The following is a 56844-nucleotide window of genomic DNA, read 5'->3' as shown; positions in this document are numbered from 1 at the left end:
CGGCGGTGTCGAAGCCGAAGGTGCGGTCGGTGGACGAGATGTCGTTGTCGATCGTCTTGGGGACGCCGATCACCGGGACGCCCGCGTCGGACAGCATCCGTGCGGCCGTCAGGGTGCCCTCGCCGCCGATCGGGATGAGCGCGTCGAGGCTGCTCTTCTCCATCAGCTCCTTGGCGTTGTCGCACGCGGCCCGGAAGCGGGCGCGCTCCAGGCGGGAGGAGCCGAGGATGGTGCCGCCGCGGGCGAGGATGCCGCTGACCGCGTTCAGGTCCAGGGGGCGGAAGCGTCCGTCGAGCAGCCCCGCGTAACCGTCCTCGAAACCGATGACCTCGTCCCCGTAGTGCGTGACGGCTCGGTGCACGACCGACCGGATCACTGCGTTCAGACCAGGACAGTCGCCGCCTGCGGTGAGAACTCCGATACGCATCGTGCTGTGTCTCCTGCTCGCTTCTGGTTCGTCTGAGCCATCGCAATTCTTCCACGCTCCACGCCACGACGCGTTCGCGCAGCCCTACGAGAGGCGCTTGGTCACGGCTCCTTCGGGCACTGAGACCCTGCTGTACAGGCCCTTTGTCCGGCGGGCGGCCTAGCCAGACCCGGAGGTATTGTCAAGAGGGCACAGCTTTCGATACGGCCATGTTTTCAGCCCCGGTACGGACCTCCGGTCCAGCTCAGGGGCCCTACGGAGGAAACGGAGACCACGCGTGACGCGCAGCGTGTACGTGACCGGGATCGACCGGGGCGACGGCCGGCAGGTCGTCGAGCTGGGAGTCATGGAACTTCTGACGCGCCAGGTCGACCGGGTGGGTGTCTTCCGTCCGCTCGTCCACGACGGGCCCGACCGGCTCTTCGATCTGCTGCGGGCGCGCTACCGCCTGTCGCAGGACCCCGCGAGCGTCTACGGCCTCGACTACACCGAGGCGTCCACGATCCAGGCCGAGCAGGGCACGGACGAACTGGTCTCGCTGCTCGTCGACCGGTTCCACGCCGTCGCCCGTGACTACGACGTCGTGCTGGTGCTCGGCACCGACTTCGCCGACACGCAGCTCCCCGACGAGCTGGCCCTCAACGCCCGCCTGGCCAACGAGTTCGGTGCCTCCGTGCTGCCCGTGGTCGGCGGTAAGAAGCAGACGGCCGAGTCGGTGCGCGCCGAGGTCCGCAACGCCTACCGCGCCTACGACGGCCTGGGCTGCGACGTTCTCGCGATGGTCGTCAACCGGGTGGTGCCGCAGGACCGCGACGAGATACACGAGCGGCTCAGCAACCGCCTGCCCGTGCCCTGCTACGTGCTGCCCGACGAGGCCGCGCTCTCCGCGCCGACCGTCGCCCAGATCACCCACGCCCTCGGCGGCACGGTCCTGCTCGGCGACGACTCCGGTCTGGCCCGCGACGCCCTGGACTTCGTCTTCGGCGGCGCCATGCTGCCGAACTTCCTCAACGCCCTGACGCCGGGCTGCATGGTCGTCACCCCCGGGGACCGCGCCGACCTGGTGGTGGGCGCCCTCGCCGCGCACAGCGCCGGCACCCCGCCGATCGCGGGCGTGCTGCTCACCCTCGACGAGCGGCCGGGGGCGGAGATCCTCAAGCTCGCCGACCGGCTCGCGCCCGGCACCCCCGTCGTCGCCGTCAGCGGCGGCTCCTTCCCCACCGCGGGCGAACTCTTCGCCCTGGAGGGCAAGTTGAACGCCGCGACGCCGCGCAAGGCGGAGACCGCCCTCGGTCTCTTCGAGCGGTACGTCGACACCCCGGGCCTGCTGCGCACCATCCAGGCCCCGTCCTCCGACCGCCTCACCCCGATGATGTTCGAGCACAAGCTCCTGGAGCAGGCCCGCTCGGACAAGCGCCGTGTCGTGCTGCCCGAGGGCACCGAGGAGCGCGTGCTGCGCGCCGCCGACGTGCTGCTGCGCCGGGGCGTCTGCGACCTGACGCTGCTCGGCCCGGTCGAGCAGATCCGCAAGAAGGCCGCCGACCTCGGCATCGACCTCGCCGCGAGCGAACTGATCGACCCGGCGACGTCCGAGCTGCGGGACCGTTTCGCCCAGGAGTACGCGCAGCTGCGCGCCCACAAGGGCGTCACCGTCGAGCTCGCGCACGACGTCGTGGCCGACGTGAACTACTTCGGCACGCTGATGGTCCAGGAGGGCCTGGCCGACGGCATGGTGTCGGGGTCGGTCCACTCGACGGCCGCCACCATCCGCCCGGCCTTCGAGATCATCAAGACCAAGCCGGACGCCGCGATCGTGTCGTCGGTCTTCTTCATGTGCCTGGCCGACAAGGTCCTCGTCTACGGCGACTGCGCCGTGAACCCGGACCCGAACGCCCAGCAGCTCGCCGACATCGCCGTCCAGTCCGCCGCCACCGCCTCGCAGTTCGGCGTCGACCCGCGGATCGCGATGCTGTCGTACTCCACGGGCACCTCCGGCTCCGGCGCCGACGTCGACAAGGTCCGCGAGGCCACCGAGCTCGTCAAGAGCGTGCGCCCCGACCTGAAGATCGAGGGCCCGATCCAGTACGACGCCGCCGTCGAGCCCTCCGTCGCCGCCACCAAGCTGCCGGGCTCCGAGGTCGCGGGGCAGGCCAGCGTGCTGATCTTCCCCGACCTGAACACCGGCAACAACACCTACAAGGCCGTGCAGCGATCGGCCGGCGCCATCGCCGTCGGCCCGGTCCTGCAGGGCCTGCGCAAGCCGGTCAACGACCTGTCCCGCGGCGCGCTCGTCCAGGACATCGTCAACACGGTCGTCATCACGGCGATCCAGGCCCAGACCCCCACCGAAAAGGCTTCCGCCCAGTGACAGCGACCCGCATCCTCGTCCTCAACTCCGGCTCCTCGTCGGTGAAGTACCAGCTCCTCGACATGGCCGGCCAGGCGCGTCTCGCGGTCGGTCTCGTCGAGCGCATCGGCGAGGAGACCTCGCGTCTGAAGCACACGCCGCTGGCCACCGGCGGGGACTCCCGCGAGCAGAACCGGCCGATCGCCGACCACGCCGAGGCCCTGAACGCGGTCGCGGACGAGCTGGCGCAGGACGGGCTCGGCCTGGACTCCCCCGAGCTGGCCGCGATCGGCCACCGGGTGGTGCACGGCGGCAAGCTGTTCACCGAGCCGACCGTGATCGACGACGCCGTGCTCGCCGAGATCGAGCGGCTGATCCCGGTCGCGCCGCTGCACAACCCGGCGAACCTGACCGGCATCCGCACGGCCCAGAAGCTCCGCCCCGACCTGCCGCAGGTCGCCGTCTTCGACACCGCGTTCCACACGACGATGCCGGAGTCGGCCGCGCGCTACGCGATCGACGTGAAGACCGCGGACGAGCACCGCATCCGCCGCTACGGCTTCCACGGCACCTCGCACGCGTACGTGTCCCGCAAGACCGCCGAGCTGCTCGGCAAGGACCCGTCCGAGGTCAACATCATCGTGCTGCACCTGGGCAACGGCGCCTCGGCGTCGGCCGTGCGCGCGGGCGCGTGCGTGGACACCTCGATGGGCCTGACGCCGCTTGAGGGCCTGGTGATGGGTACCCGTTCAGGAGACGTCGACCCGGCCGTCATCTTCCATCTGATGCGGGTGGGCATGATGTCGGCGGACGAGATCGACGTCCTGCTCAACAAGAAGTCGGGCCTGATCGGTCTGTGCGGCGACAACGACATGCGCGAGATCCGCCGCCGTATCGACGAGGGCGACCGGGAGGCGAAGCTCGCCTTCGACATCTACATCCACCGTCTGAAGAAGTACATCGGCTCGTACTACGCGGTGCTCGGCCGGGTCGACGCGATCGCGTTCACGGCCGGGGTCGGCGAGAACGCGGCGCCGGTGCGCGAGGCCGCGGTGGCCGGTCTGGAGGAGCTGGGTCTCGCGGTCGACGGCGAGCTCAATTCCGTACGTTCCGACGAGGCCCGGATCATCTCGCCGGAGTACGCGCGGGTCGCCGTCGCCGTGGTGCCGACCGACGAGGAGCTGGAGATCGCCCAGCAGACCTACGCCCTGGTCCGGGGAGCGTGACAGCCGTCACAGCTGAGCACCCGCCCGCCCATTTGTAGATTCCACCAGACGGAATATTCCGTAGCGAAACAAACCGATAGGATCGCCCCCATGCGCCGTTCCAAAATCGTCTGCACGCTGGGCCCCGCCGTCGACTCCGAAGAGCAGCTCGTCTCGCTGATCGAGGCCGGCATGAGTGTGGCCCGCTTCAACTTCAGCCACGGCACGCACGCCGAACACCAGGGTCGCTACGACCGTGTTCGCGCCGCCGCCGAGAAGACGGGCCGCGCGGTGGGCGTGCTCGCCGACCTCCAGGGCCCCAAGATCCGCCTGGAGACCTTCGCCGAGGGCCCCGTCGAGCTGGTGCGCGGTGACGAGTTCACCATCACCACCGAGGACGTCCCGGGTGACAAGTCGATCTGTGGCACGACGTACAAGGGCCTGCCCGGTGACGTCTCGCGCGGCGACCAGGTCCTGATCAACGACGGCAACGTCGAGCTCAAGGTGATGGACGTCGAGGGCCCGCGGGTCAAGACGATCGTCATCGAGGGCGGTGTCATCTCCGACCACAAGGGCATCAACCTGCCCGGCGCGGCCGTGAACGTCCCGGCCCTGTCCGAGAAGGACATCGAGGACCTGCGCTTCGCCCTGAAGATGGGCTGCGACCTGGTCGCCCTGTCCTTCGTGCGCGACGCGAACGACGTCAAGGACGTCCACAAGATCATGGACGAGGAGGGCCGCCGGGTCCCCGTCATCGCCAAGGTCGAGAAGCCGCAGGCCGTCGCCAACATGGAGGGCGTCGTCGCGGCCTTCGACGGCGTCATGGTCGCCCGTGGCGACCTGGCCGTCGAGTACCCGCTCGAAAAGGTCCCGATGGTGCAGAAGCGCCTCGTGGAGATGTGCCGCCGCAACGCCAAGCCGGTGATCGTCGCGACCCAGATGATGGAGTCGATGATCACCAACTCGCGCCCGACCCGCGCCGAGGCGTCCGACGTCGCGAACGCGATCCTGGACGGCGCCGACGCGGTCATGCTGTCCGCCGAGTCGAGCGTGGGCGCGTACCCGATCGAGACCGTCAAGACGATGTCGAAGATCGTCCAGGCGGCCGAGGAGGAGCTGCTCAGCAAGGGCCTCCAGCCCCTCGTCCCGGGCAAGAAGCCGCGTACGCAGGGTGGTTCGGTGGCCCGCGCCGCGTGCGAGATCGCGGACTTCCTGGACGGCAAGGCGCTGATCGCCTTCACCAAGTCCGGTGACACCGCGCGCCGCCTGTCCCGCTACCGCGTCTGCCAGCCGATCCTGGCGTTCACCACGGACGAGGACACCCGCAACCAGCTCGCGCTGAGCTGGGGCGTCGAGACCTACGTCGTCCCGCACGTGGACTCCACGGACGCGATGGTCGACCTGGTCGACGCCGAGCTGGTGAAGCTCTCCCGCTTCAACGACGGCGACACCGTGGTCATCACCGCCGGTTCGCCCCCCGGTGTCCCCGGCACCACCAACATGGTCCGGGTGCACCAGCTGGGCGGCGCCCAGTAACCGGGCCCGCACCGACATGCGCCGAGGGCGCCTCCTGTACGAGACAGGGGGCGCCCTCGGCGTTTGTGCGGCTCCCGAACCGGGTCAGGCGGTGTCCTCGACCGTGGTGTGCAGGCCGGGGACGTGCAGAGTGCCGCCGAACTGCGCGGCCTGCGTGACCTTCACGTTCGTGAAGTACAGGATCGGCAGGTTGATCGGCGGCGGGTTCTTGGCGTTGAACGTCATGGGGATGAGCCCGAGCAGATTGCCCGAGAGCTCCTCCGTGTACATGATCGTCTTCCCGTCGCGAATGGTGGACGTGGAGCCCTTGTCCGCGCGGATGTGGAAGTACTTCCCGTTCGGCCCCTGGGCGATCTGGTGCAGATCGCCGATGTCGGTGCCGTCCGAGATGACGTACTTCATGACCCGCTTGGTGGTGCCGTCGGCCATCCGGACGTCGACGAGGCCCTTGTAGTCCGCCCCCTTGAGCAGGAGCGAGCTGGCCTCCAGCTTCCAGGTGGAGTCCGGGAGCTGGGCCGGGGTGTCCTCGTTGGCGCCCGCCGCGTCCGTCGCCGCCTCGCAGTCGTCCGGCAGCGTGGTGGAGCTCGGCGACGGGGTCGCCGTCGCGGCGTCCGCCGCGTCCTCCAGGGCCTTGGCGGCCTTGTCGGTGGCCTTGTCGGTGGCGCTCTCGGTGTCCTTGACCGCGTCGCCGGCCTTCTCGGTCGTGTCCTTGACCGTGTCGCCCAGCTTGTCGGTCGTGTCCTTCACCGTGTCGCCGACGTCCGAGGAGGACGCCGAGGCGGACGGGGTCGGGGTCGGCGAGGCCGACTCCTGGTCGTCCGGGCTGAAGAGGTCCTTGAGCGCGTCGCCGACCCCCAGCGGGTCGAGCGGGTTCTTGGTCTCCGACGCCGAGGGCGACGGCGTGGCCGTGTCCTTGTCGGCGGTGCTGCCGGAGTCCGAACCGGACGTCGTGGACTCCCCGGACGCCGACGCGGACGGCGACGGGGTCGGCTCGGCCTTGTCGTCCGAGGACGAGCCGGAGTCGCTGCCGCTGTCCTTGTCGCTGTCCTTCGACGCGTCCGTCGACGCCGACGCGCTCGGCGACGGAGTCGCCGACGCCTTGTCCGCGCCGGAAGTGCTGTCCTCCTGCGCCTGGACCGCGTCCGCGCACGCCTTGTACTCGTCCGCGGACAGACCGGTGGGGTTGTCCTTGGCCGAGGCCAGGGTGGGCGTCATCCCCAGGCCCATGAGCACGGCCGTCGGCATCGCCGCGATGGCTATCGCCTTACCCGCGGGCATGTGCAGCCTGGTGAACAGACGCTTCCTAGGTGCTGCATGCCGCGGCCCGGTTCTCGCACGGGACTCCGTGAAGGAGTCCTCGTGGTGCACCTCGTCAGCCGGCACGGTGCCTCCCGTTCGTCCCGTTGTCCGGGCTCGTCCCTGACTCGTCGTCGTTGGCGCCCGAGACCTGGTAGGTGGCGCCGGCGATCGGCGGAACGGCCGGAGCCGGTTCCTCCGCCGCGGCCGGCCCGGCCCCCACGGCGTCCGCGTCGGCCGCCCTGCCCGGTGCCCAGGAGACGCCGAGGGCGCCGCCGATCAGGGCGAGCAGGAAGCCGATGACGAAGCCACCGAAGTTGGAGACCACCAGAGAGACAAGGGCGAGAAGAATCGCCGCGACCCCCGCGAACACCCGGGAGTGCGGCTGGAACCACATCGTCAGGCCGAGCACGACCAGTAGTACGCCGATGATGAGCGACCCCGCGCCCGCCGTCGTCGCCATGCGGATCGTCATGGTGCCGAGCGTCAGGTTCGCGTACGGGAAGTACATGATCGGGATGCCGCCGAGGATGGCGAGCAGACCACCCCAGAACGGGCGCTGACCGCGCCACCCTCGGAACGATTGGCGCATGTGACCAAGCTTGCTGCCCAGTCCTGCGTGCGCTTCGGCGCTCATGTCGTACAGCTCCTCGGGAATGGCGTTGTTCTGTGGTGTCGATGGCTGTCCGGATACGGGCACGGGGACGGCCCGGCGCGTTCTCCCGCGCGTCCCCGCGCCCGGCCGTTCAGCGCATCAAGTGCCGGCCCCCGGGCCCGCGTTCGGGCCCGTGCGGCCTAGTAGCACTCGTGCGAGCCCTTCGAGACGCTCATCTTGAGGCCCGAGAGCTTGAAGGTGCCGGCGGTGGTGGCCCACGCACGCTGCTGGACGTTCTCGAAGTGCACCGAGTCGGCCTGCTGGGCGAACGAGTTCGGGTCGGCCTTGTCGCCCTGGTGGATGCCGGGGCCCTTGGCGGCGTCACCCGCGGACACACCGATGTCGATGTTCTTGAAGGTCGCGTCGGCCTTCAGGTCATCGGCGTCGATGTAGAGGGTCTTGGCCTCGACCGGGTTGGCCTTGTCCGTACCGGCCGACAGCTTCATCGACACGTCGCCGAAGACCGGGACCGGGACAACCACCGACTGGCAGAGGTTGTTGATGGTCGCGGACTTCATGCCGACGACGGCGACCGGGTGGACGCCGGTCTTGCCGGAGTCGATGGCGCCGTACTGGACGAAGCCCTTGCCATCGAGAGAGTCCGCCGTCACCTTGAACGACTGACCCGACACACTGAACGATGCCGCGAGCGCACCCTGGGACAGGGCGACACCTATCGCGGCAGTCGCCGCGACGCTCGGCACCATGACTACGGCGAACCGCTTCCATCTGGTTCCGCCACGAGTCACGGACTTCATGACTGTTCCTCCTTCTCGGACGTACATCTCCGGCCCTGACTGCCCCTTGCGGCGGCTCAGCCGGGCAGGGATGGGAGAAGTGCTACGTCCTCGGGAAGGAGAGCGCCCGCATCGGAGGCGCGAAGTCAACCGCACCCTGATCACCGGCGATCACCCCCGAGCGACAACCACTGGTCGCACCTGAGCCATCACGCGCAACCCGTCGGGCAGGCCCAGCCTTACCGGCCGAGACCCCCCTGCCCTGAGACCGACGGCGCTCCCCTGGTTCACCGTCGACCTGCCCGGTGGGGACCCATGCACCCCGCTGCCCGAATGGCTGTCGGACGAGTGGGGAGTGGACCGAGCGTGCCCGATCGTGGTGCATTCCACGCGCTCGCACAAGGGGGTTCGTTACTCACGGGTAACGGACGGATAACCGAACCACGACCGCCCGGCATCAGCCGACAACACAGGGTGCTGTCAAGTGAGTTTCCATAGCGGTTGAATGAGGGACGGAACGGGACAGAAGAAGGCCCCTGACTTACTCCAAGTAACAGCGGCCGCGATTACCAAGTTTTGGTAAAGCGCGGCCGCCGTGTGTCCCTGAGGACAGAACTTTCACCCCGGCATCACAAGCCGTGGCGTTTAAGAACTGGTCACCGGAGCCTCAGAAGAGAACGCGGGCCAGAGCCGTACGGGCCGTGGTCACGCGGGGGTCGTCGGCCCCGACGACCTCGAACAGTTCCAGCAGGCGGACGCGGGCCGCGTCCCGGTCGTCACCGGCCGAGCGGGCCACGGCGTCGACGAGCCGGCCGAACGCGTCAGCGACATGTCCGCCGACCAGATCGAGGTCGGCCGCGGCGATCTGGGCCTGCACGTCACCGGGGTTCTGCGCGGCTTCCGTACGCACCTTCTGCGGGTCCATGCCCTGGACGCGCTGGAGCAGTTCGGCCTGGCCGAGACCGAGCTTGGCCTCGGTGTTGCCGGGGTCGTCGGAGAGCACGTTCTTGTACGCCTGGACGGCGCCCGCCAGGTCACCGGCGTCAAGGGCCCGCACGGCGGCTTCGAGGAGCGCGTCGTAGGGACCGGCCGGAGCCTCCACGACCGGTGCGGCGCCTTCCGCATCCGGGTCGACGGTGATCCCGACGAGCCCGAAGCGCTCCTCGGCGACCTGGATCAACTGGTCGAGGGTGCCCCGGATCTGGGCCTCGGGGGCGGCTCCCTGGAAGAGCGGCAGGGCCTGGCCGGCCACCACCGCGAAGACGGCCGGGATCCCCTGGACCCCGAACTGCTGCATCAACATCTGGTTGGCGTCGACATCGATCTTGGCGAGCACGAAGCGGCCGTTGTACTCGGCGGCGAGGCGCTCGAGCAGCGGGCTCAGCTGCTTGCAGGGCTCGCACCACTCGGCCCAGAAGTCGATGACGACGGGCACCTCGGTGGAGCGCTGCAGGACGTCGCGCTCGAAACCCGCCTCATTGACGTCGATGACGAGGCTCGACGGCGACACCGCGCCGCCGCCGCCCTGCCGGGCCGCTTCGGCGCGCGCCTGCTCCGCCTTCGCCTTGGCCTCCTGGGCCGCCTTCACCGCGGCGAGATCGACGACTCCGCTCATGGACATGTTCCGTGGCTGCATGCGTACAGTCTCCCCCTTCCGCGGACGGTTGTGGGCCGGGTCCGTCGCTGTGACCTCCCGCCGGATGGTGAGGCACGCGCGACGGACTCGGCTGTGTGTCGCTTCGGTGCCGGGTCCCCACCCGGCACCAGTGGTTGCCGCTCGTCATGGCCGGTCGGGGTGCAGATCCGAGTCGGTCGTACGAGATCGAGCTTTCGCTACGAGTCGTAGCGTAACTGTCGTGGGTGATGCGCGGGGCGGAACCCCCGGTGATCTGGCTCACGCGGAACGGCACGGCCGCTTTCGTCCTACCGGCCGGTATGGTCGTCGACCATGCAGAGCCGCACGCCTTCCCGTACAGGTCGCCCCCGGTCCGCCGCGGCGGACGAGGCGATCCTGGAGGCGACGCGGGCGGCGCTGGTGGATCTCGGCTGGTCGAAACTGACGCTCGGGGACGTGGCCACGCGTGCGGGTGTCGCGAAGACCACCCTGTACCGCCGCTGGGCCAACAAGAACGAACTGGTCGTCGACGCCGTGGCGGTCCTCTTCGATGAACTCGAACTGCCCGACAAAGGTTCCCTCGCCGCCGACATCGAGGGTGTGGTGCTTCAGTTCGCGGCGATCCTCGACCGGCCCGAGACGAAGACGGCGCTCATGGCGGTGGTCGCCGAGTCGACGCGTGACGCGCCGTTGCGCGAACGCATCCGTACCTCGATCGTCGACCGCCAGAAGCGCCTCGTCCTGCTGGGCCGGGCCCGGGCGGAGCGCCGCGGCGAGCTGCCTCCGGCGCCGGATCCCGTCAGCGCGGCGGCGACGGCGGACCTGATCTTCGACGTCGCGGCCGGGGCGGTGGTGCATCGGACGCTCGTCAGCGCGGAGCCGGTGGACGCGGACTGGGTCCGCCGCTTCACGACCCTCCTGCTCGGCGGCCTCACAGCCCCCTCCGACTGACCCGCCCCCGGCACCTCGGGCAATCCGCCGCCGCGCGCCGCGCCGCCTTGGGCAATCTGCCGCCCGCCACGGCCGCCTTGGGCAATCTGCCGCCCGGGGCTTTCCCGCCCCGGCCGGCTGCCGCGCCGCCGCAGGTCATTTGCCGCCCGCCACGGCCGCCTTGGGCAATCTGCCGCCATGGGCGGCAGGGTGGGCAAGGCGGCACCCCGGCGCGGGGTGAGCGCTCCGACCGGCCTCCAGCTCGGTCCCGGGCGCACCATCGCCGGGTGCAGGCCCGGTGGGGGCTGGTCGCGCAGTTCCCCGCGCCCCTACGGGGCACGACCACCATCGGCGGAGCCGCAGATCGACACAGCCCCGCACCCCCGACGGGGCGCACCTCCGGTGCGGCGGCTCGTCGTCCTCAGAACCCGGCCGGCTCCGTGTACACGCCCCACTCGTCGCGCAGCACGCCACAGATCTCCCCCAGCGTCGCCTCGGCCCGCACAGCATCGAGCATCGGCCCGATCATGTTCGCCCCGCTCCGCGCGGCCTCCAGCATCGCCCCGAGCGCCCCGCGCACCGCCGCATCGTCCCGCTCCGACTTCCGGCCCCCGAGCACCCGCACCTGCTCCCGCTCCACCTCATGGCTGACCCGCAGGATCTCCAGGTCACCGGTGACGGACCCGTGGTGCGCGTTCACGCCGACGACCCGCTTGTCGCCCTTCTCCAGCGCCTGCTGGTACTGGAAGGCGGACTCGGCGATCTCCCCGGTGAACCAGCCGTCCTCGATCCCGCGCAGGATCCCGGACGTGATCGGCCCGATGGGGTGCTGCCCGTCGGGGTGCGCCCGCAGGCCCCGCTCCTTGATCTGCTCGAAGATCTTCTCGGCGTCGGCCTCGATCCGGTCGGTGAGCTGCTCCACGTACCAGGAACCGCCCAGCGGGTCCGCGACGTTGGCGACGCCCGTCTCCTCCATCAGCACCTGCTGCGTACGCAGCGCGATCTCGGCGGCCTGCTCGCTGGGCAGGGCGAGGGTCTCGTCGAGGGCGTTGGTGTGCAGGGAGTTCGTCCCGCCGAGCACGGCCGCGAGCGCCTCCACCGCGGTCCGTACGACGTTGTTGTACGGCTGCTGCGCGGTGAGCGAGACACCGGCCGTCTGGGTGTGGAACCGCAGCCACTGCGCCTTCTCGCTCCTCGCCCCGTACACGTCCCGCATCCACCGCGCCCAGATGCGCCGCGCCGCACGGAACTTGGCGATCTCCTCGAAGAAGTCGACGTGCGCGTCGAAGAAGAAGGAGAGACCGGGCGCGAAGACGTCGACGTCGAGCCCGCGGCTCAGCCCCAGCTCCACGTAACCGAACCCGTCGGCCAGCGTGTACGCCAGCTCCTGCGCGGCCGTCGAGCCCGCCTCACGGATGTGGTACCCGGACACCGACAGCGGCTTGTACGCCGGGATCGAGGCGGCGCAGTGCTCCATCAGGTCGCCGATCAGCCGCAGATGGGGCTCGGGCTGGAAGAGCCACTCCTTCTGCGCGATGTACTCCTTGAAGATGTCGGTCTGCAGCGTGCCGTTGAGGACCGACGGGTCGACGCCCTGCCGCTCGGCCGCGACCAGGTACATGCAGAAGACGGGCACGGCCGGACCGCTGATCGTCATCGACGTCGTGACGTCGCCCAGCGGGATGTCCTTGAACAGGACCTCCATGTCGGCCGCCGAGTCGATCGCGACCCCGCAGTGCCCGACCTCGCCGAGCGAGCGCGGGTCGTCGGAGTCGCGCCCCATGAGCGTCGGCATGTCGAAGGCGACGGAGAGCCCGCCCCCTCCGTTCGCCAGGATCATCTTGTAGCGCTCGTTCGTCTGCTCGGCGTTCCCGAACCCCGCGAACTGGCGGATGGTCCACGTCCTGCCCCGGTACCCGGTCGGGTAGAGGCCGCGTGTGAACGGGTACTCCCCCGGCCACCCGATCCGCTCGAAGCCCTCGTACGTGTCCCCGGGCCGCGGCCCGTAGACCGGCTCCACGGGGTCACCGGAGAGCGTCGTGAAGTCGGCGTCCCGCTTGCGGGCGGCGTCGTAACGGGCCTGCCAGCGACGGCGGCCCTCCTCGATGGCGGTGGCCGTAACGGCGTTCGTGGCGTCAGCGTCCTTGCTTCCCATACCTTCGAATTTACTTGGACGTCCTAGTAAATGTCGATGGCTGACGGCCGTCGTGACCCGAAGGCCCCAGCGCCGGAGGCGGGAGTGCCCCATCTCACGCCAGGGGATCCCATGTCGGGGACCTCCTGGCGACCCGATACGCTCGATGTCATGAAGAGGAGCGTCCTGACCCGATACCGGGTGATGGCTTACGTCACCGCCGTACTGCTGATCCTCCTGACGATTGGTGTGATCGGAAAGCGTCTGCTGAGCCTGGACGGGTTCGACAGCTTCGTCACGGTTGTCGGGATCGCTCACGGCTGGCTCTACGTGATCTACCTGGTCTTCGCCTTCGATGTCGGCACCAAGGCCAAGATGCCGTTCGGCAGGCTGGCCTGGGTTCTGCTCGCCGGCACCATCCCCACCGCGGCCTTCTTCGTCGAGCGCAAGGTGACGCGGGAGGTCGAGCCCCTCCTGGCGAAGGCCCCTCAGCCCAGTCCGTCCACGGCCTGACCGGCCCACGTCACCGCCGCGGCGGCCCCAGCTCGGTCACTTCACGATCGAGTGACACTACGTCGCACGCAACTGCCCGTTGACGTAGAGCCGAGCGCAGGCCTTCCCGTACTTCGGGAGGGTCTGCAGGGCATTGCTGCGCAGGGGATCCCCCTTGGTGTGGGTGAGAAAGCAGCCCGCAGGCACCTTCACGCCGACGCCGTGGAAGTCGTAGCTGAAGCTGTTGATCGTCGTGGTACCGGTGGCGCTCGCCTCAGCCGTCCCGGCCGCGCCGAGAGTGACCGCGGCGGTGAACAAGCCGGTACCGATGGCAGCCACAACGCCACGAGCGGCTTTCTGCACTGGAATCAAGGTAGGCCTCTCCATCGATGGAGCGGCGTGTGAGCACTCCTGTCACACACTCGCCCAAGGCCGTGCCGATGATCAGCAGGGCCTCTCCATGGGAACGGCGGCGATTGCCCCAGGCATCGCATCAGAGGGTGGGATCACCGGTAAGCAGGACTGCCCGGAGCGGACGTGACGTCCGAAACCTCAGTCCTCGTCCAGGAAATCGTGCGCCGCCACCCGCAGCGGTCGCAGCATCGCGAAGATCTCCCCGCACTCCTCGGCGTCGTAGACCCCGAGGCCGAACTCCATCGCCATCAGGTCCCGCGTCGCCGCCTCGACGACCTCGCGGCCCTTGTCGGTGATGGAGGCGAGGGTGCCGCGGCCGTCGTTGGGGTTGGGGCGCTTGTCGACGAGGCCGGACTTCACCAGGCGGTCGACGGTGTTCGTCACCGACGTCGGGTGGACCATGAGCCGCTCGCCGATCTTCGACATGGTCAGCTCGCCCTCCTTGGAGAAGGTGAGCAGGACCAGTGCCTCGTAGCGCGCGAAGGTGAGCCCGTACGGCTTGACGACGGCGTCGACCTCGGCGAGCAGGATCTGGTGCGCGCGCATGATCGACGTGATCGCGCCCATGGACGGCACGGATCCCCAGCGCTGCTTCCAGAGTTCATCGGCGCGGGCGATCGGATCGAAGGCAAGACTGAGCGGCTTCGGCACCCCTCGACCTTACCGGCCGGTCACATGGTGGTCAGCCCCGTCTCGCCCTTTGGCCGATTCGCTCGGGACGCCTCGCGCGCGAGGGCCGCGCAGCACGCCGTTCCGAGCGCTCCGGCGCCGGCCACCGTGGCGGCGACGCCGAACGCCTCGGCCGCCGCTCCGCCGAGTGCGGCGCCGATGCCCTGGACGGTCATCAGACCCGCGCTGTGCAGGGTCATGACGCGGCCGCGCAGTTCCTCGGGGATCGCGTCGACGAACCAGCGGTCGACGCCGAGGGTGTACGCGAATCCGGCCCCGGCGAGCAGCAGGATCAGCAGGGTCGCGATGAGGCCGGGGCGGGCCGCGTAGCCGAGCAGGGGGAGCAGGGTGGCGCAGACCAGCGGCAGGGCGATCCGGGAGCGGGTCGCCGGCGTCAGCACCGATCCGGCGAACAGTTCGCTGCCCACGGTCCCCACGGCCATCGCGCACATCAGCAGGCCGACGCCGGCCGTGCCGACCCCGATCTCGTCGGCGTACGCGGCGGCCAGTACCTCGGGGATCACGGAGAACATCGGCGGCACCCAGAGCAGCAGCACCAGGACCCGCATCCGCCGGTCGGCGAACATCCGGCCCGCCCCGCAGAGCGAGGCCCGTACCAGCGCCTCCCGTGCGCGCGCCCGCGCCGGGCGGCTCCGGGTGCCGAGCCGCAGCAGCGTGGCGGAGCTCAGGAACGTGACGACGGTGATGACGAGCGCGCCGCGCGGGGTGACGACGGTGAGCAGGACGCCGCCGAGCGCGAGCCCGCCGAGCACCGAGCTCTGCGAGACGATCCGCAGCAGCGAGCGGCCGAGGACGAACAGGTCGCCGTCGCCGAGGACGTCGGTGAGCGTGGCCATGCGGGTGCCGTTGAAGACCGGCGAGACCAGCGCGATGGCGCAGCGCAGGGCGAGCAGCGCGGCGACGGGCGTCAGGGGCAGCGCCATCAGCGCGGCGCAGGCGGCGCAGAGCAGATCGCAGCCGACGAGCACCCGGCGCGGCGGCCACCGGTCGGCGATGCCGGACAGCAGCGTCCCGCCGACCGCGTACGGCATGAAGCCGAGGGAGAAGGTGAGCGCGCTCAGCAGCGGCGAGCCGGACAGCCGGTAGATCAGCACGCTGAGCGAGATCTCGGCGACGACGACCCCGAACAGGGAGGCGGCGTGCGCGAGGAACACGGCCCGGAACTCGGAAACGCGGAAGAGGTCGGTGTAGCGGGGGCGCTCGGCGGCCGCCGGTTCGGCCGCGGCCCGCGCGGCGGCGGAGAGCACCGTCCCGGGCTCGGCCCCGGCTCCCACCCCGTCCGGGCCGCCCGCCGCACCGGACCGCGGCCCCGGAGCCGTCCCCTCGCCCGTCACCGCTCCCCCGGACGGACCCCGCTCCGCCGAGCCGCCCCCGTCGCCCTGCGCGCCCCGGTCCACCGGTCCGGCCGCGTCCCTGTCCTTCGTCATGCCCGCACCCTGACCGCCGCGGGCCGCCGGGCGTACTCTTTCGGACCACGCCGAATGTTCCGGGAAGTCGGGAAGTCACTGTCATGCCGCTGCACCTGCACTTCGGGCAGAGCGATCTGCTGCGCTGCCGGTTCGCGGTGTCGCCGTTGTGGGAGACGCAGGAGGCGGTGCGGACGCTGAAGCGGCCCGAGCGGCAGGGCTACCACCTGCCGTGGCTGCGCCGGATCCAGCAGGCCGCCCGGGGCCTCGACCTCGCGCGGCTGTGGCTGCTGATGCCGCAGCCGGGGCACACCCCGGACTTTCTCGGGCCGCCGCCGATCGGGCCCGCCGCGACCTTCGACGAGGAGCTCGCGGCGGTGCGCGCGACGGACCCGGAGGTGGCCCGGCAGGACATGGCGCTCTCACTGGCCTGCACGCCGGGCGCCGCCGACAGCCCGGCGGGCCGCGCCCTGCTCGCCGAACCCGCGCGTGCCGTACGGGAGCTGGCCGACGCCATGGAGCAGGCGTGGCACGTGCTGATCGAGCCCGAGTGGCCCCGGCTGCGGGCGCTGCTGGAGGCCGACGTGGCGTACCACTCGCGGCGCCTCGCCCAGGTCGGGCTCGAAGGGCTGCTGGAAGAGCTGCATCCGCGCATCGACTGGGACCCGGCGACGCTCACCCTCAGCGCGCGGGCGAGCAGTCATCGGCGCAGCCTCGACGGGCAGGGTCTGGTGCTGCTGCCCAGCGTGTTCTCGTGGCCGGACGTGATCAGCGGGTTCGAGCCGCCCTGGCAGCCCACGGTCGCGTACCCGGCGCGCGGCATCGGCGGCCTGTGGACCACTCCGGCGGCCACCCCGCAGGCGCTCGCCGGGGTGCTCGGGCGGGGCCGCGCCGATGTGCTGCACGCCCTCGACGCCCCGGCGTCGACCAGCGCCCTCGCGCACGCCCTGGGCCGGGCGCCGTCGTCCGTGAGCGCGCATCTGACGGCGCTGCGCGCGGCGGGCCTGCTCACCGCCCGGCGCCACGGACACCAGGTGCTCTACGAGCGGACGCCGCTGGGCGGCGCCCTGGTGGCCGGCGGTCAGGACGTCTGACGAGGCGTCTAATACCCGGCTCCAGCACTCCTTTATGTCACGATTGCCGGAATCGCCCGTGCTCTGACCCAGGGGGCAGGATGCCCGTCCCGTCCGTCCGCACTCGCCCGGCCCGCACGTTCGCGCGCACCGCGGCCGCCGCACTCCTCCTGTCCGCCCTCACCGCCGGCTGCTCCGACGACGGCGCCCCCTCCCCCACCGAGGCGGCCGGACAGACCGCTCCCTCGCCGACGACGGGCGACACCTCGCCGTTCTGGGTCGACCCCGCCTCCGACGCCGCCGTCCAGGCCGCGCAGTGGGAGAAGGAGGGGCGCGCCTCCGACGCCGACGTGATCCGGCGGATCGCCCGGCACCCGCAGGGCATGTGGGCGCCGGGCGACTATCCGCGCCCGGCGATCGCCGAAGCGGGGGTACAGGCCCGGAAGGCGGACAAGACGCTGGTCCTGGTCGCGTACAACATCCCGCACCGCGACTGCGGCCAGCATTCGGCGGGCGGCGCGCACAGCGCGGACTTCTACCACCAGTGGATCGACGCGTTCGCGACCGGCATCGGCGACGCCAAGGCGCTGGTCGTCCTCGAACCGGACGCGCTCGGGCACATCGTCGACGGCTGCACCCCGGAGGAGTACCGCGAGGAGCGCTACACGCTGATCGGCTCGGCGATCGACCGGCTGAAGCAGCAGCCGAACACCAAGGTGTACGTGGACGCGGGCAACCCCGCCTGGATCCCCGACGCGTCCAAGCTCGTCGAGCCGCTGCGCCGGGCCGGCGTCGAGCGCGCCGACGGCTTCTCCTTGAACGTCTCCAACTTCCAGACGGACGAGGCGAGTTCGGCGTACGGAAAGCAGCTCTCGCGGCTGCTCGGCGGCGCCCACTTCGTCGTCGACACCAGCCGCAACGGCGCCGGCCCGTACTCCGCGGCCGGCGCCGACGCCTGGTGCAACCCGCCGGGCCGCGCCCTCGGCACGGCCCCGACGGCCCGGACCGGTGACCCGCTGATCGACGCGTATCTGTGGGTCAAGCGGCCCGGGGAGTCGGACGGGGCATGCCGGGGCGGTCCCGCGGCGGGCACGTGGTGGGCGGATTACGCACTGGGGCTCGCCCGCAACTCCCGTACCTGACGCACATGGCCCGCTCCCGGCGGCTCCCGGTCAGTCCTCGCCGACCTTGACCCACTTGGCCTCGGACGAGACCCCGTCCTGGTCGGTGAGGAACAGCATGTACCAGCCGGGCGGCACCAGGGCCGTGTCGGTCGGCACGTCCACCGTGACCTCGCCGTCGCCCTTGGACAGGCCGAGCGCGATCGAGCGCTGCTCCACGTCCGTCGTGTGGGTCACGGCGGACGGGCGCATCAGGCGCGCGCCGGCGATCCGGTCGGCGGCATCCGTCCGATAGGTCGCCCGGTGACTGGCCGGCAGGGTCTGCGGACCGTCACCGATCACCGGGCGCTTGTCGCCGCCCCGGTGCAGCGCGGGCGGCGTGAAGATCTCCATCCGCTGCTCGAAGTGGCCCAGCTTGGTGTTCTGCTGGTCGTCGAAGAGCGGGTCGGAGCCGAAGGTGGCCACCCGCCCGTCGGGCAGCAGCAGCGCCTCCGAGTGGTAGTTGCGGCCGACCCTGGGCGACGCCGCCTCGTGGAAGGCGTTCTCCTTGGGGTCGTAGAACTGCGCGGCGAGGATGTTGCTGGCGCTGCGCCCGCGGTAGTCGGAGGAGCCGTTCGTGGTGAAGACGGAGTCGTCCGGCATGATCACACTGTTCAAGTAGCGGGTTCCCTCGGGGAGTTGGGGACCGGTCTTGAACGACGGGTTCTCCTCCTTCAGGTCGACGACCGCGGTGCGCGACGTGGCCTTCTTGGACTCGCCGACGCCACCGCCACCCAGGATCATCACCTTCTGGTCCTGCGCCGGGGGCAGCAGCAGGGAGGACGAGGTCTCCGTCTGGTCCTGGTCCGTGAGGCCCGGGACCTTCTGGAACTTGTTGGTCTTCAGGTCCCACAGGCCCGGCTCGCGGCCCTTGTCCGCGGGCCCGTACCCGGCGTTGGACGCCGGGTAGAAGAGCTTGCCGCCCTTGGTGAGGAACAGCGCGGGGTAGGTCGGGAAGTAGCGCTTGGGGCCCATCGACCACTTCTTGGTCTTCGGGTCGTAGATCTCGTTGTCGCCGGGGTCGATGACGCCGACGTCGTCGAGACCGGAGACGGCGAGCACCTTGCCGTCCTCCAGGCCCACCAGGGTCGGGTACCAGCGGGCCTTCTCCATCGGGTCCACGGGCACGTACTTCTCGGCGACGGGGTCGAACTCGTAGGCCGCCCTGATCCCCTGGAAGTCCTGCTTGTCCATGGTGATCTTCTCGGAGAGGCCGTACGTGTTGTCGGCGTCCTCGCCCCTGAGGCCCTCGATCTCGTACTGGGCCTGCTTGGACGTCGCGTACTGCCGGCCGTCGGCGACCGCCTCGACGAAGACGCGGGCCTCGCTCGCCTTGACCTTGGTCCGCCACGGCTGCATGACGCCGGCCCGGTTGTAGGTGACGTCGAAGGTGCGCTTGGCGGCCGGCACCTTCACGTCGAACTTCGAGACGTACTCGACGCCGGCCGGTGAGCGGAACCTGGTGCCCTTCTTGAGGACCACCGGCTTGTCGGGGTTCTCGTTCTTCACGCGCATACCGCCGCCGGCCCGTTTGACCTCGCCGTCGAGCAGTTCGTAGCGGGCGGTGCCGCCCGCCACCAGGAGCCGCCCGTCGGGGAGTTGGGCGTGTCCCGAGCAGAAGAAGTCCTCGGGGGTGGCGATCTTCTTGAAGGTGTTGGCCTTCGGGTCCCACAGGATCGTGTCGAAGGACCCGGCGTCGAACTTCTTCTGTTCGTTGCCCGAACCGGCGACGATCAGCACCTTGCCGGTGTGCAGCAGCGCGGCGTGGATGGCGTTGGTGCGGAACTGCTCGGGGATGTCCACCCCCGACCACGAGCCGTACTCGGCCTGGTAGTCGGGCTGGGCGATCTTCCAGTCGTAGTACTGCTCGGACGCGAAGGTCCAGGCGGCCGGGGCGTTGAGGCCGATGAGGAGGGCGATGCCGCCGGCTCCCAGCACGGTCTTCTTCGTCCGCTGCGACGGCCGGTAGGACATGAAGGACTTGGGGGCCATGGGTCAGTTCCCTCCTGCGCTCGGGCCGGAGACCGGCGACACGGACGACACGGATGACACGGACGAGACGGAGGTGACGGACGTGACAGGCGTGACCGGGGTGACGGACGGCACGGTGCGCACCGTCTCCGTCTCGCGCCCTGCGGTCCTGGCGGCGCCCTGCCCGCGCTGCGCCACGGCCCACACCACGGCGGGCGCGAGCGCGATGCACAGGGCGAGGAACGCCCAGGTCCGCATGGCCACATGGGTGTGGTCGAGGGCGACGGAGGCGACCAGCGAGGACGCCAGCACGGCCGCCCAGAACAGGTGGATACGGAAGGTCAGCACCCGGTCGGCGGTGGCGTCGCCGCCCTTCGGCGTGACGACGAACCGGGACGGGCGGCGCAGGAAGGCCGCGCCCAGCGACTTCAGATAGATCGGCGCGGAGATCGCCGACATGGCCATCCCGGCGAGACCGCCCGACCCCTCCGGTTCGTGCGGCGAGACGTTGTGCCGCCGGTTCCACAGGTAGAGGCCGATCTGGAGGGCCGCGGCGTCGCTGTAGAGCATCAGCCACACGGACGCGGAGACCTCGGTGCCGCTGGCCCCGAACCACAGGAACAGCACGCAACTCAGCACGCCGAGCAGCCAGTTGACGGCTGTCATCGGGTAGTAGACGAGCATCATGCTGTAGGAGAACAGCCGGCCGACCGGCATGCTGAACGGCGCCTTCCAGTACTGCTTGAAGAGCGTCTCGTACGTCCCGCGCGACCAGCGCATCTGCTGGGTGAAGAAGTCCGTCCAGGAGGCGGGCCCCTCACCGACCGCGAGCACGTCGGGGGTGTACACGGAGCGCCAGCTGACCCCGGTGTCCGGGTTCTTGTGCCGGTGGATCTCGAAGCCGGTGGCCATGTCCTCGGTGATCGAGTCGACGAGCCCGCCGATCTGCTTCAGGGTGGAGATCCGTACGACGTTGTTGGTGCCGACGAACATGGGTGCCCGGTAGCGGTTGCCGGCCCGCTGGATCAGCGCGTGGAAGAGGAACTGCTGGGACTCGGCGGCCTTGGTGACCGGGGAGACGTAGTTGCCGTAGACCTGCGGTCCGACGACGAACGCCACGTCCGGGTCGCGGAAGTAGCCCATCATCCGCTCCAGGAACTCCGGCACCGGCACGTGGTCGGTGTCGACGGAGGCGAAGAAGTCGTAGTCGGCGTGGTGCGCGGCGAGCCAGGCGTTGTAGTTGCCGTGCTTCGTACGGGTCTTGTGGGCACCCTTCTTCTGGTTCCACTCGGCGACGCCGTGCCGCGTGAAGTGCTTGACGCCGAGCTCCTCGCACAGGGCCCTGGCCCCGTCGTCGTCCCCCTCGTCGAGCAGCCAGACGTCGAAAGGACCGTCGTGCGTGATGCGGATCGCGCCCTCAAGGGTCGCCCGCACCATCGCGAGGGGTTCCTTGCCGGGGACGTAGGTCGTCAGGAACGCGACCCGGGTGCCGGGCTCCGCGCGTACGGGGACGGGGTCCCTGGCGACCATCGTCGCGTGGGCGATGGAGGTGACGTTGACGAGCATGAACAGTTCGATGAGCCCGATCGACACCAGCATCACGACGTCGAGGTGCACGAGCCAGGCATCGCCGCCCTCGCGCTCCACCCAGTGGGTGGGCCAGACGAGATAGACGAGCAGGATCCCCGTGAGGATCGGGGCGAGCGTCATCAGGAGGACCGCTCGTATTCGGTGCGGCTCGCGGGAGAGGAGTGAGGTGTACTGCACCCGGTAGCCGCCGTCGGCGGGCGGCTCGGTGAGCGGCCCCGCGAGCCTGCTGTAGGTGTCGTAGTCGTAGCCCTCAGGCCGCACAGCGCCCTCCAGGTTCTGCCGCCCCGCCGTCGGTGGCCGGGCGTGTCGATACCCTCACAAAAGGTGACTTTCGTGGGCGTGTCGAACCGGAAGAGGCGTAAGAGTGAGGTATACGGACGCCGTCACACCAACGCGCCCCTGAGCGAGCGGAACTCGCTTCAGGGGCGCGGGTGGTGCCGGTGTGCGGATGACCTACTCGGCGAGGTGCCGCTCCACGGTCGCGACCTTCGACGTCAGACCGTCGACGACGCCGGGGCGGATGTCCGCCTTCAGCACCAGCGAGACTCGGGGGGCCCGCTCCTCGACGACGGCCACGGCGCGCCTGACCACGTCCATGACCTCGTCCCACTCACCCTCGACCGAGGTGAACATGGCGTCGGTACGGTTCGGAAGCCCCGACTCCCGCACGACACGGACCGCGTCGGCGACGTACTCCCCCACGTCCTCACCGACCCCGAGCGGCGTCACGGAAAAGGCGACGATCATGCGTTGACGATTCCTTCCTTGCGGGCGCGGGACGCGATCACGGCGTCCACGGCCTTCTCGGCCTCCCGCTTCAGCTTGCGCTCGGCGAAGAAGCCGCCGGTGGGCAGGACGGAGAGGACGAAGTAGAGCGCGCCGCGGCCGAAGCTCCACTTCGCGCGGTTCCAGGCGTCCAGCCAGAAGATCACGTACAGGACGAAGAGAACGCCGTGCACCATGCCCATGACGGGCACCGCGTTGAAGTCCGTCGTCCGCTTCAGCACCGAGCAGACCAGCAGCAGGATGAAGGAGACGGCCTCAGGGGCGGAGACGAGGCGGAGTCGGCGGATGGCGGAGGCGGTCTTGATGTCCACAGGGGCACCTTCGAGGAGTCGGAGGAAGCGTCGAACGAGGCGTTCGTCGGCTCGTGCGTCGATCTTGTGAACGTACGCACAAGCGCTCTCCATTGTGGCACCGCCCTGTTCGAGCCCTGTCGGCGCCCTCCCCCGCCCCGCTACCTTCGACCTCGTGGCAACGTTCCGGCTGCAGGGCAGCAAGATGCTCGCCGTCGACATGACGGGCGACAGCGTCAAGGCGAAGAACGGGTCGATGGTCGCGTACGACGGCCGTATGGCGTTCAAGAAGCTGAGCGGGGGTGGCGAGGGGATACGGGGGATGGTCACGCGTCGGCTCACCGGCGAGCAGATGGTCGTGATGGAGGTGAAGGGCCAGGGCACCTGCTGGTTCGCGGACCGGGCCAGCGAGATCAACCTGGTGAATCTGGGCGGCGACAAGCTGTACGTCGAGTCGAGCAATCTGCTGTGCACGGACGCGGGGCTGCGCACCGGCACCAGCTTCACCGGCATGCGCGGCGCCTCCCAGGGCAACGGCCTGTTCACGACGACCGTCGAGGGGCACGGGCAGGCGGCGATCATGAGCGACGGCCCGGCGGTGGTGCTGCGGGTGAGCCGCGACTACCCGCTGACCGTGGACCCGGGCGCGTACGTCGCGCACCAGGGGAATCTGCGGCAGTCGTTCCAGTCGGGCGTCACCTTCCGTACGTTCTTCGGGGAGGGCGGCGGCGAGGCGTTCCAGATCCGCTTCGAGGGCGACGGGCTCGTCTACGTACAGCCCAGTGAGCGGAACACGATCGCGGGGGACGTGTGACATGGGGTTCCGTGAGATCAACTCGAAGATGATCGAGGCGACCGTCGTGCCGGGGCAGCGGCTCTACAGCCAGCGCGGCGCGATGCTCGCGTACAAGGGAGAGGTCTCCTTCACGCCCAACATGCAGGGCGGGCAAGGGGGGCTGATGTCGATGATCGGGCGGCGGGTGGCCAACGAGGCGACGCCGCTGATGAGCGTCGAGGGCAGCGGGACGGTGCTGTTCGGCCACGGCGGCCACCATGTGCAGGTGATCACGCTGGCCGGCGACACCCTGTACGTGGAGGCCGACCGGCTGCTCGCCTTCGACGGGACGCTGCAGCAGGGCACGATGTTCTTGGGCTCGCAGGGCGGGGTGATGGGCCTGGTGCGTGGGCAGGCGACCGGGCAGGGCCTGTTCACGACGACGCTCAAGGGGCACGGATCGGTGGCCGTGATGGCGCACGGCGGTGTCATCGAGGTGCCCATCACGCCGAACAACCCGGTGCACGTGGACCCGCAGGCGTACGTCGCCCACCACGGCGACGTACGCAACAAGCTGTCGTCGGCGCTCGGCTGGCGGGACATGGTGGGCCGCGGCAGCGGCGAGGCGTTCCAGCTGGAGCTGAGCGGGAGCGGTGCGGTGTACGTCCAGGCGTCGGAGGAGAAGCTGTGAGCGGGCCCGTCGTGTACGACCCCAGGACGCTGCCGGTCGACGACAACGTCAACGCGTACACCTTCTGCGTGGAACTCAAGAGCAGCCAGTGGTTCCTGCAGAAGGGCAAGATGATCGCCTACTACGGGCGCATGGAGTTCAACGGCATCGGGCACGGCCGGCTCGACCGGCTGATCCGCACGTCGTTCCACTCGCCGCTGCACGCGAGCGACTGGGTGGTGGCGGAGGGCAGCGGCAAGATGCTCCTCGCCGACCGGGCCTTCGACGTGAACTCCTACGACCTGGACGACGGCAACCTCACGATCCGCGCGGGCAATCTGCTCGCTTTTCAGCCAAGTCTCGCGCTGAAGCAGTCCATCGTGCCCGGCTTCCTCACACTCATTGGCACCGGCAAATTCGTCGCCGCTTCGAACGGGCCCGTGGTGTTCATGGAACCGCCTATCCGCGTAGATCCACAGGCGCTCGTCGGCTGGGCTGACTGTCCGTCACCTTGTCACCATTACGACCATGGCTACCTGACAGGTGTCATCGGCGGTCTACGTGCGATGACGGGCATCGGCGGGGTCAGTGGCGAGGAGCACCAGTTCGAGTTCGTGGGCGCGGGCACGGTTCTGCTGCAGTCCAGCGAGGCGCTGATGCCGGAGACCGCCACGGGTGACGTACCTCACCAGGCGGGTGTACCGGGCAGTAGCCAAGGACCCGGCACAGGTCAGCCACCGGCGCCGCGTCTTCCCGGACAGCTGGGAGACCTCCAGCGTCGCTTCGGGCTGTGAGCGGTAGTCTGCGGAGTGTGACGTCGAACGCCTGACCCTTTTCCGTACGGCGTTCGGCTCAATGTCACATCCCCCACGTTCGTTCGCCTTTCAACTTCTTAGGTAGAATCGATTTCATGGAGACCGAGACGGCCACGCGGTGGCTGACCGACGAGGAACAGTGCGCCTGGCGCACCCACCTGGAGGTCAACAGGCTGCTGAACTACCAGCTGGAGAAAGACCTTCAGCCCTTCGGCCTGACGATGAACGACTACGAGATTCTGGTGAACCTCTCCGAGGCGGATGACCACCGGATGCGGATGAGCGACCTTGCTGCGGCGACCCTGCAGTCCAAGAGCCGCCTCTCGCACCAGATCACCCGCATGGAGAACGCCGGCCTGGTGCGCCGCGAGAACTGCGAGTCCGACCGGCGCGGCCTGTACACCGTCCTCACCGACTTCGGCCTGGAGACCATGAGGAAGGTCGCCCCGTACCACGTGGCGTCCGTGCGGCAGCACTTCGTGGATCTTGTCTCGCCGCAGGAGCTGAGCGACCTCCACAAGGCGCTCGCGCCCATCGCCGAGCACTTGCGTTCGCAGCGCGGCAAACCGTGACACCTGCGAACACCTGAGCAGCAGCGCCCGCGGAGGACCGCCGACCTCCCCCGTGGACGCGGCTATCCGGCCGCCGGCAGTCCGAGCTCGAACAGGGCGCCGCCCTGCGGCGCGGTGCGCACGGTGAGCGTGCCGCCGTGCCGCGCCGCCACGTCCCGGGCGATGGCGAGGCCGAGACCGGCCCCGCCGCCGTCCCGGGAGCGCGCGTCGTCGAGCCGGACGAAGCGCTCGAAGATCCGCTCCCGCTCCGGCTCGGGGACCCCGTCCCCGTCGTCGGCGACGGTGAGCACCGCGCGGCCGCCCTCGGCGGCGACCGTGACCCGGACGCCGGTACGGGCGTGACGCTGCGCGTTGTCGACGAGATTGCCCAGGATCCGGGCCAACTGGCCGCGGGATCCGGTGACCTGGACCGCGCCGCCGGTCTCCGTGGTCACGGGGAGCCGGTCGCCGGTCCGCTGGGACAGCTCCTCGCGTACCAGCGCCGCGAGATCCACCGTGGCGGCGCCGGGCCGCTCGCCCGCGTCCAGCCGGGCGAGCAGCAGCAGGTCGGCGGCGAGCTCCTGGAGCCGCACGGTGTCCTCGACGGCGCCCTCCACATCGAGCAACTCCGGGTGGGCGAAGCCGACTTCGAGCTGGGTGCGCAGCGAGGCGATGGGGCTGCGCAGCTCGTGCGAGGCGTCGGCGACGAACCGCCGCTGCCGCTCGACCGACTCCTCCAGGGCGGCCAGGGTCTCGTTGGTGGTCGCGGCGAGCCGGGCCACCTCGTCACGGGAGTCCGGCTGCGGCACCCGGCGCCCCAGGTCCTGCGAGGCGGTGATGGCGGCCATCTCGGCACGGATGCCCTCGACGGGCCGCAGCGCGCGCCGCGTGACCAGGTACGTGACCGAGCCGACGACCACGAGCAGCACCGGCAGCCCGATCACCATCGCGGTCAACGCCGTTGTCACCGCGCTCTGTTCGGCCGACAGCGAGGCGCCCGCGTACACGGTGAGGTCTCCGTACGCGGTGTCCTCGACCTCGACGACGGCGAACCGGTAGTCGGCGCTGTCGCCGTCCACGGTGGCGCTGCCGTCGCGGTGGCCGGTGGAGTCGGAGACCTTGCCGCTGCCCCGGTCGTCGTCTCCCCGGTCGTCGTCGCGTTGCACCGGGACGGGCTTGACGGCACCGGTCCCGGTGCCGCTGATCCGCTCCAGGTCGTCGGAGGCGGCGAGCAACCTCCCGTCCTCGTCGACGACTTGGACCGGCTGGTCGTCGTCGTCCAGGTCGAGGTCGGCGGGCGCGGCGGCGGTGGCCAGCGACGTGGCGACCCGGCGCGCGGCGGAGTCGGCGGCCGACCCGGCCTGTTGGGTGAGGTTGCCGCGCAGGGCGAGCAGCACCGCGGCGCCGGCCGCGACGAGCGCGACGGCGACGACGAGGGTGGCGGCGAGCGCGGCGCGGGCGCGGACGCTCATCGCGGGGCCTCCAGGCGGTATCCGGCGCCGCGCACGGTCCGGATCAGGGAGGCGTCGAGTTTGCGGCGCAGGGCGCTGACATAGACCTCGACGATGTTCGGGTCGCCCTCGTAGGCGAAGTCCCACACGTGCTCAAGGATGTCGGCCTTCGACACCACCTCACCGGCCCGCACGACGAGCTGCTCCAGCACGGCGAACTCCTTCGCCGTGAGCGGGACTTCACCGTGCTCGGCGTGGCTGACGCGGCGGGCGGCGGTGTCGACCGCGTACGGGCCGGCGGTGTGCACGGGGTTGGCACGGCCCGCGCTGCCGCGCCGCCGCAGCAGCGCTTTGACGCGGGCGACGAGCACGACGTACGAGAACGGTTTGGTGAGGTAGTCGTCGGCGCCGGTGTCCAGCCCCTCGGCCTCGTCGTACTCGCCGTCCTTCGCGGTGAGCATCAGGATCGGCACGTCGTTCCCCGCGGCGCGCAGGGCGGCACAGACCCGGTAGCCGTTCATGCCGGGCAGCATGATGTCGAGGACGATCAGGTCGTACGGTGACTCGCTCGCGCGGTGCAGCCCGTCGAGCCCGTCGTGGACCACGTCGACGGCGTAGCCCTCGGCGGTGAGTCCCTTGGCGAGCGAAAGGGCGAGGCGCTTCTCGTCTTCGACGATCAACAAACGCATGGCGTTCAGGGTCGCAGATGGTTCCTGAAGCCTTCTTCAGGTTGCTTCAGCAAGGCTTCAGGATCCCTCGGGCAGCGTGGTTCCCGTCGAGGACCAACCGGTCACCTCGGTCACCACGAAGGGACGGACCCCATGAAGCGCCGTACGACCCTCATCTCCGCCATCGCCGCCGTCGCCCTGATCGGCGGGGGCGCCGCCACGGCGGTCGCCGTCTCCGGCGACGACGACTCCTCGGCGGCGTCGAAGTCGAGCGTCTCGGTCAAGGACGACGGTGTCGGTGACGCCCAGGAGAACGCCGCGGAGGCCAAGGGCGCGACGATCGGCGCCGAGGAGGCGATCGCCGCCGCCCTGAAGCACACCCCGGGTGTGGTGACCGGCGCGGACCTGGACTCCGACGACGGCCGCCTGGTCTGGGACGTCGACGTGATCGGCTCCGGCGCCACGGCATGGCATCACGTCGAGGTGGACCCGGGCACGGGGAAGGTGCTCGGCTCGCATGTGGACCGGGACGAGGACGACGACCCCGCGCGGGTCGCTGCCGCGCTGAAGGGTGCCTCGACGTCGGCCTCGGACGCGGCGCGGGCCGTGTCCGCGAAGGGGACCGTGACCTCGGTGGACGCCGATGACGACGGTTCGGTGACGGTCTGGGAGGTCGAGACGACGTCGTCGAACGGGACGCAGCAGGACTGGAACGTGGACCTCCGGTCGGGAGCGGTGACCTTGGACCGGCCCTCCACGACACCCGACGACGACTGACCCCCACCGTCACCTGCGGCGCCCTACCCCGCCTTGGGGCCTTCCCGCCCCGGCCGCCGGTCGCCCCCGCCCTGAGCAATCTGCCGCCTGGGGCCTTCCCGCCCCGGCCGGCTGCCGCGCCGCCGCAGGTCATTTGCCGCCCGCCACGGCCGCCTTGGGCAATCTGCCGCCCGGGGCTTTCCCGCCCCGGCCGGCTGCCGCGCCGCCTTGGGCAATCTGCCGCCATGGGCGGCAGGGTGGGCAAGGCGGCACCCCGGCGCGGGGCGAGCGCTCCAACCGGCCTCCAGCTCGGTCCCGGGCGCACCACCGCCGAGTGCAGGCCCGGTGGGGGCTGGTCGCGCAGTTCCCCGCGCCCCTACGGGGCACGACCACCATCGGCGGAACCGCAGATCGACACAGCCCCGCGCCCCTGGGGAAGCTGCGTGAGGGCGGGCCGACGGGGCGCAGCCGTGAGCGCCGGATGCGGCCCTACGGCGAAAGGGCGCGTCAGCCCCGAGTGAGCCCCTCGACGAGTTCATCCGCGGCCCGGTAAGGATCAAGCTCTCCGGCCACGATGCGCTCGGCCAGGACCCCAAGACGCCGGTCTCCCGAAAGGTCACCGATCCGCTCCCGCAGCGCGGTCACCGCGATCGTCTCGACCTCGCGCGCGGCCCGCGCCGCACGCCGCTCGGCCAGCACCCCCCGCTCCTCCATCCAGGCCCGGTGCTTCTCCAGCGCCTCGACGACCTCGTCCACGCCCTCGCCCCGCGCCGCGACGGTCTTCACGATGGGCGGCCGCCAGTCACCGGCGGCACGCGACTCGCCGAGCCCCAGCATGTGGTTGAGCTCACGCGCGGTGGCGTCGGCCCCGTCCCGGTCGGCCTTGTTGACGACGTACACGTCACCGATCTCCAGGATCCCGGCCTTGGCGGCCTGGATCCCGTCGCCCATCCCGGGCGCGAGGAGCACCACGCTCGTATCGGCCTGCGAGGCGATCTCGACCTCGGACTGACCGACACCGACCGTCTCGACGAGGACGACGTCGCACCCGGCCGCGTCGAGCACCCGGATCGCCTGCGGCGCGGCCCAGGCCAGACCGCCGAGGTGCCCGCGCGTGGCCATCGAGCGGATGTAGACGCCGGGGTCGGAGGCGTGCTCCGACATCCGCACCCGGTCACCGAGCAGCGCGCCGCCGCTGAACGGCGACGACGGGTCGACGGCCAGCACGCCCACCCGCTTCCCGGCCCGCCGGTACGCGCTCACCAGCGCCGACGTCGACGTCGACTTGCCGACGCCCGGCGATCCGGTGAGCCCGACCACGTACGCGTTCCCGGTCAGCGGTGCGAGCGCCGCCATGACCTCGCGCAGCTGCGGGGACGCCCCCTCCACCAGCGAGATCAGCCGGGCCACGGCCCGCGGCCTGCCCTCCCTCGCCTGGGCGACCAGCGTGGGGACGTCCTGCATCACAGCTCCGTTCACCAGTTCCCGTACGTGGCTTCTCGTACGTGCCTGAAAAGGGGTTACGCCTTGGGTACCCGCACGATGAGCGCGTCACCCTGGCCGCCGCCACCGCACAGCGCGGCCGCGCCGACCCCGCCGCCGCGGCGCTTCAGCTCCAGCGCGAGGTGCAGCACGATACGGGCGCCGGACATCCCGATCGGGTGACCCAGGGCAATGGCGCCGCCGTTGACGTTCACCTTTTCCGAGGACACGCCGAGGTCCTTCATTGACTGCACGGCGACCGCCGCGAAGGCCTCGTTGATCTCGATGAGGTCGAGGTCCGCCACGCCCAGGCCCTCCTTCTTCAGGGCGTGCTGGATGGCGTTCGACGGCTGCGACTGGAGCGAGTTGTCCGGGCCCGCCACGTTGCCGTGCGCGCCGATCTCGGCGATCCAGTCCAGGCCCAGCTCCTCGGCCTTGGCCTTGCTCATGACGACCACGGCGGCGGCGCCGTCCGAGATCTGCGAAGAGGTGCCGGCGGTGATCGTGCCGTCCTTGGCGAAGGCCGGGCGGAGCTTGCCGAGGGACTCGGCGGTCGTCTCCGCACGGATGCCCTCGTCCTTGCTGAACAGGACCGCGTCGCCCTTGCGCTGCGGGATCTCGACGGGCGTGATCTCGGCCTCGAACAGGCCGTTCTTCTGCGCGGCGGCGGCGCGCTGGTGCGACAGGGCGGCGATCTCGTCCTGCTCGGGACGGGCGATGCCCAGGCGCGTGTTGTGGTTCTCCGTCGACTCGCCCATCGGGATGTTCTCGAAGGCGTCGGTCAGACCGTCGTAGGCCATCGCGTCGAGCATCTGCACCGCGCCGTACTTGTAGCCCTCGCGGGACTTGGGGAGCAGGTGCGGGGCGTTCGTCATCGACTCCTGGCCGCCCGCGACCACGATGTCGAACTCGCCGGCGCGGATCAGCTGGTCGGCGAGGGCGATCGCGTCGAGCCCCGAGAGGCACACCTTGTTGATGGTGAGCGCCGGGACGTTCATCGGGATGCCCGCCTTGACCGCGGCCTGACGTGCCGGGATCTGCCCTGCCCCGGCCTGCAGCACCTGGCCCATGATCACGTACTGCACCTGGTCGCCACCGATCCCCGCACGGTCGAGGGCGGCCTTGATCGCGAAGCCGCCGAGGTCGGCTCCGGAGAAGGATTTGAGGGAGCCGAGGAGGCGGCCCATGGGCGTCCGGGCGCCCGCGACGATCACTGAGGTGGCTGCATTTGATTCACGCGTGGTCGTTCCAGACATGAGGCACGGCCCCTTGGAGATGAGAAGTGAACGAGGGTTTACTCGAATGTACTGAGCGGTACGCCGGACGTCATCGGCCAGTGAATGTGATCGCGCGCACGTTGCGTAACCGCGCTGAGCCGCGCTGCACTTACAGCATGCTGACGCGAATCGACCACATCGGGATCGCCTGCCACGACCTCGACGCGACCGTCGAGTTCTACCGGGCCACGTACGGCTTCGAGGTGTTCCACACCGAGGTCAACGAAGAACAGGGCGTGCGCGAAGCCATGCTCAAGATCAACGAGACGTCCGACGGCGGCGCCTCCTATCTCCAGCTCCTGGAACCGACCCGCGAGGACAGCGCGGTCGGCAAATGGCTGGCCAAGAACGGTGAGGGCGTGCACCACATCGCCTTCGGTACGGCCGACGTCGACGCGGACGCGGACGCCATCAGGGGCAAGGGCGTACGCGTCCTGTACGACGAGCCGCGACGGGGCTCGATGGGATCGCGCATCACGTTCCTGCACCCCAAGGACTGTCACGGCGTACTGACCGAACTGGTCACCTCCGCACCCCAGGAGTCGGTGGAGCACTGACCTCCACATACTCGGGCCGGTAGGGTTGGGGGGCGACTGCCGCCACCGGTGGACAGTCGTGGGCCGGGGTCCGGGTATCGGGGGACGAGGGTCGGGGCAGCAGGGCTGAAGTGCGTGAGCCCGAAGCGCCGACTGCGCATCCGCTGTCGATCTGACACCATTCCCCGGGGGCCCCGTTCGGCGTATGGACGGAGCTCGTAAGGAAGTACTTGCGACCAGGGGACGGATGGGACCGCGCAGTGCGGGGCTACGAGAGCCAGGACGGCCGGCGGCCGGCTGAGACCGACCATCTCTCGCGGTTCGAGGCCGAGATGGATCGGCTGAAGACCGAGCGGGAGAAGGCCGTCCAGCACGCCGAGGACCTGGGATACCAGGTGGAGGTGCTGCGCGCCAAGCTGCACGAGGCGCGCCGCAGCCTCGCGTCCCGGCCTGCCTATGACGGGGCTGACATCGGCTATCAGGCCGAGCAGTTGCTCCGTAATGCCCAGATCCAGGCCGACCAGCTGCGCTCGGACGCCGAGCGCGAGCTGCGCGACGCCCGCGCCCAGACGCAGCGCATCCTCCAGGAGCACGCCGAGCAGCAGGCCCGGCTCCAGTCCGAGCTGCACACCGAGGCGGTCAACCGCAGGCAGCAGCTCGACCAGGAGCTGGCCGAGCGCCGCCGCACGGTCGAGACGCACGTCAACGAGAACGTGCAGTGGGCCGAGCAGCTGCGCGCCCGCACCGAGCAGCAGGCCCGCCGGCTGCTCGACGAGTCGCGCGCCGAGGCCGACCAGGCCCTCGCCGCCGCCCGCGCCGAGGCCGAGCGGGTCGCCGCCGAGGCCCGCCAGCGGCTGACCAGCGAGGCGGAGACCGCGCGCGCCGAGGCCCAGGCGCTGCTCGCCCGCGCCCGCCAGGACGCGGAGCGACTGCTCAACGCGGCATCGGCGCAGGCCCAGGAGGCCACCGAGCACGCCGAGCAGCTGCGTACGTCGACGTCGGCCGAGTCGGACGCCGCGCGCCGGCAGGCCGGCGAGCTGAGCCGCGCCGCCGAGCAGAAGATCGCCGAGGCGGACACCGCGCTGCGCGAGGCCCGCACCGAGGCCGAGAAGGTGCTGGCCGAGGCGAAGGACGCCGCGGCCAAGCAGCTGTCGAGCGCCGAGTCGGCCAACGAGCAGCGCACCCGTACCGCCAAGGAGCAGGTCGCCCGCCTGGTCGCCGAGGCGACGAAGGAGGCCGAGGCCACCAAGGCCGAGGCGGAGCAGACCGTCGCCGACGCCAGGGCCGAGGCCGAGCAGCTGATCGCGCAGGCCAAGGAGAAGGCCCGTACGGTCACCGCTGAGGAGACCGCGGGCGAGCTCGCGAAGGCCGCCCGCACCGCCGAGGACGTCCTCAACAAGGCGTCCGAGGAAGCGAAGTCGACGACGAAGGCCGCCGCCGAGGAGGCCGAGCGGATCCGCGCCGAGGCCGAGGCCGAGGCGGACCGGCTGCGCGCCGAGGCGCACGACCTGGCCGAGCAGCTCAAGGGCGCGGCCAAGGACGACACCAAGGAGTACCGGGCCAAGACGGTCGAGCTGCAGGAGGAGGCCAGGCGGCTGCGCGGCGAGGCCGAGCAGCTGCGGGCCGAGGCCGTCGAGGAGGGCGAGCGGATCCGGGCCGAGGCCCGCCGCGAGGCCGTCCAGCAGATCGAGGAGGCGGCCAGGACCGCCGAGCAGTTGCTCGCCAAGGCGAAGGCCGACGCGGACGAGCTGCGCTCCGCCGCGACCACGGAGTCCGAGCGGGTCCGCACCGAGGCCATCGAGCGCGCCACCAGCTTGCGCAAGCAGGCCGAGGAGACCCTGGAGCGCACCCGCGCCGAGGCCGACCGGCACCGCGCCGAGGCCGAGGAGCAGGCCGAGGCGACCAGGGCCGAGGCGGAGCGCGCCGCGCAGGCCCTCAAGGACGAGACCGAGCGGGCCATAAGCGCACGGCAGGACGAGGCGGCCCAGGAGCTGACCCGGCTGCACACCGAGGCCGAGGAGCGCCTCACCGCGTCCGAGACGACGCTGAACGACGCGCGCGCGCAGGCCGAGCGGCAGCGCCGGGAGGCCGCGGAGGAGAGCGAGCGGCTGCGCACCGAGGCGGCCGAGCGGGTACGGACGCTGCAGGCGCAGGCCGAGACGGAGGCCGAGCGGCTGCGCACCGAGGCCGCAGCCGACGCCGCGACGACCCGCTCCGAGGCGGAGAACGTCGCGGTACGACTGCGGTCCGAGGCGGCGACCGAGGCCGAGCGGCTCAAGACCGAGGCGCAGGAGTCCGCGGACCGGCTGCGCGCCGAGGCGCAGACCGCGGCCGAGCGGATCTCCGCCGAGGCCGCCGAGACGCTGGCCGCCGCGCAGGAGGAGGCCGCCCGTCGGCGCCGCGAGGCCGAGGAGACGCTCGGCAGCGCCCGCCAGGAGGCCGACCAGGAGCGCGAGCGGGCCCGCGAGCGGAGCGAGGAGCTCCTCGCCGTCGCCCGTGCCCGGGTCGAGGAGGCGCAGACCGAGGCGGTCCGCCTCGTCGAGGAGGCCGACCGGCGTGCGACCGAGATGGTCTCCGCCGCCGAGCAGACCGCGCAGCAGGTGCGCGACTCCGTGGCCGGGCTCCAGGAGCAGGCCCAGGAGGAGATCGCGGGCCTGCGGTCCGCCGCCGAGCACGCCGCGGACCGCACGAAGCGGGAGGCGCAGGAGGAGGCCGACCGGGTCCGCTCCGACGCCTACGCGGAGCGCGAGCGCGCCACCGAGGACGCCAACCGCGTACGCGGTGAGGCCACGACCGAGGCGGAGGCCGCCAAGGCGCTCGCCGAGCGCACGGTCGCGGACGCGATCGCCGAGTCGGAGCGGCTGCGCACCGAGGCGTCCGAGCACGCCCAGCGGGTCCGCACCGAGGTCGCCGACCTGCGCACGGGCGCCGACCAGGACGCCTCGCGCACCCGCGCCGAGGCCCGCGAGGACGCCAACCGCATCCGGTCGGACGCGGCCGCGCAGGCCGACACCCTGATCGGCGAGGCGCGCGCGGAGGCCGAGCGCCTGACGACGGAGACGAACGCGGAGGCGGAGCGGGTCCGCGCCGAGTCCACCGCGGCCGCCGAGAAGCTCGTCACCGACGCCGCCGAGGAGGCCGAGCGGCTGCGGGCCGAGTCGACGGCCGCCGCCGAGCAGCTGACGAGCGAGACGCAGGCCGAGGTCGAGCGGCTGCGCTCGGAGTCCGTCGCGAAGGCCGAGAAGCTGATCTCCGACGCGTCGGGCGACGCCGAGCGGCTGCGGGCCGAGGCGGCCGAGACGGTCGGCTCCGCGCAGCAGCACGCCGAGCGGATCCGCACCGAGGCCGAGCGCGTCAAGGCGGAGGCCGCGCAGGAGGCGGACGCCGTCACGACGGCCGCGCGCGAAGAGGCCGAGCGCACCCTGGACGAGGCCCGCAAGGACGCCAACAAGCGGCGTACGGAGGCCGCGGAGCAGGTCGACACGCTCATCACGGAGTCCGCCGTCGAGGCCGACAAGCTGATCCGTGAGGCGCAGGAGGCCGCGCAGAAGACGACGGCCGACGCGGAGGCGCAGGCGGACACGATGGTCGGCGCGGCCCGCAAGGAGGCCGACCGGCTGGTCGCCGAGGCCACCGTCGAGGGCAACACGACGGTGGAGAAGGCCCGCACGGACGCGGACGAGCTGCTGGTCGGCGCCCGTCGGGACGCGACGCAGATAAGGGAGCGTGCGGAGGAGCTGCGCGACCGCATCACGGGCGAGATCGAGGAGCTGCACGAGCGTGCGCGCCGCGAGTCCGCGGAGGCGATGAAGAACGCGGGCGAGCGGTGCGACGCCCTGGTCAAGGCCGCGGAGGAGCAGCTCGCCGAGGCCCAGGCCAAGGCCAAGGACCTGCTGAACGACGCCAATTCGGAGGCCGGCAAGGTCCGTATCGCCGCCGTGAAAAAGGCCGAGGGCCTGCTCAAGGAGGCCGAGCAGAAAAAGGCAGGGCTCACGCGCGAAGCGGAAAAGATCAAGGCGGATGCGGAGCGCGAGGCCGCTTCCATGATCGAAAAGGGTCAGCGCGACCTGGACGTGCTGGTCAGGCGTCGCGAGGACATCAATGCCGAGATCTCCCGTGTCCAGGACGTGCTGGAAGCGTTGGAGTCTTTTGAGGCGCCGTCCGGCGGGGGCAAGGACGGTGGCGTCAAGGCCGGCGCCGCGGCAGGGGCCACACGTTCGGGTGGCAAAGGGTCCGAGGGCTAGCCAGGAGACCAACTGTCGTGCTTGATAAGGACCTTTGGCCCCGCTCCTGGCAAGCACTCTGCCGCTACGCCACTCAAAAGGGCGGACATTCTAGAGCTGAGGCCAGATCAAACCGGCATCTGCTCGATGACACGCCGCTTGGACCCCTAGGATTCCCTCTATCACCTCACACCGGTCTCATTCGACAGGAACCCCATGAGCGACACTTCCCCCTACGGCTTCGAGCTTGTGCGGCGTGGGTACGACCGCGCGCAGGTGGACGAACGTATTTCCAAGCTCGTCTCCGACCGTGACAGCGCTCTTGCCCGTATCACTGCTCTGGAAAAGCGCATCGAGGAACTGCACCTCGAGACGCAGAACGCCCAGGCGCAGGTGAACGACGCGGAGCCGTCGTACGCCGGTCTCGGCGCGCGCGTCGAGAAGATCCTCCGCCTCGCCGAGGAGGAGGCCAAGGACCTGCGCGAGGAGGCCCGCCGGGCCGCCGAGCAGCACCGCGAGCTCGCCGAGTCGGCGGCCCAGCAGGTGCGCAACGACGCGGAGTCGTTCGCCGCCGAGCGCAAGGCCAAGGCCGAGGACGAGGGCGTCCGGATCGTCGAGAAGGCCAAGGGCGAGGCCACGGCGCTGCGTAGCGAGGCGCAGAAGGACGCGCAGTCGAAGCGCGAGGAGGCGGACGCCCTCTTCGAGGAGACCCGCGCCAAGGCCGCCCAGGCCGCCGCGGACTTCGAGACGAACCTGGCCAAGCGCCGCGAGCAGTCGGAGCGCGACCTGGCCTCGCGTCAGGCCAAGGCCGAGAAGCGTCTTGCCGAGATCGAGCACCGCGCCGAGCAGCTCCGCCTGGAGGCCGAGAAGCTCCGCACGGACGCCGAGCGCCGCGCCCGCCAGACGGTGGAGACGGCCCAGCGCCAGGCCGAGGACATCGTGGCCGACGCGAACGCCAAGGCCGACCGCATCCGCTCGGAATCCGAGCGCGAGCTGGCCGCCCTGACGAACCGCCGCGACTCGATCAACGCGCAGCTGACCAACGTCCGCGAGATGCTGGCCACGCTGACCGGTGCCGCGGTCGCCGCCGCAGGCGCGCCCGTCGAGGACGAGCCGATCTCCCGTGGGGTCCCGGCGCAGCAGTCCCGCTGAGCCGGCGCCAGACCCGCACTGTAGAGACAGCGGTAGCCCCCTGCCACTTCTGAGTGGCAGGGGGCTTTTGTCCGTTTTAGCGTGGCCGCATGATCGAGCTATCGGGGCTGACCAAGCGCTACGGCGAGAAGACGGCCGTCAACGACCTCACCTTCAGCGTCAGGCCCGGCATCGTCACCGGCTTCCTCGGGCCGAACGGCGCCGGCAAGTCGACGACGATGCGCATGATGCTCGGCCTCGACAACCCCACCGCGGGCAGCGTCCGGATCGACGGCAAACAGTACGCCCAGCTGAAGGACCCGCTGAAGTACATCGGCGCCCTGCTCGACGCGAAGGCGATGCACGGCGGCCGCAGCGCCCACAACCACCTCCTCTGCCTCGCCCAGTCCAACGGCATCCCCAGCAGCCGGGTGACCGAGGTCCTGGACACCGTCGGCCTCACCGCGGTGGCCAGGAAGAAGGCCAAGGGGTTCTCGCTCGGCATGGGCCAGCGGCTCGGCATCGCGGGCGCGCTCCTCGGCGATCCGCAGATCCTGATGTTCGACGAGCCGGTCAACGGGCTCGACCCCGAGGGCATCCACTGGATCCGCAACCTGATGAAGTCCCTGGCGGCGGCCGGGCGCACGGTCTTCGTCTCCTCGCACCTGATGAGCGAGATGGCCCTCACCGCCGACCATCTGGTCGTCATCGGGCAGGGCCGGCTCCTCGCCGACATGTCGATGGCGGACTTCATCCGGCAGAACTCACGCAGTTACGTACGGCTGCGCTCCCCGCAGCGCGAGCGGCTGCTCGACGTGCTGCACGAGAACGGCGTCACGGTCGTCGAGGCCGGCAACGGCACCCTGGAGGTCGACGGCGGCTCCCCCGAACAGCTCGGCGAACTCGCCGCGAGCCACCAGCTGGTGCTGCACGAGCTGAGCCCGCAGCAGGCGTCCCTCGAAGAGGCCTTCATGCAGCTGACCGCCGAGTCGGTCGAGTACCACGCACACAGCGGCGAGCCCGCGCAGCAGCAGAGCTGGGGCGCGTCCTGGAACGACGACCGAACGAAGGGGGCCTGAGATGGCCGCGGCCCAGGTCCTCAGGTCCGAGTGGACCAAGATCAAGTCCGTCAACTCGACAGCTCTCACGCTCAGCCTCGCCGTCATCGTCTCGGTCGGGCTCGGGATGCTGATCAGCGCCCTGTCGAAGAACGAGTTCAAGAACCTCTCCGCCGAGAACAAGCTGGCCTTCGACCCGACCTTCATCTCCTTCTCCGGGCTCACCCTCGGCCAGCTCGCGGTGGTGGTCTTCGGCGTCCTCGTGGTGGCGAGCGAGTACAGCACGGGCATGATCCGCACCTCGCTGGCGGCCGTCCCGCAGCGCGGCACGTTCCTGTTCTCCAAGATCGCGGTCGCCTCGCTGCTCGTCCTGGCCGTCGCGCTGGTCACCAGCTTCGCGTCGTTCTTCCTCGGCCAGATGATGCTCGGCGACCACCGCACGGACCTGGGCGCCCCGAACGTGCTGCGCGCGGTGATCGGCGCCGCCGTCTACATGACGCTGATGGCGATGTTCTCGATGGGCATCGCGACGATGCTCCGCTCCCCCATGCTGTCGCTCGGCATCCTCATGCCGTTCTTCTTCCTGATCTCCCCGATCCTCGGCAGCGTCTCGGCGACGAAGAAGGTCGCCCAGTACTTCCCCGACCAGGCGGGCTCCCGGATCATGCAGGTGGTCACCCCGGTCAACGACGACTCCCCGTACGGCCCGTGGGGCGGCCTGGCGATCCTGCTGGTGTGGGTGGCGGCGGCCCTGATCGTGGGGTACGCGCTGCTGAAGAAGAGGGACGCCTAGCCAGACCTGCTACGGGCCGGGGGCGCGGGTCCGTGGCGAGGTACGGCCGCGCCGCGTGGGCGCGAGCCACCGCGCACGAGCCGCACGGACCCCCTACCCTGCGGCCCCATGGCGCTCGAAGAACCGGCCCGGACCCTGACGGCCCTGGGCTACACCGACATCCCGGCCCTGTCGCCGCTCACCTACCCGGGCCGCCCGGTCACGGCCCCGGCCCTCCTCCACCACGGCGAACTCCACGCCCTGCCGGTCGACGGCGCCCTGGACGACGTGATCAAGGACAGAACTCCGGTCCTGGCCGTGGGCTCCAACGCCTCCCCCGCCCAGATCGCGTACAAGCTGACCCGTCTGAACCTCCCGGTGAGCGTCCCCATGATTCCGGTCGAGACGCACGGCATCGGCATCGGCTGCAGTGCCCACATCGGCCGCAACGGCTACGTCGCCGCGGCTCCCTACGAGGCCCCCGGCGAGCGCCGCACCCTGGTCGTCACCTGGCTCGACGACACCCAGCTCAAGGCGGTCGACGCCACCGAGCTGCCGAACTACCGCAGGGTGCCGGTGCCGGACGCGCCCGTCCCCGGCCTGCAGCTGTACGTCAGTGAGTACGGGGTGCTGACCGATCCGGAGACCGGCGGCGCCCCGCGTCCGGGCGGCGGCGACCAGGCCGCGCTGCTCACCGCGCTGATGGCCCTCTCCCCCGCCCTGCGCTCGCTCCTCGGCCCGACGCCCGCCGACTGGGTCCGCAGGGCCGCCGCCTCCCCCTCGCTGCGCGAACGGGGCACCCTGCTCCTGCGGGAAACCGGACTGCGCGCCACCCCTTGGCCCCACTGAACCCTTTGCTCACTCTTGGCCGGAACCGTCAGCGCTCGGATACGCTCCTACTCCTTACGGGGGCGTGTGCCCCGACGTCTTCCGAGTCTTCCGATGGGTGCGGAGCATGATCGAGGCAGTCGGCCTGACGAAGCGCTACGGCGCCAAGACAGCCGTGTACAACCTTTCCTTCCAGGTGCGGCCGGGCACCGTGACCGGCTTCCTGGGACCGAACGGCTCCGGCAAGTCGACGACGATGCGCATGATCCTCGGTCTCGACCAGCCGACCCAGGGCGCGGTGACGATCGGCGGCTACCCGTACAACAAGCTGCCGAACGCGCCGCGCCAGGTCGGCGCCCTGCTCGACGCGAAGGCCGTGCACGGCGGCAGGACCGCCCGCAGCCATCTGCTGAGCCTGGCCCAGCTCTCCGGCATCCCGGCCCGCCGGGTCGACGAGGTGCTCGGCGTCGTCGGCCTCCAGGAGGTCGCCAAGCGGCGTTCCAAGGGGTTCTCGCTCGGCATGGGGCAGCGGCTCGGCATCGCGGCTGCGCTCCTCGGCGACCCGCAGGTGCTGCTCTTCGACGAGCCGGTCAACGGCCTGGACCCGGAGGGCATCCTCTGGGTCAGGAACCTGATGAAGTCGCTGGCCGCCGAGGGCCGTACGGTCTTCGTCTCCTCGCACCTGATGAGCGAGATGGCGCTGACCGCCGAGCACCTCATCGTGATCGGGCGCGGCCAGCTGCTCGCCGACATGAGCGTGCGGGACTTCATCGCGCACAACTCGGCCGGGTTCGCACGCGTCCGCACCCCCGACACCGAGCCGGAGCAGCGCGAGAAGCTGGGCGCCGCGCTGACCGAGGCGGGCGGCCAGGTGCTGCCCGAGCCGGACGGAGCGCTGCGGGTCACCGGGCTCCCGCTGCCGCGGATCAGCGACCTCGCGCACGAGGCGGACGTCCGCCTGTGGGAGCTCTCGCCGCACCAGGCGTCCCTGGAAGAGGCGTACATGCGCATGACGCAGGGCGCCGTCGACTACCGCTCGACCGTCGACCAGCGGGCGGGTCTGCAGCAGCAGCCGGCGCCGGGCATGATGCCGCCGCAGGTGATGCCGGTGCCCGGCCAGGACCAGCCCGGCTGGTACGCCCCGCCGCCGCCCCAGGCGCACCCGCAGCAGCCGCAGCCGCCGCAGGCGCCGGTCGCGAACCCGTACGCGGTCCCGCAGCCGCCGGCCGCCGCCCCGGCCCCGATCCCCATGGACAAGACGGAGAAGGACGACGCCCGATGAGCACGCCGCCCCCGCCCTACGCCGCCCCGCAGCAGCCTCCGACGGCCGCGGCTCCCGGCCCCGGGTACGCCTCGCCGATCCCGGTCCGGCGCGCGCACCTCGGTGACGCCCTCGCCTCGGAGTGGACGAAGATCCGTTCCGTACGCTCCACGATGTGGACGCTCGGCGTGATGATCGTGCTCATGCTCGGCATCGGTCTCGCCTCGGCCGCGGTCGTCGCCTCCTCGGACACCACGACGCTGGACGGCAACGAGGTGCTCGGCCTCGGCTTCTTCGGTGTCCTGCTCGGCACCATCTGCGTGATCACGCTCGGCGTCCTGACCATCGCGTCGGAGTACGGCACCGGCATGATCCGTACGACGATGACGGCCTGCTCCAGCCGCAGCCGGGTGCTGGCCGCCAAGGCGATCGTCTTCTTCGGGCTCGTCTTCGTGCTGACCACGGTGGTCGCCGCGGTGGTCGGCGCCCTTCAGGTGAGCATCGTGGGCGGCGAGTCGCCCAGCGGCTCCATGTGGTTCAAGTCGACCGTCGGCGTGGGCCTGTTCGTCGCGCTGATCGGCCTGCTCGGGCTCGCGGTCGGCACGCTCGTACGGCACTCGGCGGGCGCCGTCACGATCATGATCGGTCTGGTGCTGCTCCCGCTGGTCCTCGCGATCTTCATGTTCGCGGAGTCGCTCAAGGACCTCCAGCAGGCCCTGCTGGAGTACTCGATCCCGAGCCAGATCGCCGTGCTCTACGACAACTCGGTGGCCGGCGGCTCCGGCCCGTCCGGCTGGGACCCGCTGTGGATCATGCTGGTGGTGACCGGGCTCGCGCTCGGCGGCGCCTTCGCGACGCTCAACAGCCGCGACGTGTAGGGGCGTTGCCCCGCCGCTCAGTACCGCGGCGCGTTCCTGGACCGCTGCGCCTTCGTGGTGCGGCGGTCCTTCGCGTTCCAGCACGCCTTGTGCCAGTGGCGCCGGTCGTCCACGCCCGCGTACTCGGGCCAGGCCACGATGTGCGCGACCCCGGAGCCGATCTCCTGGTCGCACCCCGGGCAGCGGTAGGTCTTGCCGGCCGCGCTGGCGCCCGCCACATGGCGCACGCTCCACTCCTCGCCCTGCCAGCTCTCGGTGGACTGGAACCCGCCGTAGCGCCGCCCCTCGTCGTCGCTGCTTCCTGACGATCCGCCGGCCTTGGGGCGGTTGCGACGCGGGGACACGGATCACCTCACGGGGTGTTTGTACGGGGCAGGAGTCACGGACCAGCCTACGCCGCCGGAACTGGGGTAACCGGCCGTCGCGGCACCGCACTGCGGCCCCTCCACCACCTCCTCCCGGCAGAAAATCTGCCAATCTTCATGCCAAGCCGTGTCTTTGGCACTTGCCAACCGTTAATGCCTGCATGGGGAGTGCCCGCGTCGGCGCCAAGGAAGGCAGGAGCACGATGCGTGTAGGAACGTTTGTACTGGCGGCCCAGTTTCCGGGTCAGGGCCAGGGGGAGGCGCTGCACCGGGCGGTGCGGTCGGCCGAGGTCGCCGAGGAGGCGGGCCTGGATGCGGCCTGGCTCGCCGAGCACCACTTCGTGCCGTACGGGACGTGCCCGTCGGCGATCACACTGGCCGCGCTGCTGCTCGGCCGCACCCGCACCCTGCGGGTGGGCACGGCCGTGAGCGTGCTGCCGACGGCGCACCCGGTGGCCCTCGGCGAGCAGGCGGCGCTGCTGCACCTGACCTCGGGCGGCCGCTTCTCGCTGGGCGTGGGCCGCGGCGGCCCGTGGGTCGACCTGGAGGTCTTCGGCGCCGGTCTGGACGCGTACGAGACGGGATTCCCCGACTCGTTGGACCTGCTGCTGAGCTGGCTGCGCAAGTCGCACGTCGCCGCCGAGGGGGAACGGTTCGCCTTCCGCGAGGTGCCGGTGGTGCCCCGCCCCGCCGAGGCGATAGGGGACACGGATCCCGCGGGGCCCGAGGTCGTCGTGGCCTGTACGTCCCCCAAGAGCGTCCGGGTCGCCGCCGAGCGGGGCCTGCCGATGCTGCTCGGGATGCACTGCGGGGACGAGGAGAAGGCGGAGATGGTCGCCCTGTGGCGGCGCTGCGCGCGCGAGGCCGGGCGCACGCCCGAGGAGATCCTCTCCGCGCCGCACGTCTCCGCCGGTGTCGCCCAGATCGGTGACCGTGACGCGGACGCTTCGGAGACACTCCTGAAGGCGATGCCCGGTTGGCTGAAACAAGGTCTGGACGCCCATGTGACGGTCGACGGCCGCACCCGGAAGATGCGGGACCCACGGGCCTACACGGAACTGCTGTGCAGTCTGCACCCGGTCGGGACACCGCAGTTGTGCGCCGACCGGCTCGCCGCCACGTCGGAGCGGACCGGCATCTCACGGTTCGCACTGCTCGTCGAGGGCTCCGGCGATCTCACGGCGACGGAGGAGAACGTACGCCGACTGGGAGCCGAGGTACTCCCGCAACTCGGCTGATCGTCCCCGGAGTCGACGCCTGGCGCCCATGCCTGCCGCCCGTACAGATGCACCTCCCGCGCACGGGACGGCAGGCAGACCGAGCCAGACGTCAGCCGTCAGCAGTCGCGCAGCTCGGGCGACTGGTTGAGCAGCTGATTACGGGCCGAGGTGAAGCGGGCCAGCGTCTGGTCCACCGCCGGGTCAAGCGGGAAGACCGCCACCCGGTGACAGTTCTGGAACGCCAGCCGGACGCCGAAGTGCCGCTGCAGTGCGCCGCGTATCGCGTCACTCGCGAGCGCGCGCAGCAGTTGCCCGCGCTCCTGCTCGCTGGGCGGCGGCGTCTGGTTGTCGGCGAACTCCCCGCCGTCGACCTTCAGCTGGGCCACCAGAGAGCTGATCATCTCCCATGCGTAGGGCAGGGAGGTCCGGACGCAGTCGACGAAGTCAGCTTCGTCGACCTCGCCTCGCTCGGCCTGTTCCAACAGTGCCGGTGAGACGTCGAGCGACATGGGTTCTCCTCTCGCACCCCCGGCGTGCCGGGGGTTGACGGACAGGCCAGGAGCCCGGGCACGTACGCCCCCTCGAACACGCAGCGTGCACGCGCCACGACCTCCTGCTTCTACGGTAAGCAACGCATCCGGAGCGCAACAGGGCGTGGGGCGCCCAGTTCGCACACAACCAGCCAATAACGAACGAGCTTCTATAGAACAAAAGGGGCGTCCCGAAGGGACTCAGGCAGGGTGGCGGGGGGTGACGGGCGGGCGAATCGCGTAGGGAGGGGGCTGTCGAGTAGCGTTGCCCACCATGCGTCTCGTCATCGCCCGCTGCTCCGTGGACTACGCGGGCAGGCTCACCGCCCATCTTCCGTCGGCCCCCCGTCTGATCCTCGTGAAGGCGGACGGCAGCGTCTCCATCCACGCGGACGACCGGGCCTACAAGCCCCTCAACTGGATGTCGCCGCCCTGCACCCTCAAGGAGGGGACGGGCGACGATGAGGGCACCTGGACCGTCATCAACAAGGCGGGCGAGAAACTCATCATCACGATGGAGGAGATCCTCCACGACTCCTCGCACGAACTCGGCGTCGACCCGGGGCTCATCAAGGACGGCGTGGAAGCGCACCTCCAGGAGCTGCTCGCCGACCGCATCGAGACCCTCGGCGAGGGCTACACGCTGATCCGCCGTGAGTACATGACGGCGATCGGCCCGGTCGACATCCTGTGCCGGGACGCCGACGGGCAGACGGTCGCCGTCGAGATCAAGCGCCGCGGTGAGATCGACGGTGTCGAGCAGCTCACGCGCTACCTGGAGCTCCTCAACCGCGACCCGCACCTCGCGCCGGTCCGCGGCATCTTCGCCGCCCAGGAGATCAAGCCCCAGGCCCGGGTGCTCGCCACGGACCGCGGCTTTTCGTCCGTCTACATCACCGAGCTACATCACCGAGCCGCTGCTGGACCCGCTCCCGCTCGGGGAGCCGGCCGCACTGCTGCTCACCGGCGCGCTGCTGCTCACGGGCGCACTGCTGACCGGGCTGCTCGCGGTGTCGGTCGTGCCCGGAGTCGTCGGTTCCGGGCTCGTCTCCGTCGGCGTCGGGGTCGGCGACGTGGTCGTCGGATCGTCGCTCGGCGACGGCGACTTGGTCGGCGACTTCGTGGGCGACTTGGTCGGGGACTTCGAAGGCGACTTGCTCGGCGACTTCGACGGGGACTTGCTCGGCGACTTGGTGCCGCTCGGGTCGTCCGACGGCGTGCCGCTGGAGCCGGTCGACGGCGTCGGGTCGTCCGCCGTCCCCGGGATTCCGTCCTTGCCCGGGTCGGTCGGACCCGCCGACTCGCCGGAACCGCTGCCGCCGCCCTTGCCGTTGCCACTGCCCTCGGCCTTGTCGGCGCCGAGGCCCCCGCCGTTCTCCCCCGCCGAGGCCGACGGGTTGGTGTTGACCTTGTCGGACGGCGGTTCGTTGTTGTTCGACGTGGCGCCGAGCGTGACGACCGTGCCGAGCACCGCCGCGAGCAGCGCGCCCGCACCGGCCGCGACCAGATTGCGCCGGGTGCCGCTGACGACCGACTTGCGCGAGGGCGCCTTGCCGCCACCGATGACCGTCGGGGCGGGCGGCGCGGGCGGCGCCTGCCGGGTCACCAGCGTCTCGGGCTCACTCGGCGCCTCGGGCATCGCGAACGCGGCGGGCACCCCGCCGGGAGGCGACTGCGACTCCTCGTACATCGCGTCCGGGACTTCCTCGCCCGCCGCCGTGCGGCCGCCGGGCAGCACACCGCCGGAGCGGTCCGCGACCAGCGCCAGCGCGCGCCGGCCCGCGATCGAGCCGCGCTTGTCGGCGAGGGCGCCGCGCAGGCCGATGGAGGCCTCCAGCTCGGCGCGGGCCCGGTCGAGCTGCCCTTCGAGCAGCGCGAGGATCCCCAACTCATGGTGGAAATAAGCTTCTTCGGAGACGAGGCCGACGCGGCGCGCGGCCTCCTGACCGGAGCGCAGCGCACGCTCCCAGGCGCTCCAGGCGAGCCCCGCGGCGAACGCGGGCGCGGCCGCGCGGACCAGCTCCACGGACGCGGGAATCTCTTCCTCGGGCACGGGCGCGGCCGGCACCAGGACGCGGAGCGCGGCCAGCAGCGCGTCGCACTCGGCGGCGACCCGCTCCGGGCCGACCGACGGGTGCCCGGCCCACCAGGCGTAGTGCCGGGCCGCGGTGCGGGCCTGCTCAACGACGTCGTCCCCGTACCCGGCCGCCTCCAGCTGGACCTGTACGCCGGCCGCGAGGCGGTAGCGTCCGCCGACCGGGGTGACGAGCGCGTTGGAGACCAGCTCGGCGAGGGCCGCGTCGGCGTGCTGGTCGCCCACGAGGGCGGGCAGGTGCGCCTGGTGCGGGATCTCGCCGCCGAGCGCGACCGCGAACCGCAGGGTGGCGCGGGCCGACGCGCTCAGCCGGGAGGCGAGCAGTGCGGCGGGCGCGGCGCCCTCGGCGAGCGAGGGCAGCGGGACGTCGTGCCCGTCGGAGGCGTCGAAGGGCGCGTCCACCGGGGTGTCGGAGAAGTAGCCGAACTCGTCGAACGCGTTCGGGTCGGCGCGCAGTTGGTCGCGCTGCCGCAGCAGGGCGCCGGCCTGCGCGAACCGCAGCGGCAGCCCCTCCGACTCGAACCACAGGTCGCCGGCCCACTGGGCCTCTTCGTCGGTGAGCACCCGGCCGACGGCCCGCTCCAGGAGTTCCAGGCTGGAGCCGCGGCCGAGTCCGCCGAGGAAGACCTCCTCCACGTGGGAGTCGGCGGACGGGGCGGGCACGTCGGGCGTCGCGGCGAGCAGGAAGGCGCACTCGGGAGTGGCTTCGAGCAGTTCGTCGAGCTGGGCGCCGCCGAACTCCAGGTCGTCGAGGACGACGACGGCGCCGACCTCGTGGACCAGCTCAAGCATCTGGGTGCGGTCGGGGCGGTGCAGCGGTGCGTTGTAGACGGCGCCGAACAGCTCGTGCAGCACGTCGTCGACCGAACGCAGGTGTCCCGAGAGCCGTACGACTCCGTCCGGGGCGATGCCGAGGCAGTCCTCGGCGACCTGGTCGAGCAGCGCCGTGCGGCCGGATCCGGACGGTCCCGTGAGCCGGACGGAGCGGCCGCGCGCGAGGAGTCGTACGAGACGCTCACGGTCCTCCTGCCGCTCCAGGAGCGGCAGTCGCGGCAGCGCGGGACCGGGCGGCATGGGCGGGCGTGCGGCACGCGCGAGCTCGATGCGCTCGGTGGCGTCGTACTTGACGGGCCGACCGGGGCGGTCACCGGGCGGGCAGGGTTCGATCTCGCTGCCGTCGACGGGATTGACGGTCAGGAGATAGTCGCCGGACACGAGCTGCACGGTGCGTGCGAGCGCGGGCGCCGGCTGGCCGAAATCAGGTGTGAGCGGATCACGCGGCGGGCGCCGCGCGCCGCGCCCCGCCGTGCTGTCGTCGCGCCGGTCCTGGCTGAAGTCTTCCGGTCCCCGGTTCATCGGGTCCATGGTCAAAGCCCCCCAAAAGCGTGGTGTGCCGCTTGCCCCTCCCGGCCTGTGCACACTGCGCTGTCGCTTCTGGTCCGGTGCCCGCGTGGCGGGTACGTCATAGCGCGGGCGACCGAACCCTAGACCTTTGCTCAGTATCTCCGAACAGGCGGGGTCCTGCGCCGTCCGAGACGTCACAGTCTCGTGAGGATTGTGAGCGCTTCCCACAGGAATGAACGATTCACACCTTGTGGAGCCGCACCGTTTCAGACGCGGGGCAGCGACTCCACGCCGATGCCGCCCTCGATCGCCAGGATCCGGTGCAGCCGGGTCGCGACCAGCAGGCGCTGCATCCGGTCCGGCACGCCGCGCAGCACGAGCCTGCGTCCGCAGCGGCCGGCACGGCGGTGGGCGCCCATGATGACGCCGAGTCCGGTCGCGTCCCACGAGTCCAGTTCGGACAGATCGAGCACCAGGTCTCCGATGCCGTCGTCGACGGCGGTGTGCAGGACCGTACGGGCGTCCGCCGCGCTGCGGACGTCGAGGCGGCCCCCGACGACCAGCTCGACGTGGTCGCCCCTGATGTGCATATGCGCTCCCCGTGACGAGAGGTTTCCATGTGATCTGCGTATGTCACTGCAACTGACTGACTTGGGGCGCCAGAAGTTGCCGTCTGTAAGCGAACCGATACCGAATTCACCCCGAGGAGTGATGTGGTGTCAGGAATGCTCGAATCAGCTGTACTTGTAGAAGCCTTGCCCGCTCTTGCGCCCGATGTCACCGGCGTCCACCATCCGGCGCATCAGCTCCGGCGGCGCGAACTTCTCGTCCTGGGACTCGGTGTAGATGTTGCTGGTCGCGTGGAGCAGGATGTCGACGCCGGTCAGGTCGGTGGTGGCCAGCGGGCCCATCGCGTGGCCGAAGCCGAGCTTGCAGGCGATGTCGATGTCCTCGGCGGTGGCGACGCCCGATTCGTACAGCTTCGCGGCCTCGACGACGAGGGCGGAGATGAGGCGGGTGGTGACGAAGCCCGCGACGTCGCGGTTGACGACGATGCAGGTCTTGCCGACGGACTCGGCGAACTCCCGCGCGGTGGCGAGGGTTTCGTCGCTCGTCTTGTAGCCGCGCACGAGTTCGCACAGCTGCATCATCGGGACCGGCGAGAAGAAGTGCGCGCCGACGACGCGCTCGGGGCGCTCCGTGACCGCCGCGATCTTGGTGATCGGGATGGCGGAGGTGTTCGACGCGAGCACCGCGTCGTCCCGGACGATCTTGTCGAGTGCGCGGAAGATCTCGTGCTTGACCTCAAGCTTCTCGAAGACGGCCTCGACGACGAGATCGGCGTCGGCGACGGCGTCCAGGTCGGTGGTGGCGGTGATGCGGCCGAGCGCGGCCTCGGCGTCGGCGGCGTCCAGCCTGCCCTTGCTCACGAACTTGTCGTACGACGCCTTGATGCCGTCGGTACCGCGCGTGAGCGCTGCGTCGGTGACGTCGCGCAGAACGACGTCCCAGCCCGCCTGGGCGGAGACCTGAGCGATGCCGGACCCCATCAGACCGGCCCCGATGACGGCGAGCTTCCCTGCCACGTGCGACTCCCCTTAACCGCGTGTCCGCGAACCCTCGATACCGCTTGACCACTGTTTACGTTGCTCTCCGGCGGACGATAGCGGTCGTGAGGGGGCATGTGGCGGTTAAGAGATGCGCGTCACGTCTCGAATGACGGACATCACACCGCGTTGGGTCACCGGGCTTCATCAGGCGCCGCGCACGGCGTAGTTGAGCACCTTCTCGCTCAGAAGTTCCTCGATCTCGTCGAGGACGTCGAGCACCTCGCGGGAGACCGCGGAGGGCCGTCCGCCGTCGAGCATGCGGCGGCTGATGGCCGCCATGACCGTCTGGTGCACCCAGCCGATCTGACCGGCCACCAGATCGGGCAGCGGGTCCGCGGCGGCGGCGCCGGTCTCCTCGTACAGCGTCCTCGCGAGGTCGTCGTGGACCTCCTGCTGGATCGCCCACAGGCGTGAGCGCAGCGCCGGGGCGTCCTGCACCACGCGCATGAAGGCGCTGTAGCCGTCCATCAGGCCGACGCGCGGCGAGACCGTCTCGATCTCCTCGCGCAGTTCGCGCAGCACGGCGGCGGCCGCGGACTCGCCGGGGCCGCGCCCGCGCACCCAGCGCGACATCCGGTCGACGACGCCCCGGGAGCGGTCGAGGAACAGGTCCTCCTTGGCCGGGAAGTAGTTGTAGACCGTGTTCACCGAGACGTTCGCGGCCTCCGCGATCTCCGCGATGGTCACCGCGTCGAACCCGCGCTCCAGGAACAGACCGGTCGCGACGTCCGAGATGAACTGCCTGGTCTGGCGCTTCTTGCGCTCCCTGAGCCCTTCAGCCATGCGTCGAGTGTACGAGGTTTCTGGCCTCGCTGAAATTTTGGGGGCATTGCAAAATTTCAGTGACTCTGTTTTTCTGGCGCCATGGCAGTCATCAGCACGTCCGGGCTGGCCCGGACCTTCACCACCCAACAGGGGCCCGTCGATGCGGTGCGCGGCATCGATCTGCGCGTCGGGGCGGGCGAGATCCTCGGCTTCCTCGGGCCGAACGGCGCCGGCAAGACCACGACCCTGCGGATGCTCACGACGCTGCTGCCGCCCACCGGCGGCGCGGCGACCGTCGCGGGCCACGACCTCATGAGCGACCCGGCGGGGGTGCGGCGCGCGGTCGGTTACGTGGCCCAGTCCGGCGGCACCGACCCGAGCGTCCGCGTGCGCGAGGAGCTGGTCACGCAGGCCCGCCTGTACCGCCTGACGAAGGCTCAGGCCGAGACCCGCGCCGAGGAGTTGGCGGCCGATCTGGACCTCACGGGCCTCCTGGACCGCAAGTGCGGCACGCTCTCCGGCGGGCAGCGACGCCGTCTGGACATCGCGCTCGGCCTCGTCCACCGGCCCGCCGTCCTCTTCCTGGACGAGCCGACGACCGGGCTCGACCCGGGCAGCAGGGCCGACCTGTGGGACCTGGTGCGCGGGCTGCGCGCCGAGCACGGCACCACCGTCTTCCTGACCACGCACTACCTCGACGAGGCGGACGCGCTCGCGGACCGGATCGTCGTGGTGGACCGGGGCGTCGTGGCCGCCGAGGGCACTCCGAGCGCGCTCAAGCTGGAGCACGGCGGGTCGATCGACGCGTCGCTCCAGGAGACTTTTCTGGCGATCACCGGGCGCGGTCCCGCGCCGGTGGACTCGACCCCGGTGGCGGTGTGACCTCGATGAAGAACCTCGTCTCGGACACCCTGATCGTCTTCGGCCGGTACGCCCGTCAGACGCTCTCCTCGCGCTTCCAGATCCTCTTCGGCATCCTCATGCCGCTGCTCTACCTGGTCTTCTTCGGGCCGCTGCTCACCGGTCTGCCGCTCGCCGGGTCCGCCAGTTCCTGGCAGGTCCTGGTGCCGGGCCTGCTGCTCCAACTCGGTCTGTTCGGGGCCGCGTTCTGCGGGTTCGGGATCATCCTGGAGAAGAACCACGGCGTCGTGGAGCGGATGCGCGTCACGCCGGTCAGCCGGCTCGCGCTGCTGCTCGGCCGGGTCCTGCGCGACACGCTGCTCTTCCTCTTCCAGGCAGTACTGCTCGTGCTCGCCGCGGTGGCGATGGGCCTGCGCGCGCCGCTCGCCGGCATCCTGATCGGCTTCGCCTTCGTGGCACTGCTCACCGTCTCGCTTGCGTCGCTCTCGTACGCGCTCGCGTTCCGCGCCCGTACGCCGCAGGAGTTCGGCCCGGTCGTCAACGCGGTGACGATGCCGTCGATGCTGCTGTCCGGGCTGATCCTGCCGATGACGCTGGCGCCGGGCTGGCTGGACGCGGTCTCGCACGTGATGCCGGTGCGCTATCTCGTCGACGCGGTGCGGGACGCGTACCTGGGCCACTACGCGACGGCGCACATGCTGTACGGGGTGCTCGCGGCCGTCGCCTTCGCGGGGCTCGCCGTGACGGTGGGCACACGGAGCTTCCGCCGGGCCGCCGCCTAATTAGGCTGGTCGCATGGTCAATCTGACGCGCATCTACACCCGTACCGGAGACAAGGGCAGCACCGCCCTCGGCGACATGAGCCGCACCGCCAAGACCGATCTGCGGATCTCGGCGTACGCGGACGCCAACGAGGCCAATGCCGTCATCGGCACGGCGATCGCCCTCGGCGGCCTCGACGAGGAGGTGGTGAAGGTTCTGACGCGCGTCCAGAACGACCTCTTCGACGTCGGCGCCGACCTCTCCACCCCGGTCGTCGAGAACCCCGAGTACCCGCCGCTGCGTGTCGAGCAGTTCTACGTCGACAAGCTGGAGGCCGACTGCGACCGGTTCAACGACGAACTGGAGAAGCTGCGCTCGTTCATCCTGCCCGGCGGCACGGCGGGAGCGGCCCTGCTGCACCAGGCGTGCACGGTCGTACGGCGGGCCGAGCGCTCGACGTGGGCGGCGTTCGAGGTGCACGGCGAGACGATGAACCCGCTCACGGCGACGTACCTCAACCGCCTCTCGGACCTCCTGTTCATCCTGGCCCGCATCGCCAACAAGGAGGTCGGGGACGTGCTGTGGGTGCCGGGCGGCGACCGCTAGACACGGATCCCGACGGCTTCCCAGGCGGCCCGCACCGCGCGTTGCTCCTCGCTGTCGTCGCCGTGGCGGGCGCGGGCCGCGCCCAGGGTGATCCGTGCGAAGTCCGCGAAGCGGGTCTCGTGGCCGATCCCGCCGCCGGTCAGGGCGTCCCACCAGATGAGGCCCGCACGCTCCCACGCCCTGCCGCCGAGCGCGGCCGCGAGGCGGTAGAAGGCGTGGCCGACGATGCTCCCGTTGATGTGGACGCCGCCGTTGTCCCGCTCGGTGCGCACATAGCCGTCCATGTGGGCGGGCTGCTGGTCCTTGCCCAGCGTGGCGTCGTCGTACGCGGTACCGGGCGCCTTCAGGGACCGCAGACCGACGCCCCGCACGCCGGGCGCGAAAAGCCCCGCGCCCAGGACCCAGTCGGCCTCCTCGACCGTCTGGCCGAGGGTGTACTGCTTGATCAGCGAGCCGAAGACGTCGCAGAGGGACGTGCTGAGGGCGCCGTTCTCCCCGTAGTACAGGAAGCCCGTCATCATCTCGGGCAAGGCGCGCCAGACCTCGGCGCCGATGAGTTCGACGCACCGGGTGAAGCGGCCGAAGAGGGTGTCGTCTCCGTCTCCGAACACGACGAGGGAACCGTTCCAGAAGGAATTGTTGAAGTTCTTTTCGTAGTGCACGACCGCGGCGAGCGGGAGTCCCGCCCGCAGCACTCGGTCGCGGCCCAGCACTTCGCGCAGGAACCGAGTGGCCGCCACCAGTCCGTCGTACGCCTCGTCGGCCGCCGCATCACCCGTCGGCGGTCGCCCGCTCCACCGGACCGCGGGCAGTTCGTCGAGGTCCTGCCCCCGGTGCGCGTCGAAGACGACGACCTCGACGACCTCCTCGTCGCGCACCCAGGGCAGGATCTCCACGTCGCCCCTGCGGACCACGACGCCGAGGCCCTCGTACGTGAGCGGGGGGACCGAGCCGTCCACAATGCGTTCCAGCAGGGCGAGCGGGACCACGCCGATGCGCTCGGGGAGCCTGGCCTCGGTGCCGCCCGGCCGTTCGGTGCCCTCCAAACGCCCGGCCCAGCGCTCCACCTGGGTCCGCGACACCTGGGCGAGCCCTCCGATCTCCCGGATCGCCGCGGCGAGGCGCTCCACCTCGCCGCGCAGCCACCGGTCGCGGACGGTCGGCGAGAGCGCGTCGTCCGCGAGGAACGGGACCAGCTCCAGCGCCTCGTACCCGCGGTGCACCGTCTCGAAGGAGTCGCTGGAGCGACGCCGGGCGATGAGCGCACCGTGGTTGTCCCAGGCGGCCCGCGCCAGATGCGGCGCCAGCCAGTGCCCGGTCTGCCGGAAGTACGCGACGGCGGTGCTGTCGCGGGTCAGTTCCGCGTAGATGAGCCGGGCGGCGGTGCGCACATTGCTCCGCACCCTCAGCCACGCTCCGGCCCCCGTGACGAGACCACCGCCCACGATGGTGACGAGCGTCAGGAACAACGCACTGTTCATGCCCGCATCGTTGGCCTGCTGCCGGCCGGTGCCAAGCCCCCGCCGAACGTAAATCACCTCCGCACGGCCGACTCCCGCCGCTCCCCCCGCGCCGGTGCGGCCGGCGCCTTCTTCGGGAACACCGTGTACGTCAGCGCGATGACGACGTTGAGGCCCGCCACGAACAGCATCCGCTGCTGCCACTGCACCAGCGATGCGGTGGACCCGTCGGGCCCGACGTACCAGATCGCCGCCTGCAGCAGGGCGAGCGCGACGGCGCAGGCCAGGATCCACAGGCCGGCGACCTTCCACTCGTGGACCGCGCGCGCGACCCCGTACTTGGGCGTCGAGGGCGGCGGCCCGCCCGCGAAACGGTGGGCGACGCGGACGTCGACCCACTTGACCGTGGAGTGGCCGAGCGCGACCGAGTAGCCGATGTAGGCGGCGGCGAGACCGTGCTTCCAGTCCGGTTCGGCGCCGTTCTTGAGGTCGACGACGGTGGCCACGAAGAGGACGGCTTCGAGGAGCGGCTGGCACAGCAGCACGGCGACGCTCGCGCGCGGCATCCTCAGCCCGTAGCGCAGGCCGAAACCCACGGCCAGCAGCACCCAGAACCCGACCTCGCAGACGATGATCAGCGTGACGATCACGGTGGGCTCCTCTCACGTCGTGCCCCTGGTTCCAGGCTCGCCGCCCGGCCGCCCGTGATCGTCGTCGTACGAGACGAAACCGCACTGCATCCTTCGATGTACTCGCCACCGGCGCCGCTTCGTCCCGCGGAGCCATGCCCGCCGCGCCCCGGCCGTGTTGGATGGAGTCATGAGGCCCGCACTCCCCCGCCCGCACCGCGACGACGTCCGGATCGCCGCGCTCGGTCTGCTGGGCGGGCTGCTGCTGTGGGCCCTGGGGCTCGGGATGAACACCGGGCGGCTGCTGAACGGCTCCTGGCTGCTCCTCCCGCTCGTCGCGATGGCGGGCCTGGAACTGGTGCGCCGCACCCGGCCCTGGTTCGCGGTCGGCGCGGGCACGCTCGTGCTCGTCGCCGACCAGTGCACCCAGGGCAGCCTGGCGACGGTGCTGATGTACACGGACCTGGTGTACGCGGCCGTCCTGTACGGCAGCCCGGCGGCGGCCCGGCGCATCCCCGTCGGCTGCGGCCTGGTCACGGTCGCCGCGACGCTGGGCACCCTCGCGGTGTGGCACCGTCCCGAGGCGCTGATCATCGGGGTCGCGGTCGGGCTCGTCACGTTCACGCCCGCGGCCACCGGTGTGCTCGTGCGCCGCCACCGCGAGACCGCGGCCACCGAGCGGCTGCGCGCCGAACAGACCGCGCTGCTGGCCGAGATCGACCGCACCCAGGCGGTGACGGCGGAGCGCGCCCGGATGGCCCGCGAGCTGCACGACATGGTGGCGAACCATCTGTCGGCCATCGCGATCCACTCCACGGCCGCGCTCTCCCTCGACGATCCGGCCACCACCCGTACCGCGCTGGAGACGATCCGCGAGAACAGCGTCGACGGGCTCGCCGAGATGCGCCGCCTGATCGGCATCCTGCGGGAGACGGGCGGCGACAAGGAGCCCGCCGCCGCCCCGACCCTGGACGGCCTCGGCGCCCTCGTCGAGCAGTCCCGCGGCAACGGGCTGGACGCCGCGCTGACCGTCACCGGCCCCGTCGAAGGACTCCCCGCGCCGACCGGCCTGGCCGCCTACCGCATCGTCCAGGAGTCCCTCACCAACGCGCTCAAGCACGCCGCGCCCGGTCGCGTCACGGTCGAGGTCGAGCGCACGGACGAGTGGATCGAGGTGCGGGTGACCAGCCCGTACGGGGACCGGGACGGGCCGCGCGCCCCCGGTTCCGGCGCCGGGCTCGTCGGGATGCGTGAGCGGACGGCGCTGCTCGGCGGCACGTTCGAGTCCGGGCCCGAGGACTCGGACCGCGGCAAGGTCTGGCGGGTGTCCGCCCGCCTCCCCCTGGAAGGAGTCACCGAGTGATCCGCGTACTCGTCGCCGAGGACCAGAACGCCGTGCGCGCCGGGCTCGTCCTCATCCTGTCGAGCGCCCCGGACATCGAGGTCGTCGGCGAGGCCGAGAACGGCGAGCGGGCGGTGGCGCTGGCCCGCGAACTCCGCCCCGACCTGGTCCTCATGGACGTACAGATGCCGCGCCTCGACGGGGTTTCGGCCACCCGGCAGGTGGTCGCGGACGGAGTCGCGGACGTGCTGGTGCTGACCACCTTCGACCTCGACGAGTACGTCTTCGGGGCGCTGCGCGCGGGCGCTGCCGGTTTCCTCCTCAAGAGCACCGACGCCAAGGATCTGATCGGGGCCGTGCGGACGGTCGCGCGCGGCGAGGGGCTGATCGCCCCGGCCGTGACCCGGCGGCTGATCGCCGAGTTCGCCGCGGCACCGCGACCGGCCGCCGCTCCACCGGAGTTGGAGACGCTCACCCGGCGCGAGCGCGAGGTGCTCTCGTGCCTGGGCGGCGGGCTCTCCAACGCCGAGATCGCGGGGCGGCTCGACATGGCGGAGGCCACGGTGAAGACGCACGTCAGCCGCCTGCTGGGCAAGCTGGAGCTGCGCAGCCGGGTGCAAGCCGCGGTGCTGGCACAGGAGTTGGGCCTCTAGCGGCCCGCGGCGGCTTTCCGGAGATTGGCCGAAACCCGTAATTGGTTTAGACCTTGACCGATGGTCCAGACCTTTCTATTCTCGCCGCACTGCGGTGAGCACACCCCCCACTCCGGTGCTCATGGGCGTCGCAGGGATCCACCCCCATCACGGACCCCGGAACCCCCGAGGAGCACCTCATGCGCTCGACCGACGTACCGAGAAGGCGAATCCGGCACAGAACGACCGCCGCGCTCGCCACGCTCGTCCTCCCCGCCGCCGCACTCGTCGGCCTCGCCACCCCCTCCCACGCGGCCGCCGAGGCCTCCGCCGTCACCGCCACCTACGCCAAGACCCAGGACTGGGGCACCGGCTTCGAGGGCAAGTGGACGATCAAGAACTCCGGTACCACGGCGATCAGTTCGTGGACCGTGGAGTGGGACTTCCCCTCCGGCACCAAGGTGACCTCCGCCTGGGACGCCACCGTCACCAACTCCGCGGACCACTGGACCGGCAAGAACCTCTCCTGGAACGGGTCGCTCGCCCCCGGCGCCTCGGTCTCCTTCGGCTTCAACGGCTCGGGCCCCGGCGCCCCCACCGGCTGCAAGCTCAACGGCGCCTCCTGTGACGGCGGTGACGTCCCCGGCGACGCGGCCCCCTCCGCGCCCGGCACCCCGACCGCCTCCGGCATCACCGACACCTCGGCGAAGATCTCCTGGTCGGCCGCCACGGACGAC

At 70.9% G+C, this 56844-nt stretch carries 52 protein-coding genes and 1 pseudogene (2 of these 53 running past the window's edge); 28 read left to right on the top strand and 25 right to left on the bottom strand.

Features of this window, described 5'->3' with window-relative positions:
- Positions 1–427: the 5' end (the start) of an ATP-dependent 6-phosphofructokinase gene (locus J3486_RS34175; protein WP_207827561.1), read on the bottom strand. It extends 599 nt beyond the left edge of the window; 427 of the gene's 1026 nt are visible here — the first part of the coding sequence; it begins with the start codon at positions 425–427; its stop codon lies beyond the left edge, outside the window.
- A 277-nt stretch (positions 428–704) separates the two neighbouring features.
- On the opposite strand from J3486_RS34175, the gene pta reads away from it, so the two are divergent.
- The 3 genes from pta (at position 705) to pyk (ending at position 5515) form a co-directional block, all read left to right on the top strand.
- Entirely contained in the window at positions 705–2795 is a 2091-nt protein-coding gene (gene pta / locus J3486_RS34170) for a phosphate acetyltransferase (protein WP_207827558.1), read from the top strand.
- Positions 2792–4000 carry an acetate kinase gene (locus J3486_RS34165; RefSeq protein ID WP_207827556.1) on the top strand — a complete coding sequence of 403 codons (1209 nt, stop codon included), beginning with the start codon at positions 2792–2794 and terminating at the stop codon, positions 3998–4000. Before pta ends, J3486_RS34165 begins: the two co-directional genes overlap by 4 nt.
- Before the next feature lie 90 nt (positions 4001–4090).
- Complete coding sequence (pyk, locus tag J3486_RS34160; RefSeq protein ID WP_207827554.1) at positions 4091–5515, top strand: pyruvate kinase; 1425 nt, start codon at positions 4091–4093, stop codon at positions 5513–5515.
- Positions 5516–5599: 84 nt separating this feature from the next.
- Here pyk and J3486_RS34155 read toward each other — a convergent pair whose 3' ends face one another.
- From J3486_RS34155 to J3486_RS34140, 4 genes are all read right to left on the bottom strand, one after another.
- Positions 5600–6898 carry a hypothetical protein gene (locus tag J3486_RS34155; protein WP_207827552.1) on the bottom strand — a complete coding sequence of 433 codons (1299 nt, stop codon included), beginning with the start codon at positions 6896–6898 and terminating at the stop codon, positions 5600–5602.
- Entirely contained in the window at positions 6888–7448 is a 561-nt protein-coding gene (locus J3486_RS34150; RefSeq protein WP_207827548.1) for a DUF6114 domain-containing protein, read from the bottom strand. Before J3486_RS34150 ends, J3486_RS34155 begins: the two co-directional genes overlap by 11 nt.
- A gap of 158 nt (positions 7449–7606) precedes the next feature.
- On the bottom strand, positions 7607–8224 hold the full coding sequence (locus tag J3486_RS34145; protein ID WP_207827546.1) for a DUF6230 family protein: 618 nt from the start codon (positions 8222–8224) through the stop codon (positions 7607–7609).
- Positions 8225–8870: 646 nt separating this feature from the next.
- Positions 8871–9839: a tetratricopeptide repeat protein gene (locus J3486_RS34140; RefSeq protein ID WP_207827543.1), complete on the bottom strand. Its 969-nt coding sequence runs from the start codon at positions 9837–9839 to the stop codon at positions 8871–8873.
- A 312-nt stretch (positions 9840–10151) separates the two neighbouring features.
- Here J3486_RS34140 and J3486_RS34135 point away from each other — a divergent pair, with 312 nt between their 5' ends.
- Positions 10152–10769: a TetR/AcrR family transcriptional regulator gene (locus J3486_RS34135; protein WP_207827541.1), complete on the top strand. Its 618-nt coding sequence runs from the start codon at positions 10152–10154 to the stop codon at positions 10767–10769.
- Positions 10770–11169: 400 nt separating this feature from the next.
- On the opposite strand, the gene J3486_RS34130 is transcribed toward J3486_RS34135, so the two are convergent.
- Positions 11170–12903, bottom strand: coding sequence for a methylmalonyl-CoA mutase (locus J3486_RS34130; protein WP_207827539.1), 1734 nt, complete (start codon positions 12901–12903; stop codon positions 11170–11172).
- Positions 12904–13053: 150 nt separating this feature from the next.
- On the opposite strand from J3486_RS34130, the gene J3486_RS34125 reads away from it, so the two are divergent.
- The gene (locus tag J3486_RS34125) at positions 13054–13395 is read left to right on the top strand and encodes a DUF3817 domain-containing protein (RefSeq protein WP_207827537.1); all 342 of its coding nucleotides are present in this window, start codon (positions 13054–13056) and stop codon (positions 13393–13395) included.
- A 57-nt stretch (positions 13396–13452) separates the two neighbouring features.
- On the opposite strand, the gene J3486_RS34120 is transcribed toward J3486_RS34125, so the two are convergent.
- The 3 genes from J3486_RS34120 to J3486_RS34110 all read right to left on the bottom strand — a co-directional run bounded on the left by J3486_RS34120 (position 13453) and on the right by J3486_RS34110 (position 15905).
- Positions 13453–13737 carry a hypothetical protein gene (locus J3486_RS34120; protein ID WP_307805047.1) on the bottom strand — a complete coding sequence of 95 codons (285 nt, stop codon included), beginning with the start codon at positions 13735–13737 and terminating at the stop codon, positions 13453–13455.
- Between the two features lie 189 nt (positions 13738–13926).
- Positions 13927–14439 (bottom strand): MarR family winged helix-turn-helix transcriptional regulator, encoded by a 513-nt coding sequence (locus J3486_RS34115; protein WP_207827536.1) that lies wholly within the window; start codon positions 14437–14439, stop codon positions 13927–13929.
- A 20-nt stretch (positions 14440–14459) separates the two neighbouring features.
- Entirely contained in the window at positions 14460–15905 is a 1446-nt protein-coding gene (locus J3486_RS34110) for an MFS transporter (protein ID WP_229379028.1), read from the bottom strand.
- Positions 15906–15988: 83 nt separating this feature from the next.
- On the opposite strand from J3486_RS34110, the gene J3486_RS34105 reads away from it, so the two are divergent.
- Both J3486_RS34105 and J3486_RS34100 read left to right on the top strand, forming a co-directional pair.
- Positions 15989–16978: a DUF5937 family protein gene (locus J3486_RS34105; RefSeq protein WP_207827534.1), complete on the top strand. Its 990-nt coding sequence runs from the start codon at positions 15989–15991 to the stop codon at positions 16976–16978.
- Between the two features lie 80 nt (positions 16979–17058).
- Positions 17059–18099 (top strand): glycoside hydrolase family 6 protein, encoded by a 1041-nt coding sequence (locus J3486_RS34100; protein ID WP_207827532.1) that lies wholly within the window; start codon positions 17059–17061, stop codon positions 18097–18099.
- A 30-nt stretch (positions 18100–18129) separates the two neighbouring features.
- On the opposite strand, the gene J3486_RS34095 is transcribed toward J3486_RS34100, so the two are convergent.
- From J3486_RS34095 to J3486_RS34080, 4 genes are all read right to left on the bottom strand, one after another.
- A complete protein-coding gene (locus J3486_RS34095; protein WP_207827605.1) occupies positions 18130–20091 on the bottom strand; it encodes a kelch motif-containing protein in 1962 nt (653 codons plus the stop codon).
- A gap of 21 nt (positions 20092–20112) precedes the next feature.
- On the bottom strand, positions 20113–21939 hold the full coding sequence (locus J3486_RS34090; RefSeq protein WP_207827530.1) for a glycosyltransferase family 2 protein: 1827 nt from the start codon (positions 21937–21939) through the stop codon (positions 20113–20115).
- A gap of 192 nt (positions 21940–22131) precedes the next feature.
- A complete protein-coding gene (locus J3486_RS34085; protein ID WP_207827528.1) occupies positions 22132–22425 on the bottom strand; it encodes an MTH1187 family thiamine-binding protein in 294 nt (97 codons plus the stop codon).
- Positions 22422–22775, bottom strand: a complete 354-nt coding sequence (locus J3486_RS34080; RefSeq protein WP_207827526.1) for a DUF3817 domain-containing protein — start codon at positions 22773–22775, stop codon at positions 22422–22424. Before J3486_RS34080 ends, J3486_RS34085 begins: the two co-directional genes overlap by 4 nt.
- Before the next feature lie 154 nt (positions 22776–22929).
- On the opposite strand from J3486_RS34080, the gene J3486_RS34075 reads away from it, so the two are divergent.
- The 4 genes from J3486_RS34075 (at position 22930) to J3486_RS34060 (ending at position 25586) form a co-directional block, all read left to right on the top strand.
- Positions 22930–23568 carry an AIM24 family protein gene (locus J3486_RS34075; RefSeq protein WP_207827524.1) on the top strand — a complete coding sequence of 213 codons (639 nt, stop codon included), beginning with the start codon at positions 22930–22932 and terminating at the stop codon, positions 23566–23568.
- A 1-nt stretch (position 23569) separates the two neighbouring features.
- Positions 23570–24220 (top strand): AIM24 family protein, encoded by a 651-nt coding sequence (locus tag J3486_RS34070; RefSeq protein WP_207827522.1) that lies wholly within the window; start codon positions 23570–23572, stop codon positions 24218–24220.
- Positions 24217–24993, top strand: a complete 777-nt coding sequence (locus J3486_RS34065) for an AIM24 family protein (RefSeq protein ID WP_207827520.1) — start codon at positions 24217–24219, stop codon at positions 24991–24993. Before J3486_RS34070 ends, J3486_RS34065 begins: the two co-directional genes overlap by 4 nt.
- Positions 24994–25109: 116 nt before the next feature.
- Entirely contained in the window at positions 25110–25586 is a 477-nt protein-coding gene (locus J3486_RS34060; RefSeq protein WP_207827518.1) for a MarR family winged helix-turn-helix transcriptional regulator, read from the top strand.
- A 62-nt stretch (positions 25587–25648) separates the two neighbouring features.
- On the opposite strand, the gene J3486_RS34055 is transcribed toward J3486_RS34060, so the two are convergent.
- Both J3486_RS34055 and J3486_RS34050 read right to left on the bottom strand, forming a co-directional pair.
- Positions 25649–27037: a HAMP domain-containing sensor histidine kinase gene (locus J3486_RS34055; protein WP_207827515.1), complete on the bottom strand. Its 1389-nt coding sequence runs from the start codon at positions 27035–27037 to the stop codon at positions 25649–25651.
- Entirely contained in the window at positions 27034–27705 is a 672-nt protein-coding gene (locus J3486_RS34050) for a response regulator transcription factor (RefSeq protein ID WP_207827513.1), read from the bottom strand. Before J3486_RS34050 ends, J3486_RS34055 begins: the two co-directional genes overlap by 4 nt.
- Positions 27706–27837: 132 nt before the next feature.
- Here J3486_RS34050 and J3486_RS34045 point away from each other — a divergent pair, with 132 nt between their 5' ends.
- Positions 27838–28461, top strand: a complete 624-nt coding sequence (locus J3486_RS34045; RefSeq protein WP_207827511.1) for a PepSY domain-containing protein — start codon at positions 27838–27840, stop codon at positions 28459–28461.
- Positions 28462–28947: 486 nt separating this feature from the next.
- On the opposite strand, the gene meaB is transcribed toward J3486_RS34045, so the two are convergent.
- Both meaB and J3486_RS34035 read right to left on the bottom strand, forming a co-directional pair.
- Positions 28948–29904, bottom strand: a complete 957-nt coding sequence (gene meaB, locus J3486_RS34040) for a methylmalonyl Co-A mutase-associated GTPase MeaB (protein ID WP_207827508.1) — start codon at positions 29902–29904, stop codon at positions 28948–28950.
- Between the two features lie 56 nt (positions 29905–29960).
- Entirely contained in the window at positions 29961–31178 is a 1218-nt protein-coding gene (locus J3486_RS34035) for an acetyl-CoA C-acetyltransferase (RefSeq protein WP_207827506.1), read from the bottom strand.
- Positions 31179–31315: 137 nt separating this feature from the next.
- On the opposite strand from J3486_RS34035, the gene mce reads away from it, so the two are divergent.
- The 8 genes from mce to J3486_RS33995 all read left to right on the top strand — a co-directional run bounded on the left by mce (position 31316) and on the right by J3486_RS33995 (position 41886).
- Positions 31316–31756 carry a methylmalonyl-CoA epimerase gene (gene mce / locus J3486_RS34030; protein ID WP_207827504.1) on the top strand — a complete coding sequence of 147 codons (441 nt, stop codon included), beginning with the start codon at positions 31316–31318 and terminating at the stop codon, positions 31754–31756.
- 239 nt (positions 31757–31995) lie between these two features.
- Positions 31996–35979 carry a polarized growth protein Scy gene (scy, locus tag J3486_RS34025; RefSeq protein ID WP_207827502.1) on the top strand — a complete coding sequence of 1328 codons (3984 nt, stop codon included), beginning with the start codon at positions 31996–31998 and terminating at the stop codon, positions 35977–35979.
- 195 nt (positions 35980–36174) lie between these two features.
- Positions 36175–37110 (top strand): cellulose-binding protein, encoded by a 936-nt coding sequence (locus J3486_RS34020; protein WP_207827500.1) that lies wholly within the window; start codon positions 36175–36177, stop codon positions 37108–37110.
- An 89-nt stretch (positions 37111–37199) separates the two neighbouring features.
- Positions 37200–38168, top strand: a complete 969-nt coding sequence (locus J3486_RS34015; protein WP_207827498.1) for an ABC transporter ATP-binding protein — start codon at positions 37200–37202, stop codon at positions 38166–38168.
- Between the two features lies 1 nt (position 38169).
- Positions 38170–38940, top strand: a complete 771-nt coding sequence (locus J3486_RS34010; RefSeq protein ID WP_207827496.1) for an ABC transporter permease subunit — start codon at positions 38170–38172, stop codon at positions 38938–38940.
- A 108-nt stretch (positions 38941–39048) separates the two neighbouring features.
- Entirely contained in the window at positions 39049–39768 is a 720-nt protein-coding gene (locus J3486_RS34005; RefSeq protein ID WP_207827494.1) for a hypothetical protein, read from the top strand.
- Positions 39769–39874: 106 nt separating this feature from the next.
- Complete coding sequence (locus J3486_RS34000) at positions 39875–41029, top strand: ABC transporter ATP-binding protein (RefSeq protein ID WP_207827491.1); 1155 nt, start codon at positions 39875–39877, stop codon at positions 41027–41029.
- Positions 41026–41886 (top strand): ABC transporter permease, encoded by an 861-nt coding sequence (locus J3486_RS33995; RefSeq protein ID WP_207827489.1) that lies wholly within the window; start codon positions 41026–41028, stop codon positions 41884–41886. The genes J3486_RS34000 and J3486_RS33995 overlap by 4 nt, the downstream gene beginning before the upstream one ends.
- Positions 41887–41903: 17 nt before the next feature.
- Here J3486_RS33995 and J3486_RS33990 read toward each other — a convergent pair whose 3' ends face one another.
- Positions 41904–42230 (bottom strand): ATP/GTP-binding protein, encoded by a 327-nt coding sequence (locus J3486_RS33990; protein WP_207827488.1) that lies wholly within the window; start codon positions 42228–42230, stop codon positions 41904–41906.
- Between the two features lie 224 nt (positions 42231–42454).
- Between J3486_RS33990 and J3486_RS33985 the strand changes: the two genes are divergently transcribed.
- On the top strand, positions 42455–43489 hold the full coding sequence (locus J3486_RS33985) for an LLM class flavin-dependent oxidoreductase (RefSeq protein WP_207827486.1): 1035 nt from the start codon (positions 42455–42457) through the stop codon (positions 43487–43489).
- A 98-nt stretch (positions 43490–43587) separates the two neighbouring features.
- Here the strand turns inward: J3486_RS33985 and J3486_RS33980 are convergent, their stop codons facing one another.
- Entirely contained in the window at positions 43588–43980 is a 393-nt protein-coding gene (locus J3486_RS33980; protein ID WP_207827485.1) for an SCO5389 family protein, read from the bottom strand.
- A 295-nt stretch (positions 43981–44275) separates the two neighbouring features.
- On the opposite strand from J3486_RS33980, the pseudogene nucS reads away from it, so the two are divergent.
- A pseudogene (nucS, locus tag J3486_RS45280) lies at positions 44276–44896 on the top strand (endonuclease NucS); the annotation flags it as partial.
- A 6-nt stretch (positions 44897–44902) separates the two neighbouring features.
- Here the strand turns inward: nucS and J3486_RS45275 are convergent.
- The 4 genes from J3486_RS45275 to J3486_RS33955 all read right to left on the bottom strand — a co-directional run bounded on the left by J3486_RS45275 (position 44903) and on the right by J3486_RS33955 (position 49833).
- On the bottom strand, positions 44903–47461 hold the full coding sequence (locus J3486_RS45275) for an ATP-binding protein (protein WP_207827484.1): 2559 nt from the start codon (positions 47459–47461) through the stop codon (positions 44903–44905).
- Positions 47462–47706: 245 nt separating this feature from the next.
- The gene (locus tag J3486_RS33965) at positions 47707–48030 is read right to left on the bottom strand and encodes an STAS domain-containing protein (RefSeq protein WP_207827482.1); all 324 of its coding nucleotides are present in this window, start codon (positions 48028–48030) and stop codon (positions 47707–47709) included.
- 144 nt (positions 48031–48174) lie between these two features.
- A complete protein-coding gene (locus J3486_RS33960) occupies positions 48175–49026 on the bottom strand; it encodes a 3-hydroxyacyl-CoA dehydrogenase family protein (protein WP_207827481.1) in 852 nt (283 codons plus the stop codon).
- A gap of 168 nt (positions 49027–49194) precedes the next feature.
- A complete protein-coding gene (locus tag J3486_RS33955) occupies positions 49195–49833 on the bottom strand; it encodes a TetR/AcrR family transcriptional regulator (RefSeq protein ID WP_207827479.1) in 639 nt (212 codons plus the stop codon).
- An 81-nt stretch (positions 49834–49914) separates the two neighbouring features.
- Between J3486_RS33955 and J3486_RS33950 the strand changes: the two genes are divergently transcribed.
- Genes J3486_RS33950 through J3486_RS33940 form a run of 3 tightly spaced genes read left to right on the top strand, consistent with a single transcriptional unit; the run spans position 49915 to position 52044 of the window.
- Complete coding sequence (locus J3486_RS33950; RefSeq protein WP_207827477.1) at positions 49915–50697, top strand: ABC transporter ATP-binding protein; 783 nt, start codon at positions 49915–49917, stop codon at positions 50695–50697.
- 5 nt (positions 50698–50702) lie between these two features.
- Positions 50703–51458, top strand: a complete 756-nt coding sequence (locus J3486_RS33945; RefSeq protein WP_207827602.1) for an ABC transporter permease — start codon at positions 50703–50705, stop codon at positions 51456–51458.
- Between the two features lie 13 nt (positions 51459–51471).
- Positions 51472–52044: a cob(I)yrinic acid a,c-diamide adenosyltransferase gene (locus J3486_RS33940; protein WP_207827475.1), complete on the top strand. Its 573-nt coding sequence runs from the start codon at positions 51472–51474 to the stop codon at positions 52042–52044.
- Here J3486_RS33940 and J3486_RS44460 read toward each other — a convergent pair.
- Together J3486_RS44460 and J3486_RS33930 are read right to left on the bottom strand one after the other, a co-directional pair.
- On the bottom strand, positions 52041–53525 hold the full coding sequence (locus tag J3486_RS44460) for a M4 family metallopeptidase (protein WP_229379026.1): 1485 nt from the start codon (positions 53523–53525) through the stop codon (positions 52041–52043). The two genes, J3486_RS33940 and J3486_RS44460, sit on opposite strands and share 4 nt — an antisense overlap.
- Positions 53526–53578: 53 nt before the next feature.
- Complete coding sequence (locus J3486_RS33930; protein ID WP_207827473.1) at positions 53579–54154, bottom strand: hypothetical protein; 576 nt, start codon at positions 54152–54154, stop codon at positions 53579–53581.
- A gap of 169 nt (positions 54155–54323) precedes the next feature.
- Between J3486_RS33930 and J3486_RS33925 the strand changes: the two genes are divergently transcribed.
- From J3486_RS33925 to J3486_RS33915, 3 genes are all read left to right on the top strand, one after another.
- Positions 54324–55496, top strand: coding sequence for a sensor histidine kinase (locus tag J3486_RS33925; protein WP_207827471.1), 1173 nt, complete (start codon positions 54324–54326; stop codon positions 55494–55496).
- A complete protein-coding gene (locus J3486_RS33920; RefSeq protein ID WP_207827469.1) occupies positions 55493–56128 on the top strand; it encodes a response regulator transcription factor in 636 nt (211 codons plus the stop codon). The genes J3486_RS33925 and J3486_RS33920 overlap by 4 nt, the downstream gene beginning before the upstream one ends.
- Before the next feature lie 179 nt (positions 56129–56307).
- Positions 56308–56844, top strand: partial view of a glycoside hydrolase family 18 chitinase gene (locus tag J3486_RS33915; RefSeq protein WP_207827467.1) — the beginning only. Its footprint extends 1326 nt past the window's final position; only the first 537 of its 1863 coding nucleotides appear in the window; it begins with the start codon at positions 56308–56310; its stop codon lies beyond the right edge, outside the window.

The organism is Streptomyces sp. VRA16 Mangrove soil, assembly GCF_017377775.1.
GTDB lineage: Bacteria > Actinomycetota > Actinomycetes > Streptomycetales > Streptomycetaceae > Streptomyces.
The sequence above is the reverse complement of the archived record's forward strand: the minus strand, read 5'-3'. Positions and strand labels throughout refer to the sequence as shown.

Coding starts and splice junctions, on each gene's coding strand:
- J3486_RS34150 (WP_207827548.1), bottom strand. CDS start 7,448: ATGAGCGCCGAAGCGCACGCAGGACTGGGCAGCAAGCTTGGTCACATG.
- J3486_RS34010 (WP_207827496.1), top strand. CDS start 38,170: ATGGCCGCGGCCCAGGTCCTCAGGTCCGAGTGGACCAAGATCAAGTCC.
- J3486_RS34105 (WP_207827534.1), top strand. CDS start 15,989: ATGCCGCTGCACCTGCACTTCGGGCAGAGCGATCTGCTGCGCTGCCGG.
- J3486_RS34005 (WP_207827494.1), top strand. CDS start 39,049: ATGGCGCTCGAAGAACCGGCCCGGACCCTGACGGCCCTGGGCTACACC.
- J3486_RS33980 (WP_207827485.1), bottom strand. CDS start 43,980: ATGTCGCTCGACGTCTCACCGGCACTGTTGGAACAGGCCGAGCGAGGC.
- J3486_RS34020 (WP_207827500.1), top strand. CDS start 36,175: ATGAGCGACACTTCCCCCTACGGCTTCGAGCTTGTGCGGCGTGGGTAC.
- J3486_RS34110 (WP_229379028.1), bottom strand. CDS start 15,905: ATGACGAAGGACAGGGACGCGGCCGGACCGGTGGACCGGGGCGCGCAG.
- J3486_RS34085 (WP_207827528.1), bottom strand. CDS start 22,425: ATGATCGTCGCCTTTTCCGTGACGCCGCTCGGGGTCGGTGAGGACGTG.
- J3486_RS33925 (WP_207827471.1), top strand. CDS start 54,324: ATGAGGCCCGCACTCCCCCGCCCGCACCGCGACGACGTCCGGATCGCC.
- J3486_RS34045 (WP_207827511.1), top strand. CDS start 27,838: ATGAAGCGCCGTACGACCCTCATCTCCGCCATCGCCGCCGTCGCCCTG.
- J3486_RS34130 (WP_207827539.1), bottom strand. CDS start 12,903: ATGGGAAGCAAGGACGCTGACGCCACGAACGCCGTTACGGCCACCGCC.
- pyk (WP_207827554.1), top strand. CDS start 4,091: ATGCGCCGTTCCAAAATCGTCTGCACGCTGGGCCCCGCCGTCGACTCC.
- J3486_RS33940 (WP_207827475.1), top strand. CDS start 51,472: ATGGTCAATCTGACGCGCATCTACACCCGTACCGGAGACAAGGGCAGC.
- J3486_RS33985 (WP_207827486.1), top strand. CDS start 42,455: ATGCGTGTAGGAACGTTTGTACTGGCGGCCCAGTTTCCGGGTCAGGGC.
- J3486_RS34095 (WP_207827605.1), bottom strand. CDS start 20,091: ATGTCCTACCGGCCGTCGCAGCGGACGAAGAAGACCGTGCTGGGAGCC.
- J3486_RS34060 (WP_207827518.1), top strand. CDS start 25,110: ATGGAGACCGAGACGGCCACGCGGTGGCTGACCGACGAGGAACAGTGC.
- J3486_RS34125 (WP_207827537.1), top strand. CDS start 13,054: ATGAAGAGGAGCGTCCTGACCCGATACCGGGTGATGGCTTACGTCACC.
- J3486_RS34000 (WP_207827491.1), top strand. CDS start 39,875: ATGATCGAGGCAGTCGGCCTGACGAAGCGCTACGGCGCCAAGACAGCC.
- J3486_RS34035 (WP_207827506.1), bottom strand. CDS start 31,178: ATGTCTGGAACGACCACGCGTGAATCAAATGCAGCCACCTCAGTGATC.
- J3486_RS33945 (WP_207827602.1), top strand. CDS start 50,703: ATGAAGAACCTCGTCTCGGACACCCTGATCGTCTTCGGCCGGTACGCC.
- J3486_RS34055 (WP_207827515.1), bottom strand. CDS start 27,037: ATGAGCGTCCGCGCCCGCGCCGCGCTCGCCGCCACCCTCGTCGTCGCC.
- J3486_RS34015 (WP_207827498.1), top strand. CDS start 37,200: ATGATCGAGCTATCGGGGCTGACCAAGCGCTACGGCGAGAAGACGGCC.
- J3486_RS34100 (WP_207827532.1), top strand. CDS start 17,059: ATGCCCGTCCCGTCCGTCCGCACTCGCCCGGCCCGCACGTTCGCGCGC.
- mce (WP_207827504.1), top strand. CDS start 31,316: ATGCTGACGCGAATCGACCACATCGGGATCGCCTGCCACGACCTCGAC.
- J3486_RS34145 (WP_207827546.1), bottom strand. CDS start 8,224: ATGAAGTCCGTGACTCGTGGCGGAACCAGATGGAAGCGGTTCGCCGTA.
- J3486_RS33955 (WP_207827479.1), bottom strand. CDS start 49,833: ATGGCTGAAGGGCTCAGGGAGCGCAAGAAGCGCCAGACCAGGCAGTTC.
- J3486_RS34135 (WP_207827541.1), top strand. CDS start 10,152: ATGCAGAGCCGCACGCCTTCCCGTACAGGTCGCCCCCGGTCCGCCGCG.
- J3486_RS33950 (WP_207827477.1), top strand. CDS start 49,915: ATGGCAGTCATCAGCACGTCCGGGCTGGCCCGGACCTTCACCACCCAA.
- J3486_RS33965 (WP_207827482.1), bottom strand. CDS start 48,030: ATGCACATCAGGGGCGACCACGTCGAGCTGGTCGTCGGGGGCCGCCTC.
- meaB (WP_207827508.1), bottom strand. CDS start 29,904: ATGCAGGACGTCCCCACGCTGGTCGCCCAGGCGAGGGAGGGCAGGCCG.
- J3486_RS34070 (WP_207827522.1), top strand. CDS start 23,570: ATGGGGTTCCGTGAGATCAACTCGAAGATGATCGAGGCGACCGTCGTG.
- J3486_RS45275 (WP_207827484.1), bottom strand. CDS start 47,461: ATGGACCCGATGAACCGGGGACCGGAAGACTTCAGCCAGGACCGGCGC.
- J3486_RS44460 (WP_229379026.1), bottom strand. CDS start 53,525: ATGAACAGTGCGTTGTTCCTGACGCTCGTCACCATCGTGGGCGGTGGT.
- J3486_RS33995 (WP_207827489.1), top strand. CDS start 41,026: ATGAGCACGCCGCCCCCGCCCTACGCCGCCCCGCAGCAGCCTCCGACG.
- J3486_RS34140 (WP_207827543.1), bottom strand. CDS start 9,839: ATGCAGCCACGGAACATGTCCATGAGCGGAGTCGTCGATCTCGCCGCG.
- J3486_RS34050 (WP_207827513.1), bottom strand. CDS start 27,705: ATGCGTTTGTTGATCGTCGAAGACGAGAAGCGCCTCGCCCTTTCGCTC.